This is a genomic window from Mycobacterium sp. ENV421 (assembly GCF_002887815.1).
Lineage (GTDB): Bacteria > Actinomycetota > Actinomycetes > Mycobacteriales > Mycobacteriaceae > Mycobacterium.
Genome location: NZ_PDHO01000001.1, coordinates 1 through 57,671, shown reverse-complemented (window position 1 = coordinate 57,671; position 57,671 = coordinate 1). Strand labels below are relative to the sequence as shown.

Annotated in this window: 47 protein-coding genes and 2 pseudogenes (1 of these 49 running past the window's edge); 27 read left to right on the top strand and 22 right to left on the bottom strand. The window is 66.8% G+C overall.

What is annotated here, in order from left to right:
• Together CRM90_RS00230 and CRM90_RS00225 are read right to left on the bottom strand one after the other, a co-directional pair.
• On the bottom strand, positions 1–4,768 hold the 5' portion of the coding sequence (locus CRM90_RS00230) for a non-ribosomal peptide synthetase (protein ID WP_102805027.1). 1,673 nt of this gene lie to the left of the window's left edge; 4,768 of the gene's 6,441 nt are visible here — the first part of the coding sequence; its start codon is at positions 4,766–4,768; its stop codon lies off the left edge, out of view.
• Positions 4,761–8,177 (bottom strand): non-ribosomal peptide synthetase, encoded by a 3,417-nt coding sequence (locus CRM90_RS00225; RefSeq protein ID WP_102805353.1) that lies wholly within the window; start codon positions 8,175–8,177, stop codon positions 4,761–4,763. The genes CRM90_RS00230 and CRM90_RS00225 overlap by 8 nt, the downstream gene beginning before the upstream one ends.
• A 111-nt stretch (positions 8,178–8,288) precedes the next feature.
• On the opposite strand from CRM90_RS00225, the gene CRM90_RS00220 reads away from it, so the two are divergent.
• A complete protein-coding gene (locus CRM90_RS00220; RefSeq protein ID WP_102805026.1) occupies positions 8,289–9,884 on the top strand; it encodes a (2,3-dihydroxybenzoyl)adenylate synthase in 1,596 nt (531 codons plus the stop codon).
• A 6-nt stretch (positions 9,885–9,890) separates the two neighbouring features.
• Here CRM90_RS00220 and CRM90_RS00215 read toward each other — a convergent pair whose 3' ends face one another.
• The 3 genes from CRM90_RS00215 to CRM90_RS00205 form a co-directional block, all read right to left on the bottom strand.
• Positions 9,891–11,225, bottom strand: a complete 1,335-nt coding sequence (locus tag CRM90_RS00215) for a salicylate synthase (RefSeq protein WP_102805025.1) — start codon at positions 11,223–11,225, stop codon at positions 9,891–9,893.
• A gap of 60 nt (positions 11,226–11,285) precedes the next feature.
• Positions 11,286–12,644: a hypothetical protein gene (locus CRM90_RS00210; protein WP_102805024.1), complete on the bottom strand. Its 1,359-nt coding sequence runs from the start codon at positions 12,642–12,644 to the stop codon at positions 11,286–11,288.
• A 93-nt stretch (positions 12,645–12,737) separates the two neighbouring features.
• Positions 12,738–13,337 (bottom strand): GNAT family N-acetyltransferase, encoded by a 600-nt coding sequence (locus CRM90_RS00205; protein ID WP_102805023.1) that lies wholly within the window; start codon positions 13,335–13,337, stop codon positions 12,738–12,740.
• A 67-nt stretch (positions 13,338–13,404) separates the two neighbouring features.
• Between CRM90_RS00205 and CRM90_RS00200 the strand changes: the two genes are divergently transcribed.
• Together CRM90_RS00200 and CRM90_RS00195 are read left to right on the top strand one after the other, a co-directional pair.
• The gene (locus tag CRM90_RS00200) at positions 13,405–13,875 is read left to right on the top strand and encodes an SRPBCC family protein (protein WP_199189719.1); all 471 of its coding nucleotides are present in this window, start codon (positions 13,405–13,407) and stop codon (positions 13,873–13,875) included.
• Positions 13,868–15,631 carry a sulfatase-like hydrolase/transferase gene (locus CRM90_RS00195; protein ID WP_102805021.1) on the top strand — a complete coding sequence of 588 codons (1,764 nt, stop codon included), beginning with the start codon at positions 13,868–13,870 and terminating at the stop codon, positions 15,629–15,631. The genes CRM90_RS00200 and CRM90_RS00195 overlap by 8 nt, the downstream gene beginning before the upstream one ends.
• A 6-nt stretch (positions 15,632–15,637) precedes the next feature.
• Here CRM90_RS00195 and CRM90_RS00190 read toward each other — a convergent pair whose 3' ends face one another.
• Together CRM90_RS00190 and CRM90_RS00185 are read right to left on the bottom strand one after the other, a co-directional pair.
• The gene (locus CRM90_RS00190; protein WP_036342815.1) at positions 15,638–15,886 is read right to left on the bottom strand and encodes a hypothetical protein; all 249 of its coding nucleotides are present in this window, start codon (positions 15,884–15,886) and stop codon (positions 15,638–15,640) included.
• 46 nt (positions 15,887–15,932) lie between these two features.
• Positions 15,933–16,538 carry a helix-turn-helix domain-containing protein gene (locus tag CRM90_RS00185; RefSeq protein ID WP_233209093.1) on the bottom strand — a complete coding sequence of 202 codons (606 nt, stop codon included), beginning with the start codon at positions 16,536–16,538 and terminating at the stop codon, positions 15,933–15,935.
• 108 nt (positions 16,539–16,646) lie between these two features.
• On the opposite strand from CRM90_RS00185, the gene CRM90_RS00180 reads away from it, so the two are divergent.
• Genes CRM90_RS00180 through CRM90_RS00170 form a run of 3 tightly spaced genes read left to right on the top strand, consistent with a single transcriptional unit; the run spans position 16,647 to position 20,661 of the window.
• A complete protein-coding gene (locus tag CRM90_RS00180) occupies positions 16,647–17,990 on the top strand; it encodes an NAD-dependent succinate-semialdehyde dehydrogenase (protein ID WP_102805020.1) in 1,344 nt (447 codons plus the stop codon).
• Positions 17,991–17,993: 3 nt separating this feature from the next.
• Positions 17,994–19,199 carry an acyl-CoA dehydrogenase family protein gene (locus CRM90_RS00175; RefSeq protein WP_102805019.1) on the top strand — a complete coding sequence of 402 codons (1,206 nt, stop codon included), beginning with the start codon at positions 17,994–17,996 and terminating at the stop codon, positions 19,197–19,199.
• Between the two features lies 1 nt (position 19,200).
• Positions 19,201–20,661 (top strand): aldehyde dehydrogenase family protein, encoded by a 1,461-nt coding sequence (locus CRM90_RS00170; RefSeq protein WP_102805018.1) that lies wholly within the window; start codon positions 19,201–19,203, stop codon positions 20,659–20,661.
• Between the two features lie 66 nt (positions 20,662–20,727).
• Here CRM90_RS00170 and CRM90_RS00165 read toward each other — a convergent pair whose 3' ends face one another.
• Complete coding sequence (locus tag CRM90_RS00165) at positions 20,728–21,786, bottom strand: zinc-dependent dehydrogenase (RefSeq protein ID WP_102805017.1); 1,059 nt, start codon at positions 21,784–21,786, stop codon at positions 20,728–20,730.
• A gap of 248 nt (positions 21,787–22,034) precedes the next feature.
• Between CRM90_RS00165 and CRM90_RS00160 the strand changes: the two genes are divergently transcribed.
• Positions 22,035–23,951: a PTS mannitol transporter subunit IICBA gene (locus tag CRM90_RS00160; protein ID WP_233209121.1), complete on the top strand. Its 1,917-nt coding sequence runs from the start codon at positions 22,035–22,037 to the stop codon at positions 23,949–23,951.
• Between the two features lie 10 nt (positions 23,952–23,961).
• Positions 23,962–24,720, top strand: a complete 759-nt coding sequence (locus tag CRM90_RS00155) for a DeoR/GlpR family DNA-binding transcription regulator (protein ID WP_102805016.1) — start codon at positions 23,962–23,964, stop codon at positions 24,718–24,720.
• A gap of 13 nt (positions 24,721–24,733) precedes the next feature.
• On the opposite strand, the gene CRM90_RS00150 is transcribed toward CRM90_RS00155, so the two are convergent.
• Positions 24,734–25,066, bottom strand: coding sequence for a hypothetical protein (locus CRM90_RS00150; RefSeq protein ID WP_102805015.1), 333 nt, complete (start codon positions 25,064–25,066; stop codon positions 24,734–24,736).
• A gap of 197 nt (positions 25,067–25,263) precedes the next feature.
• On the opposite strand from CRM90_RS00150, the gene CRM90_RS00145 reads away from it, so the two are divergent.
• A complete protein-coding gene (locus tag CRM90_RS00145) occupies positions 25,264–26,127 on the top strand; it encodes an alpha/beta fold hydrolase (protein ID WP_102805014.1) in 864 nt (287 codons plus the stop codon).
• A gap of 4 nt (positions 26,128–26,131) precedes the next feature.
• On the opposite strand, the gene CRM90_RS00140 is transcribed toward CRM90_RS00145, so the two are convergent.
• Entirely contained in the window at positions 26,132–27,094 is a 963-nt protein-coding gene (locus tag CRM90_RS00140; protein WP_102805013.1) for a helix-turn-helix transcriptional regulator, read from the bottom strand.
• A 194-nt stretch (positions 27,095–27,288) separates the two neighbouring features.
• Between CRM90_RS00140 and CRM90_RS00135 the strand changes: the two genes are divergently transcribed.
• Positions 27,289–28,494, top strand: a complete 1,206-nt coding sequence (locus tag CRM90_RS00135) for a TetR/AcrR family transcriptional regulator (protein ID WP_102805012.1) — start codon at positions 27,289–27,291, stop codon at positions 28,492–28,494.
• 17 nt (positions 28,495–28,511) lie between these two features.
• On the opposite strand, the gene CRM90_RS00130 is transcribed toward CRM90_RS00135, so the two are convergent.
• Genes CRM90_RS00130 through CRM90_RS00110 form a run of 5 tightly spaced genes read right to left on the bottom strand, consistent with a single transcriptional unit; the run spans position 28,512 to position 35,168 of the window.
• A complete protein-coding gene (locus CRM90_RS00130) occupies positions 28,512–29,282 on the bottom strand; it encodes an SDR family oxidoreductase (RefSeq protein WP_102805011.1) in 771 nt (256 codons plus the stop codon).
• Between the two features lie 38 nt (positions 29,283–29,320).
• Positions 29,321–30,421, bottom strand: coding sequence for a 3,4-dihydroxy-2-butanone-4-phosphate synthase (locus tag CRM90_RS00125; protein WP_102805010.1), 1,101 nt, complete (start codon positions 30,419–30,421; stop codon positions 29,321–29,323).
• A 13-nt stretch (positions 30,422–30,434) separates the two neighbouring features.
• Positions 30,435–31,490, bottom strand: a complete 1,056-nt coding sequence (locus CRM90_RS00120; RefSeq protein ID WP_102805009.1) for an alpha/beta fold hydrolase — start codon at positions 31,488–31,490, stop codon at positions 30,435–30,437.
• A 13-nt stretch (positions 31,491–31,503) separates the two neighbouring features.
• Entirely contained in the window at positions 31,504–34,041 is a 2,538-nt protein-coding gene (locus CRM90_RS00115) for an FAD-binding oxidoreductase (RefSeq protein WP_102805008.1), read from the bottom strand.
• Positions 34,042–34,058: 17 nt separating this feature from the next.
• Positions 34,059–35,168 carry an LLM class flavin-dependent oxidoreductase gene (locus tag CRM90_RS00110; RefSeq protein WP_102805007.1) on the bottom strand — a complete coding sequence of 370 codons (1,110 nt, stop codon included), beginning with the start codon at positions 35,166–35,168 and terminating at the stop codon, positions 34,059–34,061.
• A 226-nt stretch (positions 35,169–35,394) separates the two neighbouring features.
• On the opposite strand from CRM90_RS00110, the gene CRM90_RS00105 reads away from it, so the two are divergent.
• From CRM90_RS00105 to CRM90_RS30850, 5 genes and pseudogenes are all read left to right on the top strand, one after another.
• Positions 35,395–36,291 carry an enoyl-CoA hydratase gene (locus CRM90_RS00105; protein ID WP_102805006.1) on the top strand — a complete coding sequence of 299 codons (897 nt, stop codon included), beginning with the start codon at positions 35,395–35,397 and terminating at the stop codon, positions 36,289–36,291.
• 13 nt (positions 36,292–36,304) lie between these two features.
• Entirely contained in the window at positions 36,305–37,552 is a 1,248-nt protein-coding gene (locus CRM90_RS00100; protein ID WP_102805005.1) for an acyl-CoA dehydrogenase family protein, read from the top strand.
• 1 nt (position 37,553) lies between these two features.
• Positions 37,554–38,609, top strand: a complete 1,056-nt coding sequence (locus CRM90_RS00095; RefSeq protein ID WP_102805004.1) for an acyl-CoA dehydrogenase family protein — start codon at positions 37,554–37,556, stop codon at positions 38,607–38,609.
• Positions 38,606–40,108, top strand: a pseudogene (locus tag CRM90_RS30855) (long-chain-fatty-acid--CoA ligase); the annotation flags it as partial. The gene CRM90_RS00095 and the pseudogene CRM90_RS30855, both read left to right, overlap by 4 nt.
• The gene (locus tag CRM90_RS30850) at positions 40,103–41,743 is read left to right on the top strand and encodes an AMP-binding protein (protein WP_233209120.1); all 1,641 of its coding nucleotides are present in this window, start codon (positions 40,103–40,105) and stop codon (positions 41,741–41,743) included. The pseudogene CRM90_RS30855 and the gene CRM90_RS30850, both read left to right, overlap by 6 nt.
• On the opposite strand, the gene CRM90_RS00085 is transcribed toward CRM90_RS30850, so the two are convergent.
• From CRM90_RS00085 to CRM90_RS00060, 7 genes and pseudogenes are all read right to left on the bottom strand, one after another.
• On the bottom strand, positions 41,740–43,206 hold the full coding sequence (locus CRM90_RS00085) for a peptide MFS transporter (protein ID WP_102805350.1): 1,467 nt from the start codon (positions 43,204–43,206) through the stop codon (positions 41,740–41,742). The genes CRM90_RS30850 and CRM90_RS00085 overlap by 4 nt on opposite strands.
• A gap of 27 nt (positions 43,207–43,233) precedes the next feature.
• The gene (locus CRM90_RS31275) at positions 43,234–43,365 is read right to left on the bottom strand and encodes a hypothetical protein (protein WP_286145603.1); all 132 of its coding nucleotides are present in this window, start codon (positions 43,363–43,365) and stop codon (positions 43,234–43,236) included.
• A gap of 68 nt (positions 43,366–43,433) precedes the next feature.
• Positions 43,434–44,183: pseudogene (locus tag CRM90_RS00080) on the bottom strand (L,D-transpeptidase); the annotation flags it as partial.
• Between the two features lie 188 nt (positions 44,184–44,371).
• A complete protein-coding gene (locus CRM90_RS00075; protein WP_102805002.1) occupies positions 44,372–44,641 on the bottom strand; it encodes a hypothetical protein in 270 nt (89 codons plus the stop codon).
• 63 nt (positions 44,642–44,704) lie between these two features.
• On the bottom strand, positions 44,705–45,604 hold the full coding sequence (locus CRM90_RS00070) for a LysR family transcriptional regulator ArgP (protein ID WP_233209119.1): 900 nt from the start codon (positions 45,602–45,604) through the stop codon (positions 44,705–44,707).
• Positions 45,601–45,873 carry a hypothetical protein gene (locus CRM90_RS00065; RefSeq protein ID WP_102805000.1) on the bottom strand — a complete coding sequence of 91 codons (273 nt, stop codon included), beginning with the start codon at positions 45,871–45,873 and terminating at the stop codon, positions 45,601–45,603. Before CRM90_RS00065 ends, CRM90_RS00070 begins: the two co-directional genes overlap by 4 nt.
• A gap of 71 nt (positions 45,874–45,944) precedes the next feature.
• Positions 45,945–47,195: a cytochrome P450 gene (locus CRM90_RS00060; RefSeq protein WP_102804999.1), complete on the bottom strand. Its 1,251-nt coding sequence runs from the start codon at positions 47,193–47,195 to the stop codon at positions 45,945–45,947.
• A gap of 86 nt (positions 47,196–47,281) precedes the next feature.
• Between CRM90_RS00060 and CRM90_RS00055 the strand changes: the two genes are divergently transcribed.
• From CRM90_RS00055 to CRM90_RS00005, 12 genes are all read left to right on the top strand, one after another.
• Positions 47,282–47,890 (top strand): TetR/AcrR family transcriptional regulator, encoded by a 609-nt coding sequence (locus CRM90_RS00055; protein ID WP_158248965.1) that lies wholly within the window; start codon positions 47,282–47,284, stop codon positions 47,888–47,890.
• Positions 47,890–48,693, top strand: coding sequence for a siderophore-interacting protein (locus tag CRM90_RS00050; RefSeq protein WP_102804997.1), 804 nt, complete (start codon positions 47,890–47,892; stop codon positions 48,691–48,693). The genes CRM90_RS00055 and CRM90_RS00050 overlap by 1 nt, the downstream gene beginning before the upstream one ends.
• Before the next feature lie 100 nt (positions 48,694–48,793).
• Entirely contained in the window at positions 48,794–49,009 is a 216-nt protein-coding gene (locus CRM90_RS30170; RefSeq protein WP_142391297.1) for a hypothetical protein, read from the top strand.
• A gap of 83 nt (positions 49,010–49,092) precedes the next feature.
• On the top strand, positions 49,093–49,692 hold the full coding sequence (locus CRM90_RS00045; RefSeq protein WP_102804996.1) for a LysE/ArgO family amino acid transporter: 600 nt from the start codon (positions 49,093–49,095) through the stop codon (positions 49,690–49,692).
• Between the two features lie 9 nt (positions 49,693–49,701).
• On the top strand, positions 49,702–50,676 hold the full coding sequence (locus CRM90_RS00040) for an ABC transporter substrate-binding protein (RefSeq protein WP_102804995.1): 975 nt from the start codon (positions 49,702–49,704) through the stop codon (positions 50,674–50,676).
• A 23-nt stretch (positions 50,677–50,699) separates the two neighbouring features.
• Positions 50,700–51,416, top strand: a complete 717-nt coding sequence (locus CRM90_RS00035; protein ID WP_102804994.1) for a queuosine precursor transporter — start codon at positions 50,700–50,702, stop codon at positions 51,414–51,416.
• Positions 51,417–51,440: 24 nt separating this feature from the next.
• Positions 51,441–52,082, top strand: a complete 642-nt coding sequence (locus CRM90_RS00030; RefSeq protein ID WP_102804993.1) for a 5-oxoprolinase subunit B family protein — start codon at positions 51,441–51,443, stop codon at positions 52,080–52,082.
• Positions 52,079–52,972, top strand: coding sequence for a 5-oxoprolinase/urea amidolyase family protein (locus CRM90_RS00025; protein ID WP_102804992.1), 894 nt, complete (start codon positions 52,079–52,081; stop codon positions 52,970–52,972). Before CRM90_RS00030 ends, CRM90_RS00025 begins: the two co-directional genes overlap by 4 nt.
• Positions 52,973–52,982: 10 nt before the next feature.
• Positions 52,983–53,534: a GNAT family N-acetyltransferase gene (locus tag CRM90_RS00020; RefSeq protein WP_102804991.1), complete on the top strand. Its 552-nt coding sequence runs from the start codon at positions 52,983–52,985 to the stop codon at positions 53,532–53,534.
• A gap of 173 nt (positions 53,535–53,707) precedes the next feature.
• Positions 53,708–54,223, top strand: a complete 516-nt coding sequence (locus CRM90_RS00015; RefSeq protein ID WP_233209092.1) for a MarR family winged helix-turn-helix transcriptional regulator — start codon at positions 53,708–53,710, stop codon at positions 54,221–54,223.
• Between the two features lie 14 nt (positions 54,224–54,237).
• On the top strand, positions 54,238–54,678 hold the full coding sequence (locus tag CRM90_RS00010; RefSeq protein ID WP_102804990.1) for an MmpS family transport accessory protein: 441 nt from the start codon (positions 54,238–54,240) through the stop codon (positions 54,676–54,678).
• Complete coding sequence (locus CRM90_RS00005) at positions 54,675–57,578, top strand: MMPL/RND family transporter (RefSeq protein ID WP_102804989.1); 2,904 nt, start codon at positions 54,675–54,677, stop codon at positions 57,576–57,578. Before CRM90_RS00010 ends, CRM90_RS00005 begins: the two co-directional genes overlap by 4 nt.
• Positions 57,579–57,671: the final 93 nt, after the last annotated feature.

Here is a 57,671-nt window from a genome sequence, read left to right as displayed (position 1 = left end):
CGACGAGCGCGACCACCAGATCGATCCCGCGGCGCATCGACATGCCGACCAGGGAGCCCGGGCCGACGCCGTGGCGCACCAGCAACTGGGCGAGGCAATCCGAACGATGATGCAGCGCAGCGTAATCGAGCTCATCACCGGCGCACCGCAGCGCGACCCGGTCCTGACCCAACGCCCGGCTGGCCTCGAGCAGTCCCGGGACGGTGCGGGGCCGCTCGACCGGCGACTCGATGCCTCGGCTCTGCCCGAGCACCTGCTGCCGTCCGGAATCGCCGAGCAGGTCGACATCACGCAGCCGGACATCAGGATCGGCGGCGAACGCGTCGATGACCTGACCCAGCCAACCGGCGAAGCGCTCCATCGTCGACGGGTGGTAGAGCTCGGTGCGGTAGATCACGTGCCCGCGATAGCCGTCGTCACCGACGAAGAAGTTCACGCTCAGATCGGCGTGGGCCACATCGAAAGTCGGTTCCAGGGCGGTGAATCGGGTGTCACCGTCCGGGCCCGCTTCGATCAGCTGGTTCTCGGGAAGCTCCTCGCGAACGTGGACGACCACCTGGAAGAGCGGGTTACGGGACAGCGACCGCACCGGGTTGACCGCGTCGACCACCCGATCGAACGGGAGATCTTGGTTGGCGTAGGCCGCCAGGGCCATCTCCCGCGAGCGCAGCAGGATCTCACGCAGCGTGGGATTGCCCGACAGATCGTTGCGCAACACCAGGATGTTGACGAAAAAACCGACCAGCCGGTCCAATTCGGTGTCGGTGCGGCCCGCAACCGGTGTGCCCAGCGGGATGTCGTGACCACCACCGGCTTTGCTCAAGACCACCGCCACGACGGTTTGCAGCAGCATGAACTCGGTGATCCCGAGCTCACGACTCAGCGCCGTCAGCCGTTCTCGCACGGCGGTGCCGAAGTGCAGCGGGATGGCCGCACCGGCCCCGCCGGCCATCGGCGGCCGGGGCAGGTCCGGGCGCAGGCCGGTGTCCTCGGGGAGTCCGTCGAGTTCTCGCACCCAGAACTGCCGTTGCGCATCCATCAACTCGGTGTCGGACAGCAAGTGGATCTGCCATGCGGCGTAGTCGCGGTACTGGATCGGCAGCGGCTGCCAGGACGGCTCGGTGCCCTGCCGTCGCGCCCGGTAGGCGGTGAGCACGTCGGTGAACAGCACGCCGGCCGACCAGTGGTCGGCGGCGATGTGGTGCACGACCATCGACAGGACGCATTCGCCGGGTGTGCGTAGCACGGCGACGCGGATCGGCAGTTCGGTTTCGAGTTCGAACCGGTGGGCCCGCTCGGCATCGAGTTGGGTTGTCAGCCACTGGTTGTCGGGACCGTCGAGTCGCCGGACCTGAGCATTGTCGCCGGCGGTGACGACCTGATGGGGTACCCCGTCGATCTCGCGGTAGACGGTGCGCAGGATCTCGTGCCGGGCGATCACGTCGTGGACGGCGGCGGCCAGTGCGTCGGCATCGCAGGGACCGGTCAGGCGCGCCGCGAACGGGATGTTGTTCACCGGGCTGGGTCCGTCGACGCGGTACTGGAACCAGCTTCGCAGCTGGGCGGCCGACAGCGGTGCGCTCTCGGGGTCGCCCCCGGCGGCGACCAGCGGCGGCCGGGTGCACGGCGCCTGACGGTCGCGGCGCCCATCGATCACCGCGGCGAGTTCGCCGACGCTGCCGGCCTCGAAGATGTCGCGGACGGTGACCTCGGCCCCGCAGGCTTCACGGATCGCGGCGACCAGTTTGGTCGCCAGCAGAGAGTGCCCGCCGAGGGCGAAGAACGAGTCATCACAACCCACGTCGCCGGCGCCGAGCAACCGGGCGAACAATGCGGCGACGGTGCGCTCGGTCTCGGTGACCGGTGCACGGTAGTCGACCATCGGGCCGATCTCGGCTGCCGGAAGGGCGGCCCGATCCAGCTTTCCGTTGACGGTGACCGGGATCTCGTCGACGACGACGTAGGCGGCCGGGATCATGTAGTCCGGCAACGCGGCGGCGACCCGGATTCTGATCCGCTCGACGTCCACGACATCGCCGGCCGCCGGCGCCACGTAGGCGACCAGGCTCTTGCCGAGATGGGGCAGATCGGCGGCGACCACGACCGCATTCCCGACGCTCGGATCCACAGTGACGGCCGCGGCGACCTCGCCGAGTTCGATGCGGAAGCCGCGGATCTTGACCTGTTCGTCGGCGCGGCCGACGAATTCCAGGTCGCCGTCGCGGTTTCGCCGGGCCAGGTCGCCCGAACGGTAGAGCCGACCGCCGGGGGTGAAGGGGTCCGCGACGAAGCGTTCCGCGGTCAGCGCCGGCCGGTCGTGGTAGCCGTGCGCCAGTTGTGTTCCGCCGATGTAGATTTCGCCGATCACGTCGGTCGGCACCGGCCGCAGCGCATCGTCCAACAGGTAGATCGCGGTGTTGATCTTGGGTGTCCCGATCGGAACCACCCGGGTGCCCTGCCTGCCCTCGACCTTATAGCGGGAGGCGTTGATGACCGTCTCGGTCGGCCCGTAGAAGTTGTGCAGCAGCGCGTCGAACGTTGCGTGGAACTTGTCGGCCAATTCTCCGGGCAGCGCTTCCCCGCCGATCGGCACCCGCCGCAGGCTGCGCCACTGTTCGACGCCGGGCAGCGACAGGAACAATCCGAGCAGCGACGGCACGAAGTGCATCGACGTGATGGACTCGCGCTGCAGCAGATCGGTGAGATAGCCGATGTCGCGCAGCCCGTCGGTGCGCGGGATCACCAGGCGGGCGCCCTGGGCCAAGATCCCGAAGGTCTCACCGATCGACACGTCGAAGCTGGGTGAGGCCACCTGCAGGAGGCGGTCGTCGGGACCGATCTGGTATTCGTCGGCGAACCACCGGAAGTAGTCGGCGACGGGACGGTGCGGTACCGGAACCCCCTTGGGCAGACCGGTCGACCCCGAGGTGTAGATCAGGTAGGCGGTGTTGGCCGGACCGAACGGGCGCACCAGATCCGACGGACCCGGGTCGTGGTCCGGGAAGTCCTCGACACCGGTGACGGGTTGGCGGATCACCATTTTGGGATCCGCGTCGCCGAGAATGTGATCAATGCGATCGGCGGGATACTCCGGATCGACCGGCAGATAGACCGCGCCCGCCTTGGCGATACCCAACGCGGTGATGACCAGCTCCGGCGACTTGTCCAGCAGCACCGCGACACGATCTTCGGCGCCGATGCCCTGCGCGGCGAGCCAGTGCGCGTGCCGGTTGGCCGCCGCGTTCAGCTCGCGGTAGGTGTAGTGGCAGCCCTCGTAGACGACGGCGATCGCATTCGGCTGGCGGGCGGCTTGCTCGGCGACCAGGTCACCGAGTGTCATCGGCGGACAGACGTAGTCCTCACCTCGGGACATGTCGAACAGCCGCGCGGTGTCCGTCTCGTCCAGCACGGCCAGATCGGCCAGCACCCGATCCGGATGGGACAGCGCGTCCTCGAGGAGGACGACGAAGCTCCGCAACATCTGCTCGGCCAAGCCCGCATCGATGACCTCGGTGAGGTACTCGACCTCCACTTCTGCTTCGCCGCCGGCGAACTCGACCATGAATCCCAGCGGGAGTTGGGCGTACCGGCCGCGGAACTCGGCCCGCCGGCAGGTGATGCCGCCGGGTTGGAAGCCGTCGCCGTCCGGATGCCGCATGCCGAAGCTCACCCGCGCCATCCGTTCGACCCCGTAGCGACGGTCCGGGTTCAGCTCCCGGACCACCCGGTCGAGGTTGACCCGCTGATGGGCGAAGGCACCGACGGCGGCATCACGCGCGGCGCCGACCAGATCACCGAAGGTGCTCCAGCGGGCCGGCCGCATGCGCAGTGCGACGGTGTTGCCGTAGTAGCCGATGACGTCATCGGAACTGCGATTGAGAACCGGTGCGGCAACCAGGAAATCGTCGGCGTGCGTATAGCGCAGCATCAACGCCGAGAACGCCGCCAGCAGAACCATGTACGGCGTCGCCCCGGATTCGTGCGCCAGCGTGGCCACCGCATCGACGGTGCGGGAGTTCAATCGGGTGGTGCGCCGGGCGGCCCGCCACTCGGTGGGAACCGCGGATCCCCTCGGCCCGGGTAGTTCCAGCGGTTCGGGTGGGTCGGCGAGCAGCGCGCGCCAGTACGCCACGTCGGCGTCGTCGCTGCCGGATACGGGTGCTTCGGCCAGTGGCGCCGGCGGAAGGTCGCCGCCCTGGTAGGCGATGCTGAGGTCGGCGAAGAACACTCGCCACGAAGCGTCGTCCCAGGCGATGTGGTGCGCCGCCAGCAGCAGTACATGCTCGTCGGAACCATTGCGGACCAACGTGATCCGCAGTGGCGAGTCGGTGCCCAGGTCGAAGGGTTCGGTGAATGCGCGCTGCGCGAGCACCTCCACGCGCAGGCCGCGGGCTTGCGCCCCGAGCTCACGGAGGTCGTGCTCGGCCCAGCCGGGGACGAGTTCCCCGTGGACGGTCGGGCGCGGTTCGCCGTCGGCGTCGGTCTGGTAGGTGGTACGCAGGATCGGATGGCGTGCGGCGACCGCGTTCACGGCCGCACGCAGTCGGGTCGAATCGAGTTCACCGCTCAGCCGGTACGACACGCAGACGTTCAACAGCGCCCCGGTGCCGTCGATCGAGTGCACGAACCACATCCGGCGCTGACCGTCGGTCATCCCGGCCGGGTCCGCCGACGTGGCCGGTTCGGTCAGCAAGCCGCGCTGAGACAGCTTCTGGCGCAACAACTCCAGCCGCTGCTGGTCGAACGGGTCGGTGAGGATTTCAGTCATCAGATCTCCGGGTGAGCGCCAAGGCGACCTCGGCGGTGTCCATGAGGGCCACTTCGAGGTACAGCTCGGCGATGGCGTCGAGCCGATCCGCCGGCTCGAGCTCGCCGAGCCGCCGGGCCAGGGCTTCGACGGTGCGGGTGGCGAAGATGTCCGCGACGCTGACATCCGTGACGTCCAGTCGTTGCCGGATCCGTGCCACGAGCGTGGTGGCCAGCACGGAATCGCCGCCGAGGGCGAAGAAGTCGTCGTCGGCTCCCACCGCGGCCGCGCCGAGGACATCGGCGACGATCGCGGCCAGCGCGGACTGCACCGGACCCGTCGGCGGACGGTGCCCGCTTCCGGCGTCCACCCGCTCGGCGAGCCGTCGGGCGACGGCGTTGCGGTCGACCTTGCCCCCGATGGAGTAGGGGATCCGGTCGAGCACCTCGACGTGTCGCGGAACCATGTGAGCAGGAAGCTCTTTGGCGATCCGTGCGTGAAGGGAGTCTAGGCTTGTTCCGGCCGCGAGCTGGACGGCGGCCGCCAGCCGGTCCGCGGACTCGGTGCGCCCGGGGACGGTCACCGCCACGGCACCCAACACACCGGGCACCCGGTGCAGCGCCGCTTCCACCTCACCGAGTTCGACGCGGTAGCCACTGAGCTTCACCCGGTGATCGGCGCGCCCGACGAATTCGCAGGTGCCGTCCGGCCAGAACCGGGCCAGGTCACCGGTCCGATACCAGCGCACCCCGTCGTGTTCGACGAATCGCTCCGCCGTCAGGTCCGGCCGGCCGCGATACCCCCGGGCAAGTCCTCGCCCTCCGATCCACAGCTCGCCGACCACCCAGTCCGGGCAGTCGGTGCCGGCGGGACCGACGACGCGGCATCGGTTGTTCGGCAACGGCTTTCCGAACGGAATCGCGGTCCAGTGTTCGGGGACGTCGTCGGCCACCTCACAGACGGTGTTGTGGATCGCGGTCTCGGTGGCCCCACCCAGGCCGGCGAACCGTACGCCGGGGGCCCGGCCGCGCAGCCGGTGCGCCATCGCCGGGGTGACCCAGTCACCCCCGGTCGGCACCACTCGTAGCGTCGGCAGCGGGCCTGCGACGTCGAGCAGCATCGCCAACCAGCCCGGCAGAAAGTGCAAGACCGTGACCCGATGCCGTTGGATGAGCCGCACCCAGTGGTCGGGGTCGCGCCGGTGTTCCTCGTCGACCACGACGATCGCCCCGCCGGTGGCCAGGGTGGCGAACACATCCAGCACCGAGATGTCGCACTCGAGTGTGGACAGCGCCAGGCACCGGTCCTGCGGCCCGAGCCCGAAATGGCCGGTGATGAACTCGACGGTGTTCATCGCGGCGTCGTGGGAGACCTCGACACCCTTGGGCTCGCCGGTCGACCCCGAGGTGAACAGCACGTAGGCCAGACGGCCCGGATCCCCGGTGACAGCGGCCGATTCGGCGCCGTCGCCGCGGGTGATCGCGTCGGTGACCGTCATGCACGGAACCGGCACCTCCGGCAATTCGGCGCCGCAAGCCAGCGCCATGTCGACGGCCCCGCTCGTGAGGATCCGCCGGGCCCGATCGGCCGGCTGGTCGATGCCGATCGGCAGATACACCCCGCCTGCCGCGTGGATACCCAGCAGCGCCGGGATCTGTTCGGCCGTCTTGGGCCCCAGCACCGCGACGGTGCCGCCGTCCGAAAGTCCCGCGGCCCGCAGCGCGGCGGCCACTGCCAGCGCCTGGCGGCACAGGTCGTCATAGGTCAGGTCGCCCATGCTGCTGAACACCGCAGGGGCATCGGGTTGACGCGATGCAAGGTCGAAGAAGCCGTCGTGCAACATCTTTCCGCTGGGTGGGGCGCTGGTGTTCACCGCTTCCCGCGCGGCGCGTTGCGACGCAGGCAGCAGCGGGCCGCACTCGCTGTCCCAGGCGTCGTCCTCGCGCGCCAGGCGCTGCACTTCGTCGATGTGATGGGCGAACATCGCGTCGATGACGCCGGGGCGGAAGGCACTCTCCCGGACATCCCAATTGAGCAGGATGCCGCCGGCGAATTCGGTCACCTGGGCGTCGAGCAGGACCTGCGGCCCTTGGGAGATGATCCAGTCGGGTGTGCCGAATTGCGTTGTCACATCGGCAGAGAACAGTTCGCCGAGGCCGAGGGCGCTGGTGAACACGACCGGCGCGAGCGCCTGTGTCCCGCGATGGCGGCTGATGTCGCGCAGCACCGACAAGCCCGGGTACGACGCGTGCGCCGCCGCTTCGTGCATGGTGTGCTGCAGCACCTGTGCCCGCTTACTCGGGGTGTCGGCGACAGCGAGGTCGACATCGAGCAGCAGCGACGAGGTGAAGTCACCGACCACGTTCTCGATGTCGGGGTGCAGCGGTTCCCGCCCGAACAGCGGGACGTTGAGCAGAAAGCGCGGGTCTGCCGACCAGCTGCCCACCGTGTCGGCGAACGAAGCTGCCAGCGTCATCGCCGGGGTCACCCCGTGGCGGCGGGCCCGGTCGAAGAGCCCGTCGCGGGTGTGTGGGTCCAGCCAGTGCCAGCGGCGACCGGGCCGATGCGGGTCGGTCTGTTCGGCGGCGGGCACCACCGGCAGCGCGGGGGCGTCGGGTAGATCGGGCACCCGGTTCGACCACCATTGTCGGTCGGTGTCGTATCGGTCCGACGGCGAAAGCTGTTGGCGGTATTGCTGGTACGTGTAGCCGATGTCGGTGAGCATGTCACCGCGATACAGCGCGGCCAGATCGGCCATCAACGCTCGGTAGCTCATCGCGTCCGCGGCTTGCATGTCCAGGTCGACGTGCAACCGGCTGCGCGTGCCGGGTAGAAGAGTCAGCGTGAGTTCGAAGACCTGCCCGTCGAGCTGCTGCCGCGACTTCTCCGACTGGATCGCGGCGAGCCGCTGCTCGACGTCGTCGGACTCCCGCAGGTCGATGACGTCGACCGGGAAGGTGTCCGGCGGTACGCCGATGCGCTGCGTGCCGTCGGACAGGAACTGGACCCGCAGCATCGGGTGCCGAGCCGCCAGCAGGGTGGCCGCCCGCCGGAGCCGCTCGGGGTCCAGCGCGTCGCCGTCGAACTCCACGTAGAGGTGGCCGGCCACGCCGCCGAGTTGTTGATCGGTGTGCCTGCCGACCCACATCGCGTGCTGCATCGGCGCCATCGGGAACGGCTCGCCGACGGCCGGTTGTGGTTGCGCAGGAGGCGGATTCGCGGGTTCGGCGGTGGTCAGCAGCTCGGCCCAGGCACGGACCGACGGGGCGGCCGCCAGCCGGGCGAAGTCGACGTCGAAACCCGCACGGCGCCAGCGTCCGGCCAGCGCCATCATGCGTATCGAGTCCAAACCCTGCGCGATCAGGTCGCCGTCCGGGTCGATGTCGGTGTGGTCGACGCCGAGCACCTCGGCGATCCGGTCGGTGATCATGGCCGCTTCAGCCGCGGTCACTGTCGCCTCCCTACCTCAGAACAGCCTCACCTAACTTTGGGAAGGCTACCCTATGCTTGCTGCGTGGAGATGGCTACGTCAGGGAGCGCAATGAGCGGATTCACCCCCTTCCCCCCGGACCGCGCGAGGCACTATCGCGACTCGGGGTACTGGGCCGTCCGGCCACTCGACGAGATCTTGCGGACGGCCGCGACGCTGTGGCCCGACCGGCCGGCGATCGTCGACGATTCGGCTCGCCTCACCTACGCCGAGCTGGACCGTCGAGCCGACGCAGCCGCCGCCGGGCTGTCCGCGCTGGGCATCGAGCCGGGGCACAGCGTGCTGGTTCAGTTGCCGAACAGCTGCCAGTTCGCGGTCGCGCTGCTCGGTCTGCTGCGTGCCGGCGCGCTGCCCGTGCTCTGCCTGCCCGGCCATCGCGACGCAGAGCTGGTGCACTTCCTGGATGTCAGTGGCGCGGTCGGGATCATCGAGGGCTGCGACCCCGCCTACGACTACCGGGCGATGGCCGAGCGGCTTGCGCAGCGCCCCAACCAGTTGCGACACATCATCGTCGACGGTGACGCGGGTCCGCACATCACGTGGTCGCGGCTGTGCGAGGGCACCGGAAAGCCGCCGCAACTGCAGCCCGACACCAGCGGGCCAGCCCTGCTGCTGGTGTCCGGAGGCACGACGGGTGCCCCGAAACTGATCCCCCGTACGCACGACGACTACGTCTACAACGCGACGGCCAGTGCCGCGCTGTGCGAGATGACGAGCGACGACGTCTATCTTGTCGCGCTGCCCGCCGGCCATAACTTTCCGCTCGCGTGCCCCGGCCTGCTCGGTGCCATGAGCGTGGGTGCCGCCGTGGTGTTCGGACGAGACCCCAGCCCGGAAGCGGCGTTCGCCACCATCGCCCGTCACGGTGTCACGGCCACCGCGCTGGTGCCCGCGCTGGCCCGATTGTGGGCGCACGCCTGCGAATGGGAGGAGCAGCCCCCCACCACGTTGCGACTACTCCAGGTCGGTGGCGCCAAGCTGGCCGCGGACGACGCCGGACACATCCGGTCCGTGCTCACCCCCGGCCTGCAGCAGGTGTTCGGGATGGCCGAGGGACTGTTGTGCTACACCAGGATTGGGGATCCCCCGGAGATCGTCGACCACACCCAGGGCAGACCGCTGGCCGACGACGACGAGTTGCGCATCGTCGATGACGCCGGTGCCCCCGTGCCGGACGGCGAGCCGGGAGAGCTTCTGGTGCGGGGGCCGTACACCATCAACGGATACTTCCGGGCGGAGGCGGAGAACCAGCGTTCGTTCACCCCGGACGGCTTCTATCGCAGCGGGGACACGGTGCGCCGGTTCGCCAACGGGTATCTGGAGGTGACCGGCAGAGTCAAGGACGTCATTGTTCGTGGCGGCGAGACCGTGGCCGCCCTGGACCTGGAGAGCCATCTGCTGACCCACCCGCGGGTCGCGGCCGCGGCCGCGGTCGGCCTGCCTGATCCCTACCTGGGCGAGAAAATCTGTGCGGCAATTGTTTTCCATGGCAGCCCGGTCGCGCTGCCCGAGCTCAACGAGCATCTCGACGCCCGCGGCGTCGCTGTGCACTGCCGCCCGGACATGATCGCGCCGATGCCGGCGTTGCCGACGACAGCGGTCGGTAAAGTCGACAAGCGCTCCCTCGTCGCGCAGTTGGGTGGCTGAGCCGGCTCACCGCTCGACGAGGTAGGGCGCCAGGCAGGCCATCTTCTCGCAGGTCTCCTCGAACTCCCGATCGGGCGTCGAGGCGGCGATGATGCCCGCTCCGGCGCGCAGCCAGGTCCGGGAGTCGGCTTCGTACACCGCGCGCAACGCCAGCGCGGCATCCATCCCGCCGTCGGGGGTGAACATCGCGACCGCGCCGGAATACAGACCGCGCGGCATCTCGTCGAGCCGCAGAATCGCCTCTACCCCGGGGCCTTTCGGGATTCCCGACGCCGTCACGGCAGGGAACAGCGCCTCCAGCGCGTCCATCCGGTTGCGGGTGGGCAGCAATGTGCCGCCGACGGTCGAGCCGAGGTGCTGAACACTGCCCCGCTCCCGCACGGTCATGAAGTCGGTGACCGCGACGCTGCCGGGCTCGGCCACCTCCGCGATCTCGTCCTGAGAGGTTCGCACCGACAGCGCGTGCTCGACGATCTCCTTGGCGTCGGATTCCAGATCGTCCCGGGCCGCCCGGTCGTCGTCCGGTCCGCGCCCGAACGCCCTCGTGCCGGCCAGCGGTTCGGTCACCACCGCGCCGTCGCTGCGCACCGCTGCCACCAGTTCGGGGCTGAACCCCAGAGCTCGAATTCCGCCGTGCCGCAGCAGAAATGATCGCGCGGGGGTGTTGTTACTGCGTCCCAGGCTGTAAGTCGCCGGGAAGTCGACGCAGAACGGCACGTCGACGGCACGGGACAGGATGACCTTCTGGTAGCGGCCGCTCCGGATCTCGGCGGCCGCCGTCGCGACGCGATCGCGGTACCGGCTGGGGTCGGTGGTCACATCCACCACGCCCACCCGCGCGTTGAGGCGGTCCGGCCGCAGCGCACGGATCGCCGCGGCGATCTCCTCGTCACCGTCGACCACCTGGATTCGGTCATCCGAGACGACGACCCGGCTGCGCGGGGTGAAGATGCGGGCCAGCGGTGCGCCCACCGGAAGCTTGTCGAACAAGCCGTGGCGGTGTGCACCGAATTCGAAGGCGATCCAACCGAATGCCGGCTCACCGTCGACCAACGCGGACTCGAGCGCGGTGGCAAGCACCTGTGCCGGACGTCCGCTCCATGGGTGTGCGACCACAGTCTGGCCATCGTGGATGCGGCATTCGTCGCGATCGAGCTCGATGGACGACCGAGCGCCGATCGCCAATGTCCAGCGGCCGTGCTGCTCGTAGATGAGGTAGTCGTCTCCCGTTCGTTCGGGAACGGCGGCTGCCAGCTGTGCGACCACATCAGCCGGTGTCATGCCCTCGGGGGCCTCGGCACGGTGGGCCGCCTCGATCGGTGCTGCGGTCACGTCGGTCATATCGACAGTCCTCACTGGAAAAAGCCGGGCCCCCATGCGGGGGCCCGGCTCTTCATACCGTTACTTGGCGTCCGACGAGCTCGACGCTGAGCTCGACGACGCGGCCTTGCCGCGCGGGCTGCGGGCACTGCCTGCGGTCGACTTCTTGCCGCCGGTGGCCTTGCCGGCCGAGCCGGTGTCGCTGCTCGCCTTCGTCGATGACGTGGCCGTCTTCTTGGCGGTCTTGCCGGCTGCGGTCGGGACCGAAACGTCACTCTTGCTGGCGCTTTCAGCGGTCTCGCTCGTCGCGGTCTCGGTGGAGCTCGCCGCCGAGGTCGCCGTGGATCCCTCGGTCGACGTCGTGGCCTCCTCAGAGGTGCCGGCCGTCACGGCCTTCGTCTGCGCCGACTCCGCTGCCGCGGACACCGCGGTCGCCGCCGGCGTGCTGCTTGCCGTCGTCGTGGTGACCGGGGTGATGGCCTTGGCGATCGCCTGCGGGATGGAGACCAGCAGCCGGCCGAGCAGGCCGATCGACGGACCTGTGACGGTCACCCCGTTGGCCGGGTCGGTCGGGGGTGCCACCGGGATGAAGGTCAGCAGAGCCGGGAACGGCGCGGCGGACTTCGGGTTGTTCCAGCCGTTGAGCACCGCGTTGACGAACAGACCCGGGGTGTTGACCACGGTGTTGATCGCTCCCACGGCGTCGCCGGCGGACACCGACTGAACCAGACCGCCCACGATGTCTCCGGCGGTGGCCAACACGCTCAACGCCGCACCGTAGACCGGCTGGAAGATGCCGTTGACCAGAGTGGTGCTGCTGAAGATTGCGCCGACGGCGTTCGCGAAGTTCTGCGCGATCTGTTGGGGGATACCGGGATTCGCCACGGTGCTGCCGCGGGGGGTGTAGGTCAGCAGCGCGTTGTAGATCGGCGTGATCGTTGCCAGCGCGCCGTACAGCACGAAACTGCTCAGCTGGTTCACGATCTCGGCGTTGTTGCCCTGGTCGATGGCGACCTTGAGGTTCGCCAGGAACGTCCCGCCGCGACCCGCCATGTAGTTGTCCCAGTTGACCGGGATGCCGCCGATGGCGGTGCCGAGCTCGGTGGCGTAGCCGAGCTGGTTGCGCGCCACCTGAGACAGAACGGGCAGCGGATCGGCCGCGATGGCCTGGGTCAGAGCTGCGATGTTGGTGACCGTGTTGGTCACGATCTGCGGGTAGATGGTCAACGGTGAGGCGGTGACCGACAGGCCGGTCAGCTCGACGGCCTGGACCGCCCGCCGCTGGATTTCGTCAGGCAGCGACTGGGTGGCCGGACCGGCGACCAGCGCGCCTGCGGTGATCATCGCCGCACCGGCGATGGTGAATCTGCTGGCGCGGCGCGCCGAGATTGCCGGGCTGGCAACAAGATCAGCCCCCGAATAGTTGACAGCGGCGTGCACGAAATCTCCTTCTGCAAGATATTGACGAGTAAGTATCGCCGTCGGAGATTAGCTAAGACTTACCTAAGTTTCAATAGGTACGCCTAACCATACTTAGTTGAGCTCAGCAGGCCGTTCGAACGCGTAGAGCGCCATGCGCCGGTTCGACATGTCGAACTCGCCGACAAATTCACATCCCGCGGCTTCGCACACCCGTCGGGCGGCCGCGTTGCGGTGGTCGGGATCGAACATCACCCGCCGGCATTGCGGCTCGACCGCGAACAGGTTGGTCATGATCTGGGGAAGCAGGCCGAGCCCCACACCGCGGTTGAGAAGCGCCATGCTGGCGATGGCGGCATGCAGGCCGAGATCGTATGGGTCCGCGTCATAGCAGGGCGCGATCGAATCCTTTGCCGCCCTGTACAGCTCGAGATACCCGTCGTCGACACCGTCGAGGCTGACGATCAGCGGCACGGAATACGTGCCGTCGAGTTGCGCCTGCAGATGCCGGCGCCAGCGGTCGACGGGCCAGTCGTATTCCCACGCCTGCGCCAGATGCGGCCGGCTCATCCATTCGGCGACCATCTCGGCATCGGCGGCCGTCGCCACCCGTATCGCATACGGCGGATCGACGGTCGGGACGACGGGAGCCGGAACTCGTGCCACCTCTTGTGGCAGGTCGGCGAGCGCGCGAGCCAGTACAACCTCGTTCATCGCGCGCAGCGTAGCCCAACGACGGCGTTGACGGTGGCCTCCCACATTCGCCTCATCACCATCACGAATGCGGTTGAATGGTCCGGTGGCCGACATCCGCCGCAGCCGAGCAATCGCCGCCGACCCGCAGAAGATCTGGGACGTGCTGGCCGACTTCGGCGCGATCAGTTCGTGGGCCGACATCGTCGACCACTCCTGCGTACTCGATCACGGAGCGGCCGGCGGCACCGTCGGTACGTCGCGCCGTGTGCAGCTCGGGCGCACAACGCTCGTCGAGCGGATCACCGACGTCGACCCGCCGCACACACTTGCCTACGACGTCGAGGGACTTCCCCCGCTGGTGCGCCGACTTCACAACCGCTGGACACTGCGACCGATCGCCCGGGGTCTCACCGAGGTGACCCTGACGAGTGCGGTGACCGTGGGATCCAATCCGCTGCAACGGATTGCCGAACGAGTATTCGCTCGGGTATCTGTCGCGCAGCTCGATCGCCTCCTCGCGTGCCTGGCGAAACGACTGGAGGAACAACATGTCTGAACGCCCCGACATCATCATCGTGATGACCGACGAGGAACGTGCGACTCCGCCGTACGAGGCCGACGACGTTCTGGCCTGGCGGCAGCGAGTATTGAACGGCCGGCGGTGGTTCGACGAGCACGGGGTGAGTTTCGGGCGCCACTACACCGGCTCGCTGGCCTGTGTGCCGAGCCGGCCGACAATCTTCACCGGGCAGTATCCCGATCTGCACGGCGTCACCCAGACCGACGGCATCGGAAAGGTATTTGACGATTCGCGGATGCGCTGGCTGCGCCGCGGTGAAGTGCCCACTCTGGGTAACTGGTTCCGCGCGGCGGGCTATGACACCCATTACGACGGCAAGTGGCACATCTCGCACGCCGACCTGACCGATCCCGAGACCGGTGGCCCGCTGGCGACCAATGACGACGACGGTGTCGTCGATCCCGGTGCGGTACGACGCTATCTCGACGCCGATCCCCTTGCCCCGTTCGGGTTCTCCGGCTGGGTCGGCCCCGAACCGCACGGCGCGGGACTGGCCAACAGCGGTGTCCGGCGCGACCCGCTGATCGCCGACCGGGTGGTGACCTGGCTGCAGGATCGCTATGCCCGCCGGCGTGTCGGTGACGCGACGGCACTGCGGCCGTTTCTGTTGGTGGCGAGTTTCGTCAACCCGCACGACATCGTGCTGTTCCCCACCTGGGCGCTGCGAAGCCCGCTGGAACCCTCGCCCCTGGATCCACCGCGGGTTCCGCCCGCGCCCACCGCGGCAGAAGACTTGCGCACCAAGCCCGCCGCGCAGATCGCCTTCCGGGAGGCCTACTACTCCGGGTATGGGCCCGCTGCGGCGATCCAGCGGGTTTATGACTCTGGCGCGCAACGCTATCGGGACCTCTACTACCGGTTGCACGCCGAGGTGGACGGGCCTATCGACCGCGTTCGCCGGGCGGTGACCGACGGCGGCTCGGAGCAAGCCGTGCTGGTGCGCACCGCCGATCACGGCGACCTGCTCGGTGCGCACGGCGGACTGCATCAGAAGTGGTTCAACCTTTACGACGAGGCAACCCGCGTACCGTTCGTGATCGCGCGGGTCGGCGCCGGCGCGACAGAGCAGCGAACGGTGACCGCGCCAACCTCTCACGTGGATCTGCTGCCGACCCTGCTCGGCGCCGCCGGCATCGACGTACAGTCCACTGCCGCAACGCTTTCCGAATCCTTCACCGAAGTTCACCCGCTGCCGGGCCGAAATCTCATGCCGATCGTCGACGGGGCGCCTGCCGACGACACACGGGCGGTGTACATCATGACCCGCGACAACATGCTCGAAGGTGACACCGGAGCCTCAGGTCTGGGCCGACGCCTCAAGCAGACGGTGAATCCCCCTGCACCATTGCGTATCCGGATTCCAGCACACACCGCCGCGAACTTCGAAGGGCTGGTCACCCGGGTCGACGGTCACCTGTGGAAGTTGGTGCGCACGTTCGACGACCCGGGCACCTGGACCGAGCCCGGGGTTCGGCATCTCGCCGCCAACGGCATGGGGGGCGAGACGTATCGCACCAGTCCGCTCGACGACCAATGGGAGCTCTACGACCTGACCGACGACCCGATCGAGGCGATCAATCGCTGGACCGATCCCGAGTTGCACGAGCTGAAAGCGAATCTGCGAACGCAACTCAAGCAGGTGCGCGCCGACGCGGTTCCCGAGCGGAACAATCCTTGGCCGTACGCGTCACGACGGCCTCCGGTGCCGCGACGCCGACGCCTGTTCGGCTAGCGGCCTTTACTCCGAGGCGATCTGGTGGCTGTCGACGAACACCAGGGTGCCGGCATCGGTGAGAACCGCCCAGCGCCGCGCCGCATCCGAGATGTGCACGTCCCCGACATCGACCGCGTGGCCGGCCAGGTCGCCGAAATCCTCGACCACGACGCCCCGTACCTCGTCGTCGGTGTCGGCATAGACACGGACGCGCTGATCGACGGCGATCTTCTCGTCGCCCTCAGCGCGCTTTCCCGCTGACTTCTTGACCACCCAAATACCTTCCCCGGCACCACACTGTCTGGTCAGTAGAGCACGTTCAGGCCCGATTCGGGTCCGAATTCCGCGGGATCGGTGGCGTGATCGACCACAATACCTCGCTGACATCCGGTCCCGGGTTGTCCCAGGAATGCGCTGCCTTGGCCGAGAAGGTGTAGCAGTCGCCGGTTTTGAGGACCGATTCCTGGCCGTCGACCGTCAGACGCAGGCACCCGCGCAGCACGAAGACGAAGATGGTTTCGGAATCCAGCGTGTACGCCCCGCCCGTCCCGCCGCCGGGATGCAGCACCGTCCGCATCACCTGCAGATTGCGTTCGGTTTCCGGCGTCAGCAGATATTCGCGGATTCCGGTGCCGCCCATCTCGACTGGGGCACCACCGCCGCGCACGACCGGCGAATCCGGATAGTCGAACAGCGAACCCACTGAGACACTGAGGGTTTCGCACACGCGCAGCAGGTTGGGCACCGAGATGGTGGTCTGACCGCGTTCCAGCAGACTCAAGAAACCTTTGGTGAGGCCGGCCGAGGAGGCGACCGCCTCCAACGTCAGCGCGCGCTCTTTGCGGAGCTCGCGCAGCTTCGGGCCCAGCCTGGTCATCCAGCCGTCGACCCCCGCGAGAACCTCGACGCCGGTGCCCTCCTGCATCGGGACACCTCACTTCGGCGGACGGCCAGTCACCCGGCCCTTGTGGCATGGGAGTTTAGCGGTATATAACTTCGATAGTTTTACACCACTAAACCCTGAGGACGAAGCATGAGTCTGTACGCGGTGGTCGACCCGAAATCCGGCGAAGTCGTGCGCGAGTACCCGACAGCGACCGACGAACAGATCGAACAGGCGCTGGCTTCGGCCGCCGCGGCGTTCCGGAGCTGGTCGAAGACGTCCACAGTGGCCGACCGGGCGGCTCTGATCCGCCGGGTGGCCGCACTGCACACCGAGCGTCGCGAGAAGCTGGCCGAGATCATCAACCGCGAGATGGGCAAGCCGCTGGACCAGGCCCTCGGCGAGGTCGATTTCAGCGCGGCGATCTACGAGTACTACGCCGACAACGCCGAGAAGTTCCTCGCCGACGAGCCGATCGAGCTGCTCGACGGCGAGGGCAGCGCGGTGATCAAGCGCGGCCCGGTGGGTGTGCTGCTGGGCATCATGCCGTGGAACTACCCGTACTACCAGGTCGCACGGTTCGCGGGACCGAATCTGACGCTGGGCAACACGATCGTGCTCAAGCACGCGCCGCAATGCCCGGAGTCCGCCGAGGCCCTCCAGCAGATCTTCGACGACGCCGGCTACCCCGCCGGCGCCTACGTCAACGTGTATGCGACCAATGAGCAGATCGCCGAGGCCATTGCCGACCCGCGCGTGCAGGGGGTGTCGCTGACCGGTTCCGAGCGCGCCGGTGCCGCGGTCGCCGAGATCGCCGGACGCAACCTGAAGAAGGTGGTCTTGGAGCTCGGTGGGTCGGACCCGTTCATCCTGCTGTCCAGCGACGACCTGGACACGACCGTCGAGGCCGCGATGGCGGGCCGCTTCGAGAACACCGGTCAGGCCTGCAACGCGGCCAAGCGGTTCATCGTTTCCGCCGACCTCTACGACGAGTTCCTGGACAAGTTCACCAAGAAGGTGGTGGAAGCGGCCGACGGGCTGGCTCCATTGTCGTCGGTGGGTGCGGCCCAGCGGCTGGCCGAGCAGATCGATCGCGCGGTGGCCGACGGCGCCAACCTGGTCTCGGAAGGCAAGCGCGACGGCGCCTACTTCCCGCCCGGTGTGCTGACCGGTGTGTCCCCCGATTCGGCGACCTATCGCGAGGAATTGTTCGGCCCGGTGGCGATGGTCTTCAAGGTCAATTCCGAGGACGAGGCAGTGGAGCTGGCCAACGACATCCCGTTCGGGCTCGGCTCCTACGTGTTCACCACCGATGAAGAGCAGGCCAAGCGGGTAGCCGACAAGATCGACGCCGGAATGGTGTTCGTGAACGTGGTCGGCGCCGACGGGGTCGAGCTGCCGTTCGGCGGAGTGAAGCGCTCCGGTTTCGGACGGGAGCTGGGGCGGTTCGGCATCGACGAGTTCGTCAACAAGAAACTGATCCGGATCGGATAACCCATGAGCACCACCACGGCTCCGGCCAAGAAAGACACCTACACCCCGCTGGAGCTGTTCGCGACCGACCGGTTGCTCGACTCCGACGAGCGCGACATCGCGGCCACCGTCCGCAAGTTCGTCGACACCAGGCTTCGGCCGAATGTCGAGGACTGGTTCGAATCCGGCACCCTGCCAAAAGAACTCGGCAAAGAGTTCGGCGGCATGGGCTTGTTGGGCATGCACCTGCAGGGCTACGGCTGCGCGGGGACCAATGCGGTCAGCTACGGCTTGGCGTGCATGGAGCTCGAGGCCGGTGACAGCGGGTTCCGCAGCTTCGTGTCGGTCCAGGGCTCGCTGTCGATGTTCTCGATCTACCGGTACGGCTCCGAGGAACAGAAGAACGAGTGGCTGCCCCGCCTGGCGACCGGCGAGGCGATCGGGTGCTTCGGGCTGACCGAGCCGGACTTCGGTTCCAACCCGGCCGGGATGCGCACCAAGGCGAGGCGCTCCGGGGCAGGAAAAGACGCGGATTGGGTACTCGACGGCACCAAGATGTGGATCACCAACGGCAATCTCGCCGATGTGGCCACGGTGTGGGCACAAACCGACGACGGTATTCGCGGCTTCCTGGTACCGACCGACACACCCGGGTTCACCGCCAACGTCATTCACAAGAAGTTGTCATTGCGGGCCTCGGTCACCTCGGAGCTGGTGCTGGACAACGTCCGGCTGCCGGCATCGGCACAGCTGCCGGAGGCCACCGGCCTGGGTGCGCCGCTGTCGTGCCTCAACGAGGCTCGGTTCGGGATCGTGTTCGGCGCGCTGGGAGCGGCCCGGGACAGCCTGGAGACCGCGATCGCCTATGCACGCGAGCGTGAGGTCTTCGACCGACCGCTGGCGAGTTTCCAGCTGTCGCAGGAGAAATTGGCCAACATGACCCTCGAGTTGGGCAAAGGCATGCTGCTGGCCGTCCACCTCGGCCGGATGAAAGATGCCGAGGGCGCCCGCCCCGAGCAGATCAGCCTCGGCAAGCTCAACAACGTCCGCGAGGCGCTGGCCATTGCGCGAGAATGCCGAACCCTGTTGGGCGGCAGCGGGATCACGCTCGAGTACTCGCCGCTGCGGCATGCGAACAACCTCGAGTCCGTGCTCACCTATGAGGGCACCTCCGAGATGCATCTGCTGTCGATCGGACGTGCACTGACCGGCCAGGCTGCGTTCCGCTGAGGTGACCGACGCGACCGAACTGCGGCATCTGATCGCCGGAGAATGGCAGGCCGGCCACGGCGACGCCATCAGCAGTGTCAACCCGACGCGGCCGAGTGCGGTTGTCGCCGAAGGACATTGCGCAACAGCAGCCGATGTCGACAGTGCCGTCGGCGCGGCAGGTGAGGCGCTGACGGGCTGGGCCCGCACACCCATCCATCAGCGCGGAGCCATCCTGGCGGCGGCGGCCGCCGTCGTCGAGCGCAACGCCGAGGCATGGGGTCTCGAGCTGGCGACCGAGGAGGGCAAGACCAAGGCCGAGGGCATCGGTGAGGTTCGCCGGGCTGCCCAGATCCTGCGCTACTACGGCAACGAAGGCGACCGCCAGTCCGGCGAGATCTTCGCCTCACCGCGAGCGGGTGAGCAGATTCTCGTGACCCGCAAGCCGGTCGGCGTCGTCGCCGTCATCACGCCGTTCAACTTCCCCATCGCAATTCCCGCCTGGAAGATCGCTCCGGCGTTGGTCTATGGCAACACCGTGGTCTGGAAGCCGGCGACCACCGTCCCGCTGCTGGCGGTCCGGCTCGCGGAGGCGCTGACATCGGCCGGCCTTCCGCCGGGTGTGCTCAATCTGGTGATCGGCGAGTCCGCGATCGGTGCGGCACTGGTCGAACGCCCGGACCTCGCCGCGATCAGCTTCACCGGCTCGACCGCGGTGGGCCGCCGCATCGCCGCCTCAGCCGCGGCCCGGGGCGTGCCGGTCCAGGCCGAGATGGGCGGAAAGAACGCGGCCGTGGTCCTCGACGACGCGGACATCGCGCTCGCCCTGGACCAGGTGATGCTGGGCGCATTCCGCTCCACCGGCCAAAAATGCACGGCCACATCACGATTGATCATCACCGAGGCAATTGCCGACCGCTTCCTCGACGAGCTCGCGACCCGGGTCGAGGCGCTGGTGGTCGGTGACCCGACGGATGACGCGACGCAGATGGGTCCGGTGATCACCGGTACTGCGCAGCGGAATATCTACGGGGGCCTGGGCACCGCGATGAACCAAGGCGTCGAAGTGCTGGCCGGCGGCGAGCCCTACTTCAAAGGCCTGCTGGCGGAGGGCTTTTTCGTCGCACCCACGCTGGTGGAGTTGACGGCGCAGGCCGACATCTGGTCCGAGGAGTTGTTCGGCCCGGTGCTGGCGGCGCGGCGCGCCACGGATGCCGACGAGGCATTCGCATTGGCCAATGACAGCGAATTCGGGTTGTCTGCAGCTGTTTTCACCCAGGACCTGACCCGCGCGCTGCACGCTGTCGAGCACATCGACGTCGGCGTGCTGCACATCAACTCGGAATCCGCGGGGGCGGATCCGCATGTGCCGTTCGGCGGGGCGAAGAAGAGCGGGCTCGGCCCCAAAGAGCAGGGCACCGCGGCCCGCGAGTTCTTCACCCACACCACCACGGTGTATCTGCGTGGGGGCGCTCCAGATTGAGTGAGTACTGAGGTCGGCGATTCAGCCGATATATGACACCTCAGTACTCACTCGACGCACACTGCCTTACGGCTCGACGGTGACCTTGATGGCCTCGCCGCTTTTGACGATGTCGAACGCGTCGAGCACGTTGTCCAGCGAAATATGGCGGGTGATCAGGTCCTTGACGGGGACCTGCCCGGTGGAGATGTATTCCAGCGCACGTTTGTTGTGCTCGGGCGCCGAGCCGTTCGCGCCGTGGATGTGCAGCTGGCGGTAGTGCACGACGTTGGAGTCGCAGGTGATGGTCGGATTGGTCTTGGGTAGGCCACCGAAGAAGGAGATGCGCCCGTTGCGCGCCGCCATCGCGATCGCCTGCTCCTGCGTGATGTTGGCGGCTGTCGCGGTGATGATCACGTCAGCACCCCGGCCGCCGGTCAGCTCCATGACCTTGGCGACGACGTCGACGTCGGCGGCGTTGATGACCTCATCGGGATGGACGGCGTCAGCCGACATCGCGAGGCGGCTGTCGTTGACGTCGACGAGATACACCGGTCCGCACTCGTGCACGCCGCGGGCGATACGGATGTGCATGCAGCCGATCGGGCCCGCACCGAAGACGACGACGGTGTCGCCCTCCTCGATGCCCAACAGTTCCTGGGCGTTGATGGCGCAGGCGAAGGGCTCGGCGGCGGACGCCTCGTCGAAGCCGACGTTGTCGGGAATCCGGTTCAGTCCGTCGACGGCGAGGACCTGCTTGGGCACGATCATGTATTCGGCGAAGCCGCCGTCGTACTGGTAGCCGACCGACGTCTGGTTCTGGCACACCGCCATCCAGCCCTTGCGACATTCGTGGCAATGCCCGCACGGCACCGCGGCGATGACCTGCACCCGGTCACCGATCTGCCAGCCGCTGCCGTAGGTCTGGTTGACCTTGGCCCCGACCTCGACGACCTCGCCGGCGATCTCGTGGCCGATCGTCCGCGGCGGGGTCAGGTTCTGGTGGCCGTTGTGGAAGATCTTGACGTCGGTGCCGCACGTGGAGCAGTTGCGGACCCGGATCTTGACCTCATCAGGCCCGCAGGTGGGCTCCGGGACGTCCTCCAGCCGGACATCCTCCGGTGCGTAGAAGCGCAGGGCTTTCATGGGCGATCGTCCTTCCTCTCGCGTGAGCTGACCCACACTCTAGCGGCATTCCGGGCACAAAACCACAGTCATTTCTGCCCGTTTGTGACCGGATGCTTGCATTGATGCCCACATGTGGGTTTTACTGGTCAATAGATGTGATCGGCATCACCCCAAGAATCGGAGGCACCGAGTTGTCCACCACCGAGACAAAACCCCGGACCGGGGCACGGGTCCATGTTCAGAAGCTGGGCACGTCGCTGTCGAACATGGTCATGCCCAATATCGGCGCCTTCATCGCCTGGGGCCTGATCACCGCACTGTTCATCAAGGCCGGATGGCTGACCGGGATCTTCCCGGGACTGCGTGACCCGGGCGGTTGGGTGGCCAAGATCGGCGGCTGGGGTGACTTCGCCGACGGCGGCATCGTCGCGCCGATGATCACCTACCTGCTGCCGATCCTGATCGGAGCCACCGGCGGCCGGATGGTGTACGGAATCCGCGGCGGCGTTGTCGGCGCGATCGCGACCATGGGCGTGATCGCCGGCACGGACATCCCGATGTTCCTCGGCGCGATGCTGATGGGACCGCTCGGCGGTTGGGTGATGAAGAAGGTCGACGCCATCTGGGACGGCAAGGTCCGCCCCGGCTTCGAGATGCTCATCGACAACTTCTCGGCCGGCATCGTCGGGCTGATCCTGGCCACCTTCGGGTTCTTCGGTATCGGTCCGATCGTGTCGGGCTTCAGCCACGGCGCGGGCCGGGTGGTCGATTTCCTGGTCGCCCACGACCTGTTGCCGCTGACGTCGATCTTCATCGAGCCGGCCAAGGTGCTGTTCCTCAACAACGCGATCAACCACGGGGTGCTCACGCCGCTGGGTACCACCCAGGCGCTACAAACCGGTAAGTCAGTGTTGTTCCTCCTGGAGGCCAACCCCGGACCCGGGCTGGGGATCCTGCTGGCGTTCATGGCATTCGGTCGAGGTGCCGCCAAAGCGTCGGCACCGGGCGCGGCGATCATCCAGTTCTTCGGCGGCATCCACGAGATCTACTTCCCGTACGTCCTGATGAAGCCGAAGCTGATCGCGGCCACCATCCTGGGCGGCATGACCGGCATCTTCATCAATGTTCTCTTCGGATCCGGCCTGCGCGCACCGGCGGCGCCCGGTTCGATCATCGCCGTCTACGCCCAGACCGCCTCGGGCAGCTTCCTCGGCGTCACGCTCTCGGTATTGGGCGCCGCCGCAGTGTCATTCGCCGTCGCCGCGCTGCTGCTGAGGACCGACCGTTCCGACGACGACGGAGACCTGGCCGCCGCGACCGCGGGCATGGAGACCCTCAAAGGCAAGAAGTCCAGTGTGTCCTCGGCGCTGGTGGGGTCCGCCGGGGCCGCACTTGCCGGCTCCGCCGACGGGGAACCAATCACCAGCATCGTCTTCGCCTGCGATGCCGGCATGGGATCGTCCGCGATGGGAGCCTCGGTGCTGCGCAAGAAGATTCAGGGCGCCGGTTTCACCGACGTGAAGGTGACCAATCAGGCGATCTCGAATCTCACAGACGACTACGGGCTGGTGGTGACCCATCAGGACCTCACCGATCGAGCCCGCCAGAAGACACCGTCGGCCACCCATGTCTCGGTCGACAACTTCATGAACGCCCCGCAGTACGACGAGATCGTGGACTTGCTCGGCTCGGCCAACGGCGCAAGCGCCGGCGCTCCGGCCGTGGCGGAATCCGCCGCCGAGGCGCCGGGCGACGACGTGCTGGCCGTCGAGTCGATCGTGCTGGCCGGCACCGCCACCACGCGGGACGGCGCGATCAGCGAGGCAGGCCGGTTGCTGGTGGCATGCGGCGCGGTTGAACCGTCCTATGTGCACGCGATGCACGAGCGGGAGGGCTCGGTGTCGACCTACATGGGCAACGGCCTGGCGATCCCGCACGGCACCAACGAGGCCAAGGACGCCATCCGGCGCACCGGGATCTCGTTCGTGCGCTACGCCCAACCGATCGACTGGAACGGCAAGCCTGCCGAGTTCGTCGTCGGCATCGCCGGTGCCGGCAAGGACCATATGGCGCTGTTGACCAAGATCGCCGGGGTGTTCCTCAACAACGACGAGGTGGCCCGACTCAGGGAGGCCACGACTGCCGCCGAGGTCCGGGCGGTCCTCGGCGGCGCAGGCGGGTGAGAATACCCAGGTGGATTCGGACACCCGCCAAGCCCGCATAGTCGAGTTCGCCCGCACCAGGGGGCGAGTCGAGGTGGCGGCACTGGCCGAGGAACTCGACGTCGCGGCCGAGACCATTCGCCGCGACCTGAAGGTGCTCGCCGGTCGCCGGATCCTCAAACGCGTGCATGGCGGCGCCATACCGCTGGAGACCGCGGCATTCGAATCGACCGTCGAATACCGCAGCCAGGTGGACCTCGCCGAGAAGCACCGGATCGCCGGGGCGGCCACCGAGCTGTTGCACGGAGCCGAAACGGTGTACCTGGACGAAGGTTTCACTCCCCGGCTGATTGCCGAACGGCTGGCCGATCAGGAGCTGACGGTGGTGACCTCGTCACTGCTGGCCGCGGAGCCGCTGGCACACAGTGAGTCGGTGACGGTCCTGCTGCTCGGCGGCCGGATGCGCGGCCGCACGCTGGCGACGGTGGACCATTGGGCCACCGACATGCTCGGCAGCCTGGTGATCGACGTCGCTTACCTTGGCACGAACGGCATTTCGCCCGAGCATGGCCTCACCACGCCCGACCCGGCCGTCGCCGCGGTGAAGCACATGGCAGTCAAGGTCGCCCGGCGCCGGGTTCTGGTGGCCGCGCACACGAAGTTCGGTGTCAGCAGCTTCTGCCGGTTCGCCGAGGTGGCCGATTTCGACGCGATCGTGACCGGCACGGAGCTGCCCGCCGCCGACGCCCGCCGATATGAGGCGATGGGGCCCACGGTCCTGCGGACCTGACTCGACCGCGAGGTTATGCCTCACCGCCGAGTTCATTCTGGCTCCGCTCGGCATCGGCCTGGTCCGGTGTCATCTCAGACTGGTCCAGCCACCGCTGCACATCGCCGCCAAGACGGTCGGCGGCGAGGTTCGCAAAGTCCAGAGCGAGCACCGCCATGGCCGCCAGCACCTGCATTGCCCGCCCACTGCGGTGAATCTCGGTCATCAGTTCGCCCAGTGAGTGGTTGTCGTCATCGCACAAGGCGGACAGGTACCGCCGGGCGTCGGCGAACTCTCGGTCGACGTGCCCGACCCGGCTGCGGAAATCGTCTACCGAAGGCAGCCCGTCGGGCGGTTCGATGCTCATGCGCGTGCCTTCCGGTGGTAGGTCGGCCGGCGATCCCCCGGTCACCACGCCCCGCTGCTATTGGCGAAACCCTAACCGCTGAACTGCGCCGGCCGGGGCCGTTCAACCAGGAAGGCGTCACCGTGGCCGCGGCTGACTCGACGGCGGAGCCTTGGTTACGGTACCGTAGGTTACTAGTGGGTAACTTAGGAGGTGCCATGACTGAGCTCAAGTACGTGCGGCTGCACGGCGAACTCGTCGCGTATCGGGACAGCGGGGATGGCCCCACCCTGGTGATGCTGCACGGGATCGGCAGCAGTTCACGCACGTGGCGCGCGGTCACACCCCGGTTGTCCGAACATTTCCGGGTGGTGGCACCGGACCTGCTCGGTCACGGCGAGTCCGCGAAGCCCCGGACCGACTACTCGCTGGGCGCTTTCGCGGTGTGGTTGCGAAACTTCCTCGACGAGTTGGAGATTCCTCGGGCGACGATCGTGGGGCACTCCCTCGGCGGGGGCATCGGCATGCAGTTCGTGCACCAGCATCCCGAGTACTGTGAACGGTTGGCGCTGATCGCCAGTGGTGGACTCGGGGCCGAAGTGGGCCTGAGTCTGCGGCTGCTCGCGTCGCCGGCCGCCGAACTCATCGCACCATTGATCGCACCGAAATCGGTTGTCGCTGTTGGCAATCGGCTACTAAGGCGATTGGACTCGGTTCGACCACCACAGATGGCGACGACCGAGACATGGGAAGCCTATGCCTCGCTGTCGGACCGTCCCACCCGCCAGGCATTTCTGCGTACCCTGCGCTCGGTGGTCGACTACCGCGGACAGGCTGTCAGTGCTCGGTCACGGTTGGACGTCACCCACGGGCTGCCGGTTTCCCTGCTGTGGGGCGAGCAGGACCCGATCATTCCCGTCGCGCACGCGCGGGCCGCGCACGACGCGCTCCCCGGGAGCCGGCTGCTGATCCTCCCCGGCGTCGGGCACACCCCGCAGTTGGAAGCGCCTGCAGCCGTTGCTGATTCGCTCGAGGCGTTCGTCAACTCGACGGCACCGTGGACTCCGATGGCGACAACGTGACGCCCTAGTCGCACGGCCCGCGCCGGGTCAGCCGGTGATACAGCGCGGCGGCCTCGGTTCTGTTGGCGGCACCCAATTTCCGTAGAATGCGCTTGACATGCACCTTCACCGTGTTCTCCGTCAGGAACAGGGTGGTGGCTATCTGCGCGTTCGTCTTGCCCAGGGCGATGCTGCGCAACACATCCCACTCGCGCGGCGACAGCCGTTCGGTGGCACGCTCGGCGCGCGGCAACGGCGACACCGCGGCCAACCGTGGTGGGGGCTGCTGGGCCGATGAGCCGACCGGACCATCGTCGCCGGCCCGATCCCCCAAGGATGCCGATGCCTGGTTGATCACTTTCAACCTGTCGGCGAGTTGCGCTCGCTCGATGGCGAGACCCAGACCGCCGGCGTACAGGCCGAGCAGGTCGCGGTCGATCTCCTGGACACTGCGGGCCGGGTAGCGGTCGGCATGGAGCATGGCCACCGGAGCGCCCCACGCGTGGACCGGCGCCGCCACGTAATCGGTGGTCCGGGTGAACTTCACGATCTTGCGGAATACCCGGGGATGGGATTGCGCATCGCACACCAGGATTGGGGCGCCGCTGAGCAGCATCTCGGATTCCAGCAGTTGACCGGCCAATCGCTGAGAGTGTGCGGTTCCGAATGCCAGGAGCTGCTCGGCGAAATCGGCATCATCAGCGGTGTAGGCGTTGTGCGTCACCCAGATTCCGTGGTCGATCCTGGAGAACAGGACGCGGGTGAAGCCGATTCGCGCGGCCGCCTCGGCCGCCAACCCGAGTAGTTCGTTCATCGACGACGCCAGAACCAGTTGACTGACGGCATCCTGCACGCCGGCGACGAGACCGCCGGAGTCGGGCTCCTGCACGGCACTTCGCGTCCGCGCGGTGCCGCCCACCACCGCAGGCAGACGGCCCAGCGAAGTCCCGCCAGATGTCTTCACCGCGGTGTCGAGACGACCGATCACCTCCGCGAGCGTACGCGGGAAGATAATTTATGTCTATAGCTGATAACAGTTGTATCCGCGTTTCCGTAGTCGAATCAGCCACGCAATAGGGCTATTTCTCGGATGAATGTACTTGTTTGTTACGTTCCACAACCGGCGCCGAGTCCATCTGGGAGGATGTTCCAATCCGGCCGGAAGGAAGGAACACTCCAGCGATGCAGCCAACCGTCCCGGCCGTCAGGCGCAGGCCGAAGGACCGTAAGAAGCAGATCCTCGATCAGGCCGCCCGACTGTTCATCGACCGCGGGTTTCACTCGGTGAAACTGGAGGAGATCGCGGAGGCCGCCGGCGTGACGGCTCGCGCTCTGTACCGCCATTACGACAACAAACAGGCGTTGCTCACCGCGGTGATCCTCAACGCGCAGGACGAATACCAGAGTTTTCGCAATCCCGAGGGGCGTACGCCCGAGGCGACCGCCCGCCCGCTCCATGACGAGTTGCCCGACCTGATCGCGGCGGCCGTCGAGACCCGAGCGCTGACCGTGCTGTGGCAACGCGAGGCCCGGTATCTCACCGACGGCGACCGCGCCGAAGTTCGGCAACGGATCAACGCCATCGTGGCGGGCATGCAGGCCGGTGTGCGCCTGGAGGTGCCCGACCTGAGCCCCCCGCATGCCGAACTGCGCGCGTGGGCGGTATCCAGCACCCTGACAAGCCTTGGGCGACATAGCCTCAGCCTGCCCGGCACTGAGCTGAGGGGGCTGTTGTACCGGGCGTGCATGGCAGCTGCGCGTGCCGCACCGGTCGGTGCGCTCACACCGATCGAGGGACCGGCGAGCCGGGAGTTGGCCGCGTTCTCGCGGTATGAGACGCTGCTGGCCGCAGGTGCGCAGTTGTTCCGTGCCCGTGGATATCCCGCGGTGAGCACCGCCGACATCGGTAAGACCGTCGGAATCGCCGGGCCCGGCCTGTACCGTTCCTTCTCCTCCAAGCAAGCCATCCTCGACACCCTGGTGCGCCGGCTCGACGAATGGTCCGCCCTGGAGTGCATCCGGGTGCTACGCACCAATAATCCTGCAGCGCAACGGCTTGACCAGCTCGTGGCCGGTCGGGTACGGATCAGCCTGGACGATCCCGACCTGGTGTCGGTTTCGATCACCGAACTGTCCTCGGCCTCCGAGGAGGTTCGCGACAGTGTCGTCAGGAACCAGGCTGACCGCGACGGGCTCTGGATCGACCTCATTCGCACGCTGGTCCCGCAGACCACCGTCGCGCAGGCCCGGCTACTGGTCGCGGCCGCGGTCAGCTTCATCGACGATGTCTCGCGGACCTGGCATCTCACCCGCAGGACCGACGTCGCGCAGGAGATGACGGCGATCGCGTTGGCAATCCTGACCAGCCAGGCCGACGCTTCCGAGTAGTCCGGCGAGAAGCCCGATCACCACAGTGCCGCGAGGGTTCCGCCGTCAGCGACCTGTGCCGTCCCGTTGATCATCGATGCGTCGTCGGAGAGCAGGAAGGCGACGATTCCCGCCATCTCGTCAGGTCCGGCCATCCGGCCCTGCAGGCGGCCGATCATCGTGTCGGCCCCGCCTTCTCCGAGCGCCTCGTCGAACATCGTCATCGCGGTCTGCTGCATCGGGGTGTCGACGAACGCCGGCAACAACGCATTGGATCGCACGTTGGCCGTGCGGAGTTCGGCTGCGGTGATCCTGCTGAGGTGGATTATCCCCGCCTTGGACATCCCGTAGGCCGCGGTGCCCGCGGCCGCGACCTGGCCGCCGAGTGAGGACATGTTGACGATGGCACCACCCCCGCGCTCGACCATTCGGGGTGCGGCGTGCTTGGTGCACAGCCAGGCGCCGCGCAGGTTGACTCCGATCACCCGGTCGAAGTCGGCGACATCGGTGTCCAGCAGCGGGGCGAAATGCACGACACCGGCGTTCGCGACCAGTTTGTCGACGCCGCCGAACGCTGCGACGCACGCCTCGACCATCCCGGCCACCTGCGGCTCGTCGCTCACGTCGACCTGGCGCCCGATGGCATCGCCGCCGATCTCGGCGGCCGCGGACTTCGCGGTGTCGGCGTTGATGTCCGCACACAGGACACGGCACCCTTCGGCGGCCAGCCGTCGGGCGATGGCCAAGCCGATGCCGGCACCCGCCCCGGTCACGATCGCGGACTTGCCGGCCAGATCGGGATGCGTCATCGCCTCTCCTCTGCGAAACCGTTGGGTGCGAGCATGTGTCAGCCTGCCACCGGCCACACCGTCGCGGACGGTTCCACGTACAGACCGTGTTCCCGGACGGCACCGAACATGAGCAGTCCCAGCTCCGGTGCGTCGTCGGACAACCGGACGGTGTACACCCCGAGGTCGCGCAGAATCCATGCGACGGTCTCGGACAGCAGATCCGGTGTGGTCGTGCCGGACAGCAGACCGCAGGCGCGGGCGGCCGGGGGGCGCAGGTAGATGATCATGCCCGTGCCACGGGCCCGCATCGCGGTGACCGCATGGGCGAGTTCCGCACCGCAACCGCAAGCCAGCGAACCGAACACGTCACCCCCGAGGCATTCGAGGTGGATGTGCACCGGCATCGGCGCGTCCGCGCCGGGATTGCCGGCGATCACCGCAAGGTGCTCGGATCCTTCTCGGGGGTCGCGGTAGCCGACCACCGTGAAAGCGCCCGACCCGGTCGGCAGCGTGGTCTCCGCCGAACGCACGACCTGCGGCTCGGTGCGACGCCGGTACGTCGCCAGCTCCGCCACCGAGATCAAGGGCAGGCCATGCCGGGCCGCGAACGACACCAGCTCGGGACGGTCCGCCATGCCCGCCGGGTTTCGTTGCGACACAATCTCACACAACCCGCCCGCCGGCCGTCGCATACCGAGCCGGGCCAGGTCGACTGCCGCCTCGGCTGCACCCGCGGACCGGCCGAGCACGCCGTGCCGCCCGGCCTGCACCGGCACCACATGTCCGGGCCTGCGGAAGTCCGAGACAGTGGCGTCGGCGTCGGCGAGGGCGGCGATGGTGCGGGCCCGATCGATCGCCGAGATTCCGGTGCCGGTTTCGCGGAAGTCCACTGTCACCCGCTGAGCGGCGATACCCACTGACTCATCGTCTCGATGGCACACCGGCGGCAGGTTGAGTCGCTCACAGTCCGCAGCGGGCAGGGCGATCCGGATGTAACCGGAGGTGTGCCGGACCGTGAACGTGAGCAGTTGTGCGGTGGCGGCATCCGCGGCGAACACCAGATAACCCTGGTCTTCCGAGTCGTCGATCACGATGGCGGGACGACCGGTGGCCACGGCGGCGATGGCGCGCCGCACCCGTCCGTATGCGGTCTTCATCGTCGTGACACCACTAGCTCAGTCCGCCAAGGAAATCGAGCAGCAGGCGATTGGTCTCCTTGGGCTGCTCCTGTTGGATCCAATGCCCCACGCCGTCCACCATGTGGGTGCCGCAGTAGTTCGGCATCACCTCGTGCGCACGTTCAGCCGCCTCGGCACCCCAGGTGGTGCCGACGTCGTACTGGCCGCCGATGAAGAGTGCGGGCGGGGTCAGCGGGGTGCCCTCGTACTCGGCGAGGTCGTGCCAGTCGTTGTCGATGTTGTGATAGAAGCTCAGCGGGCCGCCGAGTCCGGATCGCTCGAATTCGCCGGTGTAGAAGTCGAGATCAGCGTCGGTGAACCACTCCGGCATGGTCTCGGGGTAGACGAATGCGTCTTTGAGCCGCGCACCGTGCGGCATGCACAGCGGGCCGGACCGGATCACTTCGATCGGATCCATCGCGGCGAGGTCCACCCCGGCCGCCTCGGCGGCCTGCGTGGCGGCGGCCATCGCATCGCCGGACACCGTATAGGTCAGACCGAGCAGCCACGTTCGCAGATCCTCTTCGACCTCGGCGATGATGCCGTCCTGCTCGGCGAAGTAGTCCTGGTACCAGACCTTTCCCGGGCCGGCCAGTTCCAGGTGGTAGTCGTTGGGCCGGTGCTCGCCGAACGGGCTGCCGGGCAACCCGATCACTCCTCGCCCGGCGAACGGCACGCTGATCCCGACCACACCGCGACACCGCCCGGGGTGCAGCCAGGCGAACGTCCAGGCGACCGGCGCACCCCAGTCATGGCCGATGACCACAGCCTGGTTCTCACCGTAGGCGTCGATCACGCCGAGAATGTCACCGACCAGTTCCTTGATCCGATACGCGGTCTGCACACGATATTTCGAGGACTGGCCGTAGCCCCGCTGGTCGATGGCCACCACCCGGTACCCCGCCTCGGCGAGCACCGGGATCTGGTGGCGCCACGAGTACCAGGACTCGGGGAAGCCGTGGACCAACACCACCAACGGCCCTTCGCCCTCCTCCACGGCGTGGATCCGGGTGCCACGGCAGTTGAGCATCCGATGGGTCTGCGACATCACGACCTCTTCTCTAATGGGACCGGGTGGCAGCCAAACCGATTGATACTTCCTCGGTTCGGATCAGGTCTTCGACGGACGGAATGGTGCGGTTCTCGTAGGTGCGCGCGATGAGGGTCTTCTGCCCGGAGAGTCTGGTCCTGGCCCATTTGCCGACCACGCGGCCGGCCACCTTCGGTGTCATCAGTGCCGCAGCGGGTTTGACCAGATGCACGACGGCCAGGAACTCGTTGTAGGTCTCCGGGTCGTCGTGCACCAACTCCATCACCCGGTCCATGTACCAGGTCAGGGCGCCGAAGTAGAACGGTCGCTTCTTGTCGGCGTCCTTGAGCCAGTCGAACCGCAGGTTCTGTTCCCGGATCACGAACCAGGCGGTGTCGGCCAACTTGGCGATCGCGCGAAAGTAGCGCCGCGGCAGATCCGGGTCGGTGGGCCCGTACTTCGCCAGCAGCAGCTGCATCTCCCGGACTTCCTTGAGCGCCAGGGTCATCCCGAGCCCGGATACCGGGTCGGCACTGGTGTAGGCGTCACCGACGACCACCAGTGCCCGGGGCAGGTTGCGCTTCTTCTCGTAGTGCAGCCGCAGCATGTTGGGGTAGCGGAAGTTGTAGATCGGCGAGGCCGGCTCGAGGCCGTCGATGTTCTCCCCGATCACCGCCGAGGGCATCCGGTTGGCGAACTCCCGAAACTCCTGTGCCGTACGGGGCGGCGAGTAGCAGTTGTAGGCCACCAGCGAGGTGGACAGGATGGTGCGTGAGCTGTCGGTGTAGTACTGCGCGGCGTAGGTGTCCTCGTAGGGACGGTACGCGTAACAGATGACCATCACCTTGTCGTCCCACTGCCGCTCCGGCGGCACGTGGTGGAACATGGTGGAGTAGAAGCAGTTGATGATGTCCTGCTCGACCTCCGGCGCCCCGATGCCGATGCGGTCCAGGAACTCCGGAAACCGGGTGTTCTTCCCCGATGCGTCGACCACGAATTCGGCTGGAATGACTCCGAGTTCGTCACCGTCACCGGCGACTGCGACACCGATCACGGTGTCATCGGCACGCTCGTAGACCAGGTCGGCCACTTCGGATTCATAGCGGAAGCTGATCCGCGGTTCGTCATCGAGGCGGCGCCGAACACACCACTCCAGCAGAGGTCGTGCGGCACAGACGATCTGGATCGGCCCGGTGCCCGGTTTCTTCCAGGTTCCGCCGAGCCGGATGCGGTACTGGGCGGCCATGTCGACGTCGAACGCGCCCTCGCGGACCATGTCGTCGATGATTCCGGGGAAGAACCGCTCCAGTTCGATACGGCCCGCGGTGAGCAGATGGTGCAGGTGCCAGCCCTGCGCCGCGCCGGGCCTGCCGTCGCGGCGGGTGTGCGGAGCATCTTTTTCCAGAACGATGACCTTGTCGAAGGTCTCACTGAGCACCTTGGCCGCCGCGATTCCCGCGATGCTCCCGCCGACCACCACCGCGGTACCCCGCCCGCGGCGTCGCACATCGGCCAGATCGACCGTGGCGTAATCCAGCCGGGGTGCTGATCGCCGGCGTGCGGCACCGCTGGCCACGAACTTCTCGTAGTACAGCCCGGTGCCGTGGATACCGTTGTCGTCAAGCCATTTCCGGGTGTCGGTGATCATCCCGGCCGGACCGCACAGATAGACGTCGGCGTTACCGCCGTCGAACATTCGCGCCTCGAGCAGATCGGTGACCCGGCCCACCGGTCCATCCCACCGGGTACTGGTACGCGAGACGACGGTGTGGACCGCCAGCCCGGGCAACCGACGCTTCAGTGCCTCGAGCTCGTCGAGCTTGCAGAGATCGTCGACGTCGCTGACGCCGTACAGCAGATGGACGGTCCCGCGGTGATCGTCCTTCAGACTCTGCGCCATCGCGAGGATCGCCGACAGTCCGGTGCCGCCGGCCACCAGGACCACCGTGCGCGCAGTCGGTCGCAGGTAGAAGCCGCCCTTGCTGCACCGCATGGCAATTCGATCACCGGGCTTGGCCTTGTCGCGCAGATAATCCGACATCACGCCCTGAGGTAGCAGCCGGACGATGAACTCCACCTCGGTGCGTCCGTCGGCGGGATGCGCATAGGAGTAGTTGCGCCACACCGTGCTCCCGGGCACCTGCAGCTGGGCGAACTGCCCGGGCAGATAAACCAGCGGTCCGAGTCCGGAGACGTCGACGCGCAGCAGCGCCGTCGTCGGCGACACGTGCTCCACGGCCGTCACCACACCGGTACCGGTGACCAGCCGCGCGGCGTTGTCATCGGCGGGATACTGCACGCTGATCACGCAGTCTGATTTCGCGAACGTCTGACAGGTCAAGACCTTGCGGGCGTCGCGTTCGACTTCGGAAAGCCCTTCGGTGCGCCCCATCTCGTAATCGCCTGCGACACAGGTGGCCACGCAGGTCCCGCAGATCCCGCTTTGGCATTCGTTGACGATCGCGATGCCGTGCTCCTCGGCCGCCTCCAGAATCGACTGGTCCTGTTGCACCGCCATCGTCTTGCACGTTCCGTCCGAATATCGCACGGTGATCTCGGGCATCTGCATGTCTTTCGGCCTTCTCCTCAGACGATCGCCGGCACGGGCTTCTTGGCGATCCGGGCATTGAGGCGCGGCATGACCTCCTCGGCCAGCAGCCGCATGGACTCCTTCCACGGCCCCGGATTGTCGAGGTAGTCGAAGCCGAGGATCAGCAGATGACCGAACCCACCGACCTGGTCGTAGGTGGCCTCCAGCTTGTCCACCACGGTCTCGACGGAACCGACCACAAAGGTGTTCTCCGCCAGGTACTCCGGTGTCACATCCTCGTCGGGCACCGAGGGGTTGTGCTTGTAGAACTTGGTCATCCCGAACATCCGGAACGTCGGCAGAACGTACTCACGCATGTTGCGGCCCATCATGCCGTCGACCGCGTAGCGGAAGGCCTGTTCGTCGGTTTCGGCGACGACCACCTCACGGACCAGGCGCCAGTCCTTGCGATCCGGCGTGCGGCCGGACCGGGCGGCACCCTCGAGCACCGCGTCCCAGTGCGAGGCAACATATTCGGTGTTGAGGTCCAGGCTCATCGGAAGGTAGCCGCGCTCGCCGGCCATCTTCAGCGTCTCGGAGCCCGCACTGAATCCGGTTACCCCGATCGGCGGGTGAGGAGCCTGGAAGGGCTTGATATGCCGCTTCATCAGCCCTTCGAACATCGGCGCTATTCCGTTGGCGTTCCAGTACTTCCCGCGGAACTCCCACGGCTGGTCCTCGGTCCAGACCTTCAGCATGATCTCGAGCGCCTCACGGGTCATCTCCCGGTGCTCGCCGTTCTTACCGTCGACGTCGAACAATGCCCAGTCGCCGGGGATGCCGCTGGCGCCGACGCCCAGCATGAAGCGGCCCTGAGCGAGATGGTCGAAGTAGGCCACCCGATGGGCCAGTTCGACGGGATGGTGGTACGGCAGCAGATGGGCGCCGGGAGCGAGCTTGATGTTCTTGGTGCGCAGCAGCGCCTGAGCCAACAGCAGGTCCGGTGCGCAGATCGGTTCCCACGGCACGGTGAAGTGCTCGCCGACCCACGCCTCCACGTAGCCGAGCTCATCGGCCAGCGTGATCAGGTCGAGGTCCCACTGGGTCGCGTCGTACAGGCTGCGCTCCGGTGGATGCGCCGGCATCAGGAAAAGTCCGATCTCCATCTTGAACCCTCTCGGTTAGTGGTCGAGCACGCGCATGCGATCCGTCTGCTGCGACTTACAACACAGTACTAGCAAGATACTTGACTCGGCGCAAGATCCATTTTTCTTGCTTGTTTACCGAGCATATAGTTTCTGACTGAGCGTATTGGCTATGGACATTTTTGGGATACGCCGCGTAGCGTGCTGCATCAGCGGCGGCCGTCCGCGGCAACGGAAGGGAGCATTCGTGCAGCATTTCGACTACATCGGCTATGAACTGATCCAGGACGGCCGGATCGCCGTGATCACGCTCGATCGCCCGAAACAGCGCAACGCGCAGAACCGCGGCATGCTCGTCGAACTCGGCACGGCGTTCGAGCTGGCTGAAGAGGACGACACCGTGCGCGTGGTGATCCTTCGCGGAGCCGGGTCCTGCTTCTCCGCGGGCCACGACCTCGGTTCCGCCGATGACGTCCGGGAACGCTCACCCGGTTCCGGGCAACACCCCACCTACCTGTGCAATGGCGGCACGCTGACCGGGGCGGATGCCCGGCACCGGCAGGAATGGCATTACTTCTACCAAAACACCAAACGCTGGCGGAACCTGCGGAAGATCACGATCGCCGAAGTCCACGGAATGGTGTTGTCCGCCGGGCTGATGCTCGCCTGGTGCTGCGATCTGATCGTCGCCGCGCAGGACACGATCTTCGCCGACGTCGTCGGGACCCGGCTCGGGATGTGTGGCGTGGAGTACTTCGGCCATCCCTGGGAGTTCGGGCCGCGCAAGGCCAAGGAACTGCTGCTCACCGGTGACTCACTCGACGCCGACGACGCCCACGCCCTCGGCATGGTCAGCAAGGTCTTCCCGGCCGCCGAACTGTCGGCGCGAACCATCGAGTTCGCCACCCGCATCGCGAAAGTGCCGACCATGGCCGCGCTTCTGATCAAGGAGTCGGTCAACCAAACCGTGGATGCCATGGGCTTCTCCACCGCGCTGGACGCCTGCTTCTCGCTGCACCAGCTCAATCATTCGCACTGGGCCGAGCTCACCGGCGATCCGCTGGGCATCGGCACGGTCGAATACGGCCTCGAAGATTGGCGGCTGGCCCCGGAAATCCTGCCCGCCGCGAAGAACCGGCCCTGAAAGCGGAGCACAGGTGGACATCGACTATCCCGACGAAGCGCAATCGTTCCGCGAGGAGATCCGGGCCTTCCTGGCCGAGCACCTGCCTGCCGACTGGACCGGTCCCGGCGCTCTGCCGCCCGAGGAGCGTGAGCAACTGCGGCACCAGTGGCGCAAGGTCCTCGCCGACCGCGGGCTGGTGGCGGTCTCCTGGCCCAAGGAGTATGGCGGCGGCGGACTCTCAGTGATGGAACAAGCCGTGCTGTCCGAGGAATTCGCCCGCGCGGGCGCCCCTGAGCGCGACGAGAACGACATGTTCGGTATCGATCTGCTGGGCAATACGTTGATCGCGCTGGGCACCGAGGAACAGAAGAAGCGGTTCCTGCCGCGCATCCTGTCCGGCGAGGACCGCTGGTGTCAGGGTTTCTCCGAACCGGAGGCGGGTTCGGATCTCGCGTCGGTGCGGACCAGGGCGGTGTTGGAGGGGGGCGATGACGGGGCGAGCGAAGCGACGGGAGAACGACACTGGACGATCAACGGGCAGAAGATCTGGACGTCGGCAGGACCGACCGCGAACTGGATTTTCGTGCTCACACGGACGGATCCCACCGTGCCGAAACACAAGGGTCTGTCGATGTTGCTGGTTCCGGTCGACCAACCCGGCGTCGTGGTGCGGCCCATTGTCAACGCGGCCGGACACGCGTCGTTCTCCGAGGTGTTCTTCACCGACGCCCGTGCCTCGGCCGGCGACGTGCTCGGCGGGGTCGGCGGCGGCTGGGCGACCGCGATGACGGTTCTCGGTTTCGAACGCGGGTCCCAGATAACCACGGCAGCAATCGAATTCGGGCGTGGACTCGACTGGCTACGGAGGCTGGCGGCCGAGCGTGGCCGGCACACCGATCCGCTGGTCCGCGACGAGCTGGCCTGGTGTTACTCGCGCGTGCAGATTCTGCGCTACCAGGGGTACCGTGGCCTGACCACACTCTCGAACGGTAAACGCCCGGGCGCCGAAGCCGCCATCAACAAGGTGATCTGGAGCGAGTACTTCCGCCGCTACACCGATCTGGCGGTCGACATCCTGGGCACCGATGCGCTCTGCGCGGACGGTCCGGGAAACGCTGCCGCACTGATGATCCCGTCGCCGGGCACGGCGAACTCGGTCGCCTGCTGGCTCGACCAGTTTCTCTACGCGCGCGCCGCCACCATCTACGCGGGCAGCTCACAGATCCAGCGCACCGTGATCGGTGAACAGTTGCTCGGACTGCCGAAGGAGCCCCGCTGACATGGACTTCCAATACAGCAGCGAGCACGAGGCGCTGCGGGATTCGACCCGTGACTTCCTCGATGTGCACGGCCGTGACGAGCGTGGCTGGCACCCAGTGTGCACCGACTTGGAGTTACCTGGGTTGGCCGTGCCCGCGGAGTACGGCGGCGTTGGCGCGACACTGGTGGAATCGGCCATCGTGTTCGAGGAGTTCGGCCGCGCACTGAGCCCCCTGCCCCTGGCGTCGCACGTTTTCGCGGTCCATGCGGTGCTGCGCCTGGGCGACGACGAACAGCGTCATCGCCTGCTGCCCGGCCTGCTCAGCGGTGCCCGCAGGGCAGCGTTCGCGGCGACCGGCCCGGGCGCCGGTGACGCAGCGGCGGCGACGGTCTGGGCCACCCAAGACGACGGCCGCACCGTGCTGGACGGCGGGTGCGGCCCGGTAGTGCAGGGGCACGGCGCCGATCTGCTCATCGTCGCCGCCCACACCGGTGACGACGCGGGGCTGTATGTGGTCGACACCGCCACTCCCGGCGTCGACATAACGCAGCTGCCCTCCTTCGACGCCTCCCGACCGGTTGCGCGGGTGACGCTGCGACAGGCCGCCGCCGAACGTCTCGGCGCGGCCCCGGACGAACTGGACCGGGTACTGGACACCGCGCGGGTACTGCTGGCCGCAGAGATGCTCGGCGGCGCCGAAGCCTGCCTGGCCCGCAGCATCGAGTATGCCTGCAGCAGAACTCAATTCGATCGACCGATCGGCACGTTCCAAGCGGTCAAGCACATGTGCGCCGAGATGGCGATAGAAATCGACGCGACTCGGGTGGCGGTGATGTTCGCGGCGATGAGCGCGGACGACCCCGCCGAACTGGCTGTCGCCGCGCCACTGGTGAAGGCCCAGGCGGCGGACACCTTCACCCTGTGCGCCAACACCGCCACCCAGGTACACGGCGGCATCGCGTTCACCTGGGAGCACGACCTGCACCGTTATCTGCGTCGGGCCAAGACCTGCGATGCACTGTTCGGCAGCAGCAGCCGGCACCGGGCACTTCTGGCCGACCGGGTCGGCCTATGACGTCCCCGTCGACCGGACTCACGTTCAGCGACGTCCTGGCCAGGCACGCCCGGGTGCGCCCGGACAACATCGGATTCGTGGATCCACGCCGCCGCGGCACCTTCGGCGAGATCGACACGCGGGTGACGCGATTGGCCAACGCGCTGGCCCAGCGCGAAATCGGCCGCGGTGACCGGGTCGCCGTGCTGGGGCTGAACAGTCTCGAGGTCGTCGAGACCTGGTTCGCCATACTGCGACTGGGCGCGGTCGTGGTGCCCTTGAACTTCCGGCTGGTGGCCGACGAGATCGCCTACCAGCTGGTCGACAGCGGTGCGGTGGCCGTCGTGGTCGACGCCGCGCTGGCCCCCGTCGTCAAGCAGGCGCAGGCGGCATCGGTGCATTCGGTGCTCACCATCGGTGACGACTTCCAGTCCGCCATCGACCGCGCCCCCGGCGAGCCCGTCGACGTCGCCGTCGGCGACGAGGAGCCCGCCTTCATCATGTACACCTCGGGCACCACCGGGTTCCCGAAAGGTGCTGTGCTGACACACCGCAACCTCTACCTCCACGCCTTCAGTTCGATCGCCACGCTCGGCCACCTCGCCGACGAATGCTGGCTGGGGGTGGCACCGCTGTTCCACACCGCGGGTGTATCGGGAATGCTGCCAGCGTTCTTCACCGGGGGCACGGTCATCATTCCGCCCTCCGGCGGATTCGACCCCGAGGCGACGGTGTGCACCATCGTCAGCGAGCGCGTCACCTCCTGTTGGATGACCCCATCCCAATGGCAGGCCGTCTGCGCGATGGACCGCCTGGGGCAGTGGGACCTGTCGCACCTGCGGCGAATCTGGTGGGGCGCCGCCCCGGCGAGCACCACATTGCTGCAGAGCATGACCGAAGCGTTCCCCGATGCGGAGATCGTCGCGGCGTTCGGACAAACCGAGTGCAGCCCCATCACCTGCCTGCTGCGCGGTGACGATGCGATCCGCAAGATCGGTTCGGTCGGAACGCCGATGCTCAACGTCGAGGCCCGCATCGTCGACGACGACATGAACGACGTCAGCACCGGGGAGGTCGGTGAGATCGTCTACCAGGGTCCGCTGGTGATGAAGGAGTACTGGAACAACCCCGGCCAAACCGCGGCGGCCTTCCACGGCGGATGGTTCCACTCCGGCGACCTGGTCCGGCAGGATGAGGACGGCTACATCTACGTGGTCGACCGGAAGAAAGACATGATCATTTCGGGCGGAGAGAACATCTACAGCGCCGAGGTGGAGAACGCCCTGGCGGCGTACCCGAAGGTCGCCGAGGTGGCGGTCATCGGCGTGCCGGATCCGAAGTGGGGCGAAACCCCGCTGGCCGTGATCGTGGCCCGCGACCCCGGCGACCCGCCGAGCGACACCGAGATCGAGGCGCACTGCCGCGAACACCTGGCACCCTACAAGCGTCCGCGACGTATCGCGGTCGTCGATGCGTTGCCCCGCAACGCCAGCGGCAAGGTGCTGAAAGACGCTCTGCGCGAACAGTTCGGTGCGCCGCGGTCGTATGCGGCAGGACCCGACGGCACCGACCTGCTCGACGAGACGATCGGTGCCAACTTCGAGCGCACGGCCGCCGCACACGCGGGTGTCGACGCGCTGGTCGAGGTCGCGACCGGCCGGTCGTGGACCTACGCCGAACTGAATCGGGAGATCGACCTGGTGGCGCGGGCGTTGATCGGCTCGGGTATCGGCAAGGGCGACCGGGTCGGTATCTGGGCACCCAACTGCGCGGAGTGGACTGTGGTGCAATACGCCACCGCCAAGGCCGGCGCGATCCTGGTGACCATCAACCCCGCGTACCGAACTCACGAGCTGGCCTATGTGTTGCGGCACGCCGGCGTCCGAATGCTGTTGTCCGTCACCGAGTTCAAGTCATCCCACTATCGCGGTATGGTCGTCGAGGTACGCCACGAGGTGCCCGATCTGACCGAGGTGGTGTTCCTGGACTCTTCGGACTGGGAGTCGCTGAAGCAGCGCGGGGAAGCGGTGTCGGCCGACCAGTTGCGCGCCCGGATGCAGACGCTGACGCCTTCGGACCCGATCAACATCCAATACACCTCCGGGACAACGGGTTCCCCGAAGGGCGCAGTTCTCTCGCACCGCAACATCCTCAACAACGGCTACTTCGTCACCGATCTCATCAACTTCGGACCCGGCGACCGACTGTGCGTCCCGGTGCCGTTCTACCACTGCTTCGGCATGGTCATGGGCAACCTCGGCTGCACCACACATGGTGCCACGATAGTGATTCCGTCAGCCGGCTTCGATCCGGCTGCGACTCTCGCCGCCGTGGAACAGGAACGCTGCACAGCGCTGTACGGGGTGCCGACGATGTTCATCGCGGTACTCGGGCATCCGGACCTGGCGCACCGCGACGTCTCGTCCCTGCGCACCGGCATCATGGCGGGCGCCCCCTGCCCGGTCGAGATCATGAAACGTTGCGTCGACGAGCTCAACATGTCCGAGGTGTCCATCGCCTACGGGATGACCGAAACCTCGCCGGTGTCCTGCCAGACCCTGCACGACGACGACCTGGAACGGCGCACGGCCACCGTGGGACGCGCGCATCCACACATCGAGATCAAGATCGTGGACCCGGACACCGGTGCGGTCGTCGAGCGCGGTGCGACCGGCGAATTCTGCACCCGCGGTTACTCGGTCATGCTGGGCTACTGGAACGACGAGGACAAGACCCGCGAAGCGATCGACGACGAGGGCTGGATGCACACCGGTGATCTGGCGGTGATGCGCGACGACGGCCACTGCACGATCGTCGGCCGGATCAAGGACATGGTCATCCGTGGTGGCGAGAACGTCTATCCCCGGGAAATCGAGGAATTCCTGCACACCCATCCCGACATCGACGACGTCCAGGTGATCGGTGTGCCCGACCCGCGTTTCGGCGAGGAGATCTGCGCCTGGATCAAGATGCGTCCCGGCAGCACGCCCCTGGACGCCGACGGCGTGCGGGCGTTCTCGGCCGGACAACTGGCCCACTACAAGATCCCGCGCTATGTGCGGCTGGTCGACGAGTTCCCGATGACCGTCACCGGCAAGGTGCGCAAGGTCGAAATGCGGGACGAGATGGTGCGGCTGCTCGACGCGCAGCCTTAGTGGACGCCCTCCATCAGACGGCTCACCCGGGGTGCGAACGCCCATACGATGATGCCGACTACGACCGCGACGGCGCCGAGGATGCCGAAGTAGGCGAACTCGCGGTCCGGGTGGTAGTACCCCGACAGCACCCCCGACATCGACGTACCCAGGCCGACCGAGAAGAAATACAGCGCCATCATCTGCGCCCGAAATGCGTTGGGCGCCAACTGTGTCGTCACTGACAGGCCGATCGGGGACAGCATCAGCTCGGAGATCGCGAAGACGGCCATGATCGCCGCCACGAACAGCGCGGGCACGCTGCGTCCGGTTGTTCCGGCCATCGGCAGGAACAGCAGGAACGCCACGCCCATCCCGATGACGCCGTAGGCGAACTTGCGTGGGGTGGTGGGGGCGCGCCGGCCCAGCTTGGTCCACATCGCCGCGAACACCGGTGACAGCAGGATGATCCACACCGGTTCGATCGAGCCGATCCAGTTCGACGGTGCCCGCCACCCGAAGATCGACCAGTTCATCCGCTCGTCGGAGTACACCGCGAGCACGGTGAAAATCTGCTGGAACAGCGACCAGAACACCGCGTTGGCGATGAACAGCGGGATGAAAGCCCGCACCCGCATGCGCTCGAGTGGTTCGACACGCGGGCTGCGCAGCATCACCGCGAAGTAGGCGATCGAGGCGACGACCAGAATTCCGGTGGTCACCTGGGAGAGAGTGGCGAGAGTGATCAGACCGAAGACGAAGGCGAGGACAACCACCACCAGGACGGCTGCGGCAATGCTCGCGGTGCGCACGAAATGACTGCGGGACAGCGGATTCGGTGGTGTCCGGCCGTGGCTACCGAGATTGCGCCGGAACACCACGTACTGGGTCAGGCCCAGCGCCATGCCGACGGCCGCGGCACCGAACCCGTAGTGGAAACCCACTTTGGTCTGCAGGAGGCCGGTGATCAGCGGGCCGACAAACGAACCCAGGTTGATACCGAGATAGAACAGTGTGAATCCGCCGTCGCGACGGGGGTCGCCATCGTCATAGAGCGTGCCCAGCAGCGACGAGGCGTTGGCTTTGAGCGCGCCGGAACCCAGCGCGATCAGTATCAGACCGACGCCGACACCCGTCAGTCCGGGCAGTACCGCCAGTGCGATGTGGCCGAACATGACCACGACGCCGCCGTAGAGCACCGTGCGTTCCATGCCGAGCAACCGGTCGGCGACCCAGCCGCCCAGGACGGTGGACAGATACACCAGGCCGCCGTACGCCCCGACGACGCCGGTCGCGGTGGCCTTGGGCAGGCCGAGACCGCCCTCGGTGAGTGAGTAGTACAGGTAATAGCCAAGAATCGTGAGCATCCCGTAGTAGGAGAAGCGCTCCCACAACTCGACGCCGAAGAGGTTGGCCAGACCGACGGGGTGCCCGAAGAATGTTCGTTGCGCGGGCGCGTTCTCGGTTCCGACGGCATCAGCCATGGATTTCACCATGCCATATCCGGGCCGTCACCAGAGCAGGATGATGGTCTCCGGCTCGCACTCGTCGTCCTCGCCCGCCGGGTCGCGTTGACCGGCCACACGGGCCAGCGGCAACTCGACGACGTCGGCGAGGCGCGGCTCCGGATACGGGGATGACACGCCCCCAGTCTCGTGGGACGGACGTTGCGTGTCACGAGTAGTCGCTACTCGAAACCGCCCCACCCCGGCTAGACCCACTGATCCCACGGGACGCTCCAGTCCCCGTTCTGCCACAACTGCAGCGGCTTGCCTCCGGTGTTGCGCACTTCGACGACGTCACCGGGCACCGAGAAGTTGTAGAACCAGATTGCGTTGTCGCGGTTGAGGTTCAGGCAACCATGGCTGGTGTCGGTGTTGCCCTGCGCCCAGACTGTCGCGTCCAGCTCGTGCAGATACACGCCGTCGGTGCTGATGCGCACCGCGTACGGGATCGTCTCTTTGTAGCCCAGGTGCGAGTTGATCGGCAGGCCGTAGGTGGAGGAGTCCATCACCACCGGATTGCTCTTGTCCAGAACGGTGTAGACGCCGGGCTGAGTCCAGAAGCTCAACGTGGTGTTTCCGACTTTCTCGGTGCCCCCGCGGCCCATCGATGTGGGCATGGTCCGGACGAGCTTCCCTCCGTCGAACACCGTCACCTGCTTGGTCGCGTCGTCGGCGATCGACACGTGCGAGGCACCGATGGTGAACGAGACAGGCGCGCCCGGACCGGGAGTGACGGTCACCACGGTGCCCGGCGCGTAGTACTGCGGCGGGCGCCAGTGCATGGTGCGGTCGTCGACCCAGTGCCACGCACCGGCCACTGGAGGCGAGGTGTCGACCTGCAGTGCCTGCTCGGCCAGACCGCGATCACCGACAGGAGCGTCAAAATGCGCGACGATCACGGTGCCGATGCCGTAGGTGCCGCCGTTGTGCAGCGGCGCATTCGAGGTGGTGGTGAACGCCACCGGCGGCAGGACATCGTCGGCGTGCGCCACGACGGCAGGGCCCGCCTGAACGGCCATCAGAACCAACACCACCGACAGCAGAACTTGTGCCCTGCGACCCACTACAGCCATTCACATCTCCACGATCTCTCGCCCAACCGATCAATCATGGTGCATCACAGCCATTCCGCCCAGTTGCGCTGCTAGCCGGGCTCGGCCGAGGTCGGTGTGGTGGTGAGCTGCGGCGTGGCGACCTGCGCCGACACCGACGCCTGGCCCGGCGACGTAGTCGTGGTCGCGCCGGTGGTCATCGTGCTGGTGGCCGGGGCGGTGAACGTCCCGGGATCGGACACCACCGTCCCTTCGCTACCGCGCTCCACCTGAATTCCCACCAGGAAGACGCTCGCCAAGGCCGCGCTGACACCCACCGATGCCGCGACGATCTTGGAGCGAGAAAGTCGGCTCGCGTTCATGCGGCCTGGATTATCCGCGTCAGCACGATGGCAAACCGTTGTGGGGTGAGTGTGACCCTTCTGTCAGCCGCGGCGCAGTGCGTCGGCGGCGGCCAATACGGTCGCGGTCAGGGACCCCATCAAGGGACTGTCGAGCTTCCAGCACTGCCAGAACAGCGGGACGTCGAGGTGGACATCGCTGACCTGGACGAACGAGCCGTCGGCGAGCGCCTGTGCCGCCGACTGCTCGGGATACATGCCCCACCCGAGGCCGGCGTGTACCGCGGCACCGAAGCCCTCCGCGGTCGGCACGTACGTGACCGGACGTTCGACAGGACGACCGAATGCCTTGCGCACCAGCATATTCTGCAGTGCATCGTCGCGATTCCATGCGAGGGACGGCGCAGGTTTGACCGACTCCACTGTGAAACCAGCTGGGAAATACCGCTTTACGAACTCAGCGCTGGCCACCGGCAGGTACCGCATCACCCCCAGCGGATGGACCCGGCAGCCGGGTACCGGGGTGCGCTCGGTGGTGACCGCACCCATGACTACCCCCTCCCGCAACAACCGCGCGGAGTGGTCCTGGTCTTCGATGCGGATGTCGAACAGCACATCGGGCATCTCGGACAGCACCCGGACGAACCATGTCGCCATGGAGTCGGCATTGACCGCCATCGCGATCCGCGGTCGCGGCGCGGCCTCGCCGCCGCCGGCCATCTCGGCGATGGCCTCGGCCTCCAACATCGCGGTCTGCGCGGCCAACCGAAGCAGCGGTGTGCCGGCCATCGTTGCCACACAGGGCTTTCCGCGGACCACCAGCACCTGGCCCACCTGCTTTTCCAGAGCCTTGATGCGCTGACTGACCGCCGACGGCGTGACATGCAACCGATCGGCCGCCGCCTCGAAACTACCGAGTTCGACTATCGCGGCGAACGCCGCGAGTTGGCCCGCGTCGAGGCGAGCCTCACCGGCGGCGCTCAGTAGCAGGGATCCGAACCTGGGGTGTAATACGGGACCCCCTGCGGCGTGTAGCACGGCGGCTGCCCCGCGGCCGCCTGCGCCGCAGCGTCGTCGTCGGAGGCCACCGCGCCGGCCACTGCGACATCACCGGCGACGTTGGTGCACCCGCCGACGTTCACATGACGTCCTCCGACGTCTCCGCACACGTCAGCGTGTGCGCCGGGCGCGGCGGCGACCGGCGCAACAGCCAGTGCCATGGCGCTCACCAGCGCCGCTGCCAGCTTCTTCATCGTCAGTACTTCCCCTCGTGCGACCGACTCACCGGCAATTATCGCCGTTTGCGGGGGTCACCGCGGAGAAATCACCTCAAGGAGTATCGGATCGGCAGGTGCTTGATCCCGCCGACGAAGGTGGTGGCCATGAGCTCGGGATCGCCGGCGAGTTCGATGGAGTTGATGCGCGGGACGAGTTCGGTGAAGAAGCTGTTCATCTCCATGCGGGCCAGCGCTGCGCCCAGGCAGAAGTGCACGCCGTAGCCGAAGGACAGGTGCTTGTTGGGGTCGCGGCCGACGTCGAAGCGCATCGGGTCGGCGAAGACCTCTTCGTCACGGTTGGCCGAGACGTAGGACAGCAGCACGGCTTCACCCTTGGCGATGGGGACCCCGCGCACCTCGGTGTCGGCTTGGGCGGTGCGCATGAACTCCTTGACCGGCACGACGCAGCGGATCATCTCCTCGACCGCGGTGCCCATCAGGGACGGATCGTCCTGCAACCGCTGGAGCTCACCCGGGTTGCGGATGAGTTCCATCAGGCCGCCGGCGATTCCGGCACTGGTGGTGTCGTGGCCGGCGCTGGCGACGATCACGTAGTAGGAGGCGGTGTCCATGTCGGACAACGGTTCTCCGTTGATCGTGGCGTTCGCGATCGCCGACGTCAGATCCTCAGTGGGGTGCTCCCGGCGCGAGGCGGTCAGTGCCGAGAAGTAACCGAAGAAGTCCAGCAGCACGGCGATCATCGCGTCTTTGTCCTGCGCGCGTTGGAACTCGCTGTCGTCACCGCCGAACAGTTCCTGAGTGAGCTTGAGCATCCGGGGAAAGTCCGACTCCGGAAGACCGAGCAGCGTCAGAATGACATACAGCGGAAAGTTGACCGCGATCTCTTGGGCGAAATCGATCTCCGGTCCGCGCTCCACCATCTGGTCGACGTACATCTTGGCCAATTCGTCGCAGCGAGCCTTCAACGCGCGCATGGCTTTTGGCCGGAACCAGTCCGCACCGATCTTGCGCAGGTCGCGGTGATGCGGGTCGTCGATGTGGATCAGCGTGCTCAGGCCCGCCCCGGCTTCCCGGTCGGCGCGCAGTTTGTCGTCGAGGTCCTGCACCACCAGGATCGGACGGGGGTCGTTGGTGAACAGGTCGTTCTGACGCTCGATGTCCATGATGTCGGCGTGCTTGGTGATCGCCCAGAACGGCCGGTATCCCTCGACGTCCACCCACGACACGGGGGCGTTCGCACGCAGGTGCGCGAGCGCCCTGTGGAGCCCCGCCTCGTCGGTGTAGGCCTGCGGGTTGGCCAGGACGCGCGCCGCTTCATCCATGATCCGGGTCGTCATCGGTGACTCCTTGCGCCATGCGAGTAATCTGGAACGAATTCGTTCTGGATTATGGCGCGGCCCACACGATGGGTCAAGATGGCGTCATGGTTGTCGAAGGACGCACCTACGGCGGGCTCAGTTCACTGCAGCGCTCGCAGGAGCGCCGAGCCCGGCTGCTCGACGCCGCCCGCGACCTGATCGCCGAGATGGGCATCGCGCCGCTGACCGTCGACCTGGTGTGCCAGCGAGCGCGACTGAGCAAGCGCTACTTCTATGCCGAATTCAGCACGAAAGACGATCTCCTGGACGCCTGTGCCGAAGACCTGTACAGCAGGCTCAAGGCTGCAATGGAGGTGGTGCTGGCCACCCTTCCCAAGCCCGAGCGGGCCCACGGCGTCCTGCAGACCGTGGTCCACACGCTGGTCGCCAGTGCCGCCGACGCCCGGCTCTACATGGAGTCGCCTGGATTTCCCCGACTGCGCCAGCTCCAACAGCGGGAGATCAGTGCGTTCACCGAACGCATTGCGGCCGAAGCAATGCCGTTCGAGGGACCGCCGAAGCCGTCAGTGGACCGCTTGCTTGCGACCAGGACGATGGTCACCGCCGCCACGGAGCTCATCGCCGCTTGGTTACACGGCGACATCGACACCGACGAAGACACCCTCGTCGCCACGCTGACCGCCACCACACTCGGAGCGGCCGGGGCGGTCTGATGAGCTTCACGTCTGCGACCGTCGTCGAGACGTTCGCACCGAATTCTCGGCTGCGTCGCGTCAGGCTGCGGGTGGACGCCCCCGAATCGCTGGCCGTCGCGCCGGCCGCCGATTGCGCCGTCGGGGTGTACTTCGACGCGGACTCACCGAACAACGGCCGCACCTACTCCGTGCGGCGCCAGGCCGGAGACCTCATCGACCTGGACATCCTGCTGCATCCCGGCGGTCCCGGCAGCGTGTGGGCGCAGACCGTCAGCGTGGGCGATCATGTCGGCCTCGACCACGCCCGCGCGTGGTACCGGCCGCCGGCAAGTACGACGTGGCAGCTGCTGGTCGCCGATCTCGCCGGGCTACCCGCGCTCGCCCGCATCATGGCCGAAGCGCCGCCGGCCGTCTCCACCACCGTCGTGGTCGAGGTACTCGACAACGACGATCTCGACTATCTGCCGACCCGGGCCGGCGTCACGCTCATACCCAGCCTGGGCAGCGGGAACGGCGTCGCGGCGAGCCGGCTCGCTCAGCTGGTCCGCGGCGTCGAACTGCCGGCGGACGGCTACTGCTGGTTCGGCGGCGAGGCGGGCGCATCGCGGGAGGTCCGCAAGCACCTGCGGCGCAGCGGCTGGACCATCGACCAGTACGACGTCATGGGGTACTGGCGGCAGGACTCGGCCGCCTGGGACGCGCGGTTCGCCCTGGTCGGAGACGACTTCCTCGCGATGTACCGGCAGGCGATCGCCGACGGTAAGAGCGACAAGGCGGCCGCCGAGGAGTTCGACGACGCCTTGGAACGGATCGGTCTCTAGCGGCGCCAGCCGACCACCCGACAACCGTTACCCGGCGGTGCTTGTGATCCGCATCACCTATTTCTAGGATCATGAACTAAGTCACATACGGAGGTGTTGGATGACGGGCATGGAACGTCCTCAAGGACCGAGAGTCGTACCGCTCCCCCGCGCCGCCATCAACCCGCACAGCGGACTGATGGCATTCCTGATGGTCGCGATCTTCGTCGCCGGTGTCGTCGGCGTGGTCGTGGCACTGTCGATGGGTCACGCAGCGTTCGTGCTGAGCATTGTGCTCATCTCGTTCGGGCTCATCGCCGCCGCCGCCATCTGCTGACGCCGCTACCGGATTAGCGGCGCTTAAGCACCGCAAGCAACTTTAGCTGGACTGTTGCGGCGGTCCTTTCTTACCGTCTAGGCATGACCTCGCCGCTACTCGTCGGATTCCTGACGTCGTTCACGCTGATCGCCGCCATCGGCGCGCAGAACGCGTTCGTCCTGCGTCAGGGAATCCGGCGTGAGCACGTCCTGGCGGTGGTCAGTGTGTGCGCGGTCTCCGACTTGCTGCTCATCACCGCCGGCATCGCGGGCATCGGTGCCATCATCACCGCGCACCCGAACACCGTCACGGTGGCCAAGATCGGCGGGGCCGCCTTCCTGTTCTGCTACGGCGCCATGGCGGCACGCCGAGCAATGAAATCGGCCAGCATGGCGCCGGCGCAGAACGGCTCCACCCGGCTGATCTCGGTGCTGCTGACGTGCCTGGCCATGACCTTTCTCAATCCGCACGTATACCTGGACACCGTCGTGCTGCTCGGAACGCTGGCCAATCAGCACGCCGACAGCCGGTGGTTGTTCGGCATCGGCGCGGTGACCGCCAGCGTCGTCTGGTTCTTCAGCCTGGGGTTCGGCGCGCGCCGGCTGGCCGGGTTGTTCGCCACTCCGCTGACGTGGCGGATCCTCGACGGTCTGATTGCCGTCGCAATGATTGGACTCGGCATCTCGCTGGTGGTGGGTTAATCTCGCGCCGTGAGCGCGCAGTGGACGAGGCGTGGATTCCTGGGAGCCGCCGGTGCGGCGGGAGTGCTGGTTGCGGCGGCGTGCTCGCCGAACAGATCCGGCGACGACGCCAACCCCACATCGGTGACCATCAAGCACATCTTCGGCGAAACCACCATCTCCGCGCCGCCGAAACGCGTCGTCAGCGCCGGCTTCACCGAGCAAGACGATCTGCTGGCGGTCGGGGTGGTCCCCATCGCGGTGACCAACTGGTTCGGTGACCAACCATTCGGCGTGTGGCCGTGGGCCCGCGCCAAGCTCGGGTCAGCCCAGCCCGTTGTCCTCAACCTGGACAACGGAATTCAGGTCGACCAGATCGCGGCGCTCAAACCCGACCTGATCGTTGCCGTCAACGCCGGGCTCGACGCCGACACGTACAAGAAGCTGTCGGCGATCGCGCCGACCATCGCCCAGTCCGACGACGACGCCTTCTTCGAACCGTGGAAGGACCAGGCCACCGCGGTGGGAACCGCGGTGTTCCAGGGCAGGCAGATGAAGCAGCTGATCTCCGACGTCGACGCCAAGTTCGCCGACGTCGCCAAGAACAACCCCGGTTTCAAAGACAAAAAGGCGGTGCTGCTGGCGGGCACCTTCTCCGGTGGCACCGTTGCGGCGACGCTACCCGGCTGGCGCACCGACTTCCTGACCGCGATGGGCTTCCAGATCGCCGACAGCATCACCGCGTATGCCGTCGACGACCACCGGGCGGCAATCCCCCGCGACAAGCTCACCGACGCCCTCGACTCGGCCGACGTGCTGATCTGGTCCACCGAGAGCGACGCGGACCAGGCGGCGCTGTCCGCCGATCCCGGGATCGCCAAGCTGGCCACTCGGAACGTGTTCACCGGCCTGGACCTCGCCGGAGCGATCGCGTTCGCCTCGCCGCTGTCCTATCCGGTGGTGGCGGATCAATTGCCGCCGCTGCTCTCACGCGCGCTGGCCTGACCTGCCGTGCTTGGATAGCAGCTGTGACAAGCAGCCAGGCCACCGCACGCGCCGACGTTCCCACTCCCGGATTCGCGCAGGTCGGTTCTCGCTACTATCCGGTCTTCGTTTCGGTCTTCACGGCTCTGGTGATCATCTCCAATGTGACCGCCACCAAGGGCGTCGCATTCGGGCCCGTCATCGGAAACTGGTCGATCATCACCGACGGCGGTTTCATCGTCTTCCCGCTGACGTACGTGATCGGTGACGTGCTGTCCGAGGTGTACGGGTTCAAAGCCGCGCGCCGGGCCATCATCCTCGGCTTTGCCATGAACATCCTTGCGGCACTGGCGTTCTGGGTGACGATCTATCTCCCGTCGGCCGACTTCTACACCAACCAGGAACACTTCGAGAACGTCGTCCACGCCTACACCCAGCTGATCATCGCCGGCTTGGCCGGTTTCATCGTCGGCCAGACCATCAACGCGTGGACCGTCGTCAAGATCAAAGAACGCACCAAGGAAAAGCACCTGTGGGCGCGGCTGGTCGGCTCGACCTTCGCCGGCCAGCTCGGCGACACCCTGGTCTTCTGTAGCATCGCCGCCGGCGCCATCGGCATCACCAGCTTCGGCGACTTCGTCACCTACACCGCGCTGGGTTGGGTCTACAAGACCGCCGTCGAAGTGATCATGCTGCCGGTCACGTATCGGGTCATCGGATACATCAAGCGTCACGAACCGACCTACACCTTGATGGTCTGATCTTCGGCAACGGCGGCAGACCTCGTGGTGCTCAACACAATTCGCGACTACGGCGACCGAGCGCTGCTGCTGGAATGCCCGTCCACCGACGCGGTGCTGGCACTGACCGCCAGCCTGCGCGAGGCACGGTTGCCCGGCGTCCTGGACATCGTGCCGACAGCCCGCACCGTGTTGCTGACCCTCGCCGACCCGGCTGACCAGGCGCCGACGCGGCAGCGCCTCACTCGACTACGCATCGATCCCGGGCACTTTGAGCACCATCCGAGCGGCGAGGCCGACGTCACGATCGACGTGATCTACGACGGACCCGACCTCCTCGATGTCGCCACGCACACCGACATGACAACCGTCGAGGTGGTCGAGGCGCACACCAGGACGCCGTGGCGAGTCGGATTCGGCGGATTCGCACCGGGTTTCGCCTACCTGGTCGGGGGAGACTCCCGCCTGACCGTGCCACGGCGCAGCGATCCCCGCACCGCGGTGCCTGCCGGATCGGTAGGCCTGGCGGGCGATTTCAGCGGAATCTATCCGCGGCCCTCGCCCGGTGGCTGGCAGCTGATCGGACGCACCGACGCGGTGTTGTGGGACATCGCGCGCCCACAACCCGCGCTGCTCCTGCCCGGCATGTGGGTGCGATTCCGGGCGATCACGCCAGGTCGCTCATGATCACGCTCGAGGTCCTGCGGACCGGCCCCCTGGCGCTGCTGGAAGATCTCGGCCGGCCCGGTCTGGCGCACGTCGGGGTGACCCGCTCAGGGGCGGCTGACCGTGGCGCACACCGGTTGGCCAACCGGCTGGTGGCCAACCCCGACGACCGGGCCACGGTGGAGATCACCCTGGGTGGATTCACCGCGCGGGTACAGGGCGGCGACGTCGACATAGCTGTGACGGGCGCCGACGCCGGTCCCGCGGTAGATGGAATTCCTTTCGGCACCAACAGTCTTCATCGCGTCCGCGCCGGCGAAGTGGTCTCTCTCGGCGTGCCGCACGCCGGCCTGCGTAGTTACCTCGCGGTGCGCGGCGGGATCGACGTCGAACCGGCGCTGGGTTCGCGCAGTTACGACACGATGTCGGGCATCGGGCCCCGACCACTGCGCGCGGGCGACGTACTTTCGGTGGGCACCCCGAGCGAGCGGTACCCCGAACTCGACCAGGCGCCGGTGGCCGCGATCGCCGCCGGCCGAATCGAGCTGCGCGTCGTGCCGGGACCGCGCGACGACTGGTTCGTCATGCCGGACGCACTGGTCCATACCGACTGGGTTGCCACCGACCGAAGCGACCGAGTCGGCATGCGGCTGAGCGGGCGTCCTCTGACATACCGATGGCCCGACCGCCAGCTGCCCAGCGAAGGAGCCATCCGTGGCGCAATTCAGGTGCCGCCCAACGGCCAGCCGGTGATCCTGGGGCCCGATCACCCGGTGACCGGCGGCTACCCCGTCATCGGCGTGGTCACCGACGCCGATACCGACACGGTGGCACAGATCCGGCCCGGCCAATCCGTGCGACTGCGCTGGACCACACCCCGTATCCCAGCGGACGGCTCCCCGGACTGGTAGAGCTGAGGGTGTGCACGCGCAGGTCCACACCGCCCGGCTGATCCACACCAGCGATCTGGATGCCGAGGCCCGCCTGAGCGCCCGTCAGATGCTCACCGATGCGTTCGGCGGCCCCGCTGAATTCACCGACTCGGACTGGGAACACGCGCTGGGCGGGATGCATGCGATCGTCGCCCACCGCGGCGCGCTGATCGCCCACGCGGCCGTCGTTCAGCGCCGACTCCTCTACCGCGGGACGGCATTGCGCTGTGGCTATGTCGAAGCCGTCGCGGTGCGCGACGACTGGCGGGGGCAGGGGCTGGCCCACGCCGTGCTCGACGCGGTCGAGCAGGTGATCCGTGGCGCCTATCAAATCGGCGCCCTGAGTTCGACTCCGCTCGGCGAGACGATCTACCGGCCCCGAGGGTGGCTGCACTGGCAGGGGCCGACATCGACGTTGGCGCCGGGTGGCCCGACCCGCACACCGGATGACGACGGTTCGATCTTCGTCCTGCCGGTCGATGTCGAGGTCGATGCCACGGCGGAACTGGCGTGCGACTGGCGTCCCGGCGACGTCTGGTGAGCGCCCGATAGATAAGCAACCGCATACAACTCGCCATCCTTGCCTTCGGCAGCTCACCGCCCAACCAACAGGGAAGCGCTCTGGACAGCGTCGACGAGGCTGAGAGCCTGGTGTCCTCGCGGTACGGGCGGGCTCCGATTGCCGCTATATAGCCTTCGTGATATAGATACCCGGTGGCAAAACAGCTGACCGATCCCGAGGTCAGCGAGTGCGTGGGCGATGCCCTCGACCAGGCGATGGACTTGACCATCCGGTTCCTCAGCGACCGCGCCGATCTCAGCGCCTCCGCCGCGTTCACGATGAACCGGGTGTACCGCGAGGGCCCCGTCCGGTTGACCACGCTGGCCGGCAAGGAAGGCGTCAGCCAGCCGTCGATGACCCAATTGGTCCAGCGGCTGGAACGCGCCGGGCTCGTGACCCGGCTGCCCGACCCCGACGACGGCCGGGCCTGCCTGATCGGAATCACCACCGAGGGCCAGGCGTTGCTCGATGATCGCAAGCGTCTACGCCGGGAACGGCTGGCGGCGTTGATGACGACACTGACGGCCGAAGAGCAGTCGGCGCTGTGGCTCTCGGCGCGAGTGGCATTGCCGCTGATCGGCCGGCTCGTCGCCAATGCCGACTGCGGGACAGACGGCGCTTCAGAGTCTGCAGACGAAGGGCCGGCCGCGCCGCGGCCGGGCAGGTGACGGAAGGTGTTCGGGTGAAAGCTATTCCGGTCGGCCGCGTGTTCAAACGCATCTGGATTCCGTTGGTACTCATAGTGGTGCTGTCCGTTTCGGGCCTGGTCGTCTCACGACTGCACAAGATGTTCGCCTCTCAGGACCTGAATGCCGGAGCGGGCTCGGGCATCGAGATCGTCCAGTTCAACCCCAAGGTCATGGTCTACGACGTCTACGGCGCGCCCGGAACCAACGCCCAGATCAGTTATTTCGACCCGGAAGCCAAGGTGCACACGATCACCGTCCCGCTGCCCTGGTCGATCACCCTGTCGACAACATTGCCCGCTGTCAGCGCCAGCCTCATGGCGCGGACCGACGGAGATCAGATTGGATGCCGCGTCACCGTGAACGGAACCGTCCGTGAAGAGCAATCGGCCGATGGCGTCAACGCCCAGACCTACTGCCTGGTGAAGTCGGCATGACCCACACCGTCACCGCGCCCGAACCCGCCAGCGCGCCGAAGCGGCCGGTCGTCCCGCACCTACTGCGCATCCTCGCACTGCCGATCATCCTGTTCTGGATCGCGATAGCCGTCTTGGTCAACGTCGTCGCGCCCCAGCTCGAGGTCGTCGGCGAGATGCACTCGGCGCCCATGGCACCCGAAGACGCCCCGTCGATGAAGGCGATGAAGTTGATGGGGGCCAACTTCAAAGAGTTCAACTCCAACAGCACGATCATGGTCGTCATCGAGGGCCAGAAGCCCCTCGGCCCGGACGCCCACCAGTACTACGACGAGATCATCCGCAAGCTGGAACAAGACCCCGAGCACATCCAGCACATCCAGGACTTCTGGAGTGACACGCTCACGGCAGCCGGCGCCCAAAGTGCCGATGGCAAAGCGTCTTACGTGATGATCAACCTCGCCGGCGAGCAGGGCCAGACGCTGGCCAACGAAGGCGTGGACGAGGTTCGCAAGGTCATCAAGGAGACCCCGGCACCGCCCGGCGTCCAGGCGTACGTCGCCGGACCGGCAGCGCTCACCGACGACCTGCACGTCATCGGCAACGCCAGCCTCGCGATGATCACCCTGATCACCCTGGCCGCCATCGCGGGCATGCTGCTGATCGTCTACCGATCGATCCGAACCACGCTGATCCAGCTGTTCCTGACGTTCCTGGGACTGTTGACCGCCCGCGGCGTGGTGTCACTCCTGGCTCTGCACGGCGCGTTCGGGCTGACCACCTTCGCCGGCAACATCCTCACAATGCTGGCGATCGCGGCCGCCACCGACTACGGCATCTTCATCTTCGGCCGATATCGCGAAGACCGCGCTCTGGGATTGGACCGCGACGACTCCTACTACGCCACGTTCAGATCCGTCGCGCCCGTCATCGTGGGCTCGGGACTGACGATCGCCGGCGCGACGTACTGCCTGTCGTTCGCGCGCCTGCCGTACTTCACCACCATGGGCGCGCCCGTCGCGATCGGCATGCTCGTGATCGTCGCGATCGCGGTCACCCTCGGGCCGGCCGTGCTCTACCTGGGCAGCCGCGTCGGGCTGTACGAGTCCAAGCGTCCGCCACAGAGCAGATTCTGGCGGCGGGTCGGCACCGCGGTGGTGCGTTGGCCCGCACCGATTTTCGTGGCGAGCCTGTTCGTGGTGCTGATCGGCATCGTGGCCATACCGGGATACAAGCCGGCCTACAACGACCAGCACTACCTCCCTGCGGACGCCCCGGCCAATCAAGGCTTTGCCGCGGCCAATCGACACTTCACCGAAGCCCGGATGAATCCGGACATCCTCATGGTCGAAGCCGACCATGACATGCGCAATTCCGCGGACATGCTGGTGCTGAACAAGATCGCCAGCAATGTGATGCACACCGAGGGCATCGCGATGGTGCAGAGCATCACCCGGCCGCTGGGCATCCCGATCCAGCACAGCTCGATCCCCTTCCAGACGAGCATCCAGGGCCAGACGAGCAACATGAACCTGCCGTTCCAGCGCGATCAGTTGGACAACCAGCTGAAAACGGTTGACTCGATGAACGTCTCGATCGACATCCTGGAGAAGCAATATCAGCTGTCCCTGAAGCAGACGCAGCTCACTCAGGACTCCGCGGCCCGCTCCCAGGATCTGCTGGAGACCACCAAGCAATTGCGGGACAACATCGCGAACTTCGATGACCAGTTCCGGCCGATGCGCAATTACTTCTACTGGGAACCGCACTGCTACGACATCCCGCTGTGCGCCGCGGCCCGGTCACTGTTCGACTCCCTCGACGGGATCGACGAGGTGACCGACAAAACCCAAGGCGTGCAGGGCAATACCGATCAGCTGGCCGCGATCGCGCCACAGCTGACTGCCCTGCTCCCCCAGACGATCGCGTCGATGAAGGTCAGCCGCGATCTGGCACTGGCGTCATACAACTCGCAGAAGGCCCTGCTGGACCAGATGCAGGCGTCCAACGACACCGCCCTGGCGATGGGTGAGAGTTTCGACCAGGCCAAGAACGACGACCTGTTCTTCCTGCCGCCGGAAGCCTTCCAGAATCCCGACTTCGAGCGCGGCCTGAAGATGTTCTTCTCGCCGGATGGCAAGTCGACCCGCATGTTCATCACCCACGAGGGTGACCCCGCGACAGTGGACGGCATCGCCCGCGTCAACTCCGAACGCAAGGCCGCCCAAGAGGCGCTGAAGATGTCATCGCTGTCGAACGCCAAGATCTATCTCGGTGGCGTGGCGGCGACCTATAAGGACATGTCCGACGGCGCGCGCTACGACCTGCTGATCGCTGTGGTGTCGTCGCTGACTCTGATCTTCATGATCATGCTGATCCTGACCCGCAGTGTGGTCGCCGCACTGGTGATCGTGGGGACGGCAGGCAGCTCGATCGCCGCATCGTTCGGTATCTCGGTGCTGCTCTGGCAGGACCTGTTCGGGATCCAGGTGCAGTGGCTGGTCATGCTGATGTCCGTCATCATCCTGTTGGCGGTGGGGTCGGACTACAACCTGCTGCTGGTCTCGCGGTTCAAGGATGAGATCCACGCCGGGTTGAAGACCGGCATCATCCGGTCGATGGCCGGCACCGGCAGCGTCGTGACGTCGGCCGGTCTGGTGTTCGCCGCCACCATGGCCGGCATGATGTTCAGCAAGCTGGTGGTGCTGGCCCAGATGGGGTCGACGATCGCGATCGGCCTGCTGATCGACACCTTCATCGTGCGGTCACTGCTGATGCCGTCGATCGCGACGATGCTGGGCCGGTGGTTCTGGTGGCCGCAGGTGGTCTACCCCCGAGGCGACTACCACTTCCTGCCCCCGCAGCCGCGCAAACGACCCAGCGACGACGCGGATACGGCGGCGATGCCGGCGCAGGCCTAGGAACCTCGCCGAGCGTGCGGGTTGTCGTCGAGTTTTCGCGGCGGATTCAAGGGGCTAGTGCAACAGCGGGTGGGTCGGACGGTTTGGACAGTA

What these genes read in the sequence shown, in the direction of transcription:
- CRM90_RS00165 (WP_102805017.1), bottom strand. Translation starts at nt 21,786, where the DNA reads ATGAAAGCCCTGCGCTTCTACGCACCGGAGGATGTCCGGCTGGAGGAC.
- CRM90_RS00225 (WP_102805353.1), bottom strand. Translation starts at nt 8,177, where the DNA reads ATGATCACCGACCGGATCGCCGAGGTGCTCGGCGTCGACCACACCGAC.
- CRM90_RS00130 (WP_102805011.1), bottom strand. Translation starts at nt 29,282, where the DNA reads ATGACGCATCCCGATCTGGCCGGCAAGTCCGCGATCGTGACCGGGGCG.
- CRM90_RS00095 (WP_102805004.1), top strand. Translation starts at nt 37,554, where the DNA reads ATGGACTTCCAATACAGCAGCGAGCACGAGGCGCTGCGGGATTCGACC.
- CRM90_RS00025 (WP_102804992.1), top strand. Translation starts at nt 52,079, where the DNA reads ATGATCACGCTCGAGGTCCTGCGGACCGGCCCCCTGGCGCTGCTGGAA.
- CRM90_RS00075 (WP_102805002.1), bottom strand. Translation starts at nt 44,641, where the DNA reads ATGAACGCGAGCCGACTTTCTCGCTCCAAGATCGTCGCGGCATCGGTG.
- CRM90_RS00120 (WP_102805009.1), bottom strand. Translation starts at nt 31,490, where the DNA reads ATGTCGCAGACCCATCGGATGCTCAACTGCCGTGGCACCCGGATCCAC.
- CRM90_RS00160 (WP_233209121.1), top strand. Translation starts at nt 22,035, where the DNA reads ATGGTCATGCCCAATATCGGCGCCTTCATCGCCTGGGGCCTGATCACC.
- CRM90_RS00050 (WP_102804997.1), top strand. Translation starts at nt 47,890, where the DNA reads ATGAGCTTCACGTCTGCGACCGTCGTCGAGACGTTCGCACCGAATTCT.
- CRM90_RS00065 (WP_102805000.1), bottom strand. Translation starts at nt 45,873, where the DNA reads ATGAAGAAGCTGGCAGCGGCGCTGGTGAGCGCCATGGCACTGGCTGTT.
- CRM90_RS00195 (WP_102805021.1), top strand. Translation starts at nt 13,868, where the DNA reads ATGTCTGAACGCCCCGACATCATCATCGTGATGACCGACGAGGAACGT.
- CRM90_RS00200 (WP_199189719.1), top strand. Translation starts at nt 13,405, where the DNA reads ATGCGGTTGAATGGTCCGGTGGCCGACATCCGCCGCAGCCGAGCAATC.
- CRM90_RS00110 (WP_102805007.1), bottom strand. Translation starts at nt 35,168, where the DNA reads ATGGAGATCGGACTTTTCCTGATGCCGGCGCATCCACCGGAGCGCAGC.
- CRM90_RS00060 (WP_102804999.1), bottom strand. Translation starts at nt 47,195, where the DNA reads ATGACGACCCGGATCATGGATGAAGCGGCGCGCGTCCTGGCCAACCCG.
- CRM90_RS00055 (WP_158248965.1), top strand. Translation starts at nt 47,282, where the DNA reads ATGGTTGTCGAAGGACGCACCTACGGCGGGCTCAGTTCACTGCAGCGC.
- CRM90_RS00150 (WP_102805015.1), bottom strand. Translation starts at nt 25,066, where the DNA reads ATGAGCATCGAACCGCCCGACGGGCTGCCTTCGGTAGACGATTTCCGC.
- CRM90_RS00185 (WP_233209093.1), bottom strand. Translation starts at nt 16,538, where the DNA reads ATGCAGGAGGGCACCGGCGTCGAGGTTCTCGCGGGGGTCGACGGCTGG.
- CRM90_RS00205 (WP_102805023.1), bottom strand. Translation starts at nt 13,337, where the DNA reads ATGAACGAGGTTGTACTGGCTCGCGCGCTCGCCGACCTGCCACAAGAG.
- CRM90_RS00215 (WP_102805025.1), bottom strand. Translation starts at nt 11,225, where the DNA reads ATGACCGACGTGACCGCAGCACCGATCGAGGCGGCCCACCGTGCCGAG.
- CRM90_RS00180 (WP_102805020.1), top strand. Translation starts at nt 16,647, where the DNA reads ATGAGTCTGTACGCGGTGGTCGACCCGAAATCCGGCGAAGTCGTGCGC.
- CRM90_RS00135 (WP_102805012.1), top strand. Translation starts at nt 27,289, where the DNA reads ATGCAGCCAACCGTCCCGGCCGTCAGGCGCAGGCCGAAGGACCGTAAG.
- CRM90_RS00005 (WP_102804989.1), top strand. Translation starts at nt 54,675, where the DNA reads ATGACCCACACCGTCACCGCGCCCGAACCCGCCAGCGCGCCGAAGCGG.
- CRM90_RS00085 (WP_102805350.1), bottom strand. Translation starts at nt 43,206, where the DNA reads ATGGCTGATGCCGTCGGAACCGAGAACGCGCCCGCGCAACGAACATTC.
- CRM90_RS00220 (WP_102805026.1), top strand. Translation starts at nt 8,289, where the DNA reads ATGAGCGGATTCACCCCCTTCCCCCCGGACCGCGCGAGGCACTATCGC.
- CRM90_RS00045 (WP_102804996.1), top strand. Translation starts at nt 49,093, where the DNA reads ATGACCTCGCCGCTACTCGTCGGATTCCTGACGTCGTTCACGCTGATC.
- CRM90_RS00145 (WP_102805014.1), top strand. Translation starts at nt 25,264, where the DNA reads ATGACTGAGCTCAAGTACGTGCGGCTGCACGGCGAACTCGTCGCGTAT.
- CRM90_RS00125 (WP_102805010.1), bottom strand. Translation starts at nt 30,421, where the DNA reads ATGAAGACCGCATACGGACGGGTGCGGCGCGCCATCGCCGCCGTGGCC.
- CRM90_RS00175 (WP_102805019.1), top strand. Translation starts at nt 17,994, where the DNA reads ATGAGCACCACCACGGCTCCGGCCAAGAAAGACACCTACACCCCGCTG.
- CRM90_RS00115 (WP_102805008.1), bottom strand. Translation starts at nt 34,041, where the DNA reads ATGCAGATGCCCGAGATCACCGTGCGATATTCGGACGGAACGTGCAAG.
- CRM90_RS30170 (WP_142391297.1), top strand. Translation starts at nt 48,794, where the DNA reads ATGACGGGCATGGAACGTCCTCAAGGACCGAGAGTCGTACCGCTCCCC.